Origin of the sequence: Flavobacterium gillisiae (genome assembly GCF_900107635.1) — a bacterium.
In the GTDB taxonomy this organism is placed as follows: domain Bacteria; phylum Bacteroidota; class Bacteroidia; order Flavobacteriales; family Flavobacteriaceae; genus Flavobacterium; species Flavobacterium gillisiae.
This window is the reverse complement of sequence record NZ_FNRD01000001.1, coordinates 519044-576714: the sequence shown is the minus strand read 5'-3', so window position 1 is coordinate 576714 and position 57671 is coordinate 519044. Positions and strand designations below refer to the sequence as shown.

Genomic DNA, 57671 nt, shown 5'->3' with positions numbered 1-57671 from the left:
TTCCTGTACAAGACATAGACGTCGCACCTTCTCCGAAGTACTCAACGATAGCACCCGTTCCACCTTTTACAGTAAGAATTCCAGCAACTTTAAGAATTACATCTTTTGGAGCTGTCCATCCTGACAACTTTCCTATTAATTTAACACCTATAAGTTTTGGAAATTTTAATTCCCATGCCATTCCTGACATAACATCTACGGCATCTGCTCCACCTACACCAATAGCAACCATTCCTAATCCACCTGCATTTACAGTATGTGAATCAGTACCGATCATCATTCCTCCAGGAAAAGCATAGTTTTCAAGAACTACTTGGTGAATAATCCCAGCCCCCGGTTTCCAAAAACCAATTCCGTATTTATCAGAAACTGACGAAAGAAAATCAAAAACTTCATTACTTTGTGTTTTTGCTCTGGCCAAATCGGTTACAGCATCAACCTTAGCTTGAATCAAGTGATCACAATGTACCGTTGTAGGAACCGCTACCTGAGCTTTTCCAGCATGCATAAATTGCAACAAAGCCATTTGAGCCGTTGCATCTTGACAAGCAACTCTGTCTGGAGAAAAATCAACATAATCAGTTCCCCTAGCAAAAGCTTTAGATGGTTTACCGTCCCAAAGGTGATTGTATAAAATTTTCTCTGTCAAAGTAAGTGGGTGACCAACAATCTCACGTGCAGCATCAACACGACTCGTCATGTTGTCATACACTTTTTTTATCATTTCAATATCAAACGCCATATATATAATTGTTTTTTATTATTGTTTTTCAGACACCACAAGGTACAAAAAATAGAGGAGCTATAAAAATAAAAAAAAGCCTGAATCATAGACTCAGGCTTTTAGATATAATTAACTAATCTCAGTGATTACATCACTAACAATTTATGAGATGGTGCAAATTGAGTTAGATTAATACCTTTTACTGCTGCTTTATATTCATCCATAGTAGGAGTTCTACCTAAGATTGTAGACAATACAACAACAGGTGTTGAGGAAAGTAAAGATTCTCCTTTTTTACCTTCAGAATCTTCTACAACTCTTCCTTGGAAAAGACGAGTAGAAGTTGCCATTACCGTATCTCCTTTTTCTGCTTTTTCTTGATTACCCATACATAAGTTACATCCTGGACGCTCTAGATATAAGATGTTTTCGTATCCAGTACGAGCTACTCCTTTTGGAGCATTATCATCAAATTCGAAACCAGAATATTTTTGTAAAACTTCCCAATCTCCTTCAGCTTTCAATTCATCTACAATATTGTAAGTTGGAGGCGCTACTACAAGTGGTGCTTTAAACTCAACTTTACCATATTGTTCATCGATATTCTTCAACATTTGAGAAAGAATTTTCAAATCCCCTTTGTGGACCATACAAGATCCAACAAAACCAAGATCTACTTTTTTCACTCCTCCGTAAAAAGAAAGTGGTCTAATAGTATCGTGCGTATATCTCTTAGAAACATCTGCATTATTAACATCTGGATCTGCAATCATAGGCTCTTCAACTAAATCAAGATCAATAACCACTTCAGCAAAATACTTAGCATTTGCATCTGGAGTTAAAGCTGGCTTCTCACCTGATCTAATATCTGCGATTCTCTTATCAGCAATAGCTATCAATCCTTTAAGAACTTGCTTAGCATTATCCATTCCTTTATCAATCATGATCTGAATTCTTCTCTTAGCGATCATTAATGATTCGATCAAAGTTTCATCTTCAGAAATACAGATAGAAGCTTTCGCTTTCATCTCTGCAGTCCAATCTGTAAAAGTAAATGCTTGATCAGCAGTAAGAGTCCCTAAGTGAACCTCAATGATTCTTCCTTGGAACACATTCTCTCCACCAAATTGTTTTAACATTTGAGATTGAGTAGCATGAACTACATCACGGAAATCCATATAGGTTTTCATATCTCCTTTGAACGTAACTTTTACTGACTCTGGAATTGGCATTGAAGCCTCACCAGTGGCAAGTGCAAGAGCAACTGTTCCGGAGTCCGCTCCAAAAGCGACTCCTTTTGACATTCTTGTATGAGAGTCACCACCAATAATAATCGCCCATTCATCAACAGTGATATCATTAAGTACTTTATGAATTACATCCGTCATTGCAAGATATTCTCCTTTTGGGTCACGAGCAGTAATCAACCCGAAGTCATTCATGAACTTCATTAATCTAGGAATATTTGCCTTAGACTTATTATCCCAAACTGAAGCAGTATGACAACCTGACTGGTAAGCACCATCAACAATTGGTGAAATCACAGTAGCAGCCATAGACTCTAATTCCTGAGAAGTCATCAAACCAGTTGTATCTTGTGAACCCACAATGTTTACCTCTACACGTACGTCTGAACCTGCGTGTAAAACTTTACCTGGAGTGGTACCAACTGCATTTTTATTAAATATTTTTTCTACTGCAGTAAGTCCTTGTCCTTCGACAGAAACTTCTTTTGACGGAGCAAATACAGGAACGATATCGATACCTAAAGTTTTCGATGCAAAAGTTTGCAATTTTTTACCGAATACAATAGCGTATGAACCACCCGCTTTTATAAATTCCATTTTTTGAGGCGTGAACGCTTTAGAAATATCTATCAGCTCTTTGTCCCCATTATATAATTTCTTAGTTTTTGTATTGATCGTAAGAACTGTACCCGTAGCAACAGAATATGCTTCTTCTAAAACAACATCTCCATTTTCATTACGAACAGCGTTCCCTTTTTCATCAAGTACTTTTACCCAGTTTTTAAGATCTAAACCAATTCCACCAGTAACGTCTACAGTAGTAAGGAAAATTGGCGAAATACCATTTGTTCCTGCTACGATAGGAGCAATATTAATAAAAGGAACATAAGGACTTGCTTTTTTACCAGTCCATAATGCTACGTTATTTACACCTGACATTCTTGATGAACCTACACCCATCGTCCCTTTTTCTGCAATCAACATCACACTTTTGTCCGGGTGTTGTGCTTGTAAAGCTTGGATTTCATCTTGTGCTTCAGGAGAAATCAAACATTTTCCATGAAGTTCACGATCTGAACGGGAATGTGCTTGGTTTCCTGGAGAAAGTAAATCAGTTGAGATATCTCCTTCACCAGCTACATAAGTAACTACCTTAATCTCTTCAACAACTTCTGGAAGTTTTGTAAAGAACTCAGCATTAGCATAACTTACTAAAATTTCTTTAGCAATTTCATTACCACTTTTGAACGCAGCTTCTAGACGCGCTGTATCTGCTTCGTAAAGAAAAAATTGTGTTTTTAATACTTTTGCAGCTTCTGTTGCAATTACAACGTCATTCCCTAAAGCTAAATCAAGTAATACTTCGATAGAAGGACCACCTTTCATATGTGACAATAACTCAAAAGCAAAAGCAGGAGTAACTTCTTTCACGACAGATTGACCAAGAATAATTTCCTTTAAAAACACAGCTTTTACAGCTGCAGCCGGAGTAGTCCCTGGAACAACATTGTAAGTGAAAAATTTAAGAGACTCTTCGCGATCTGCGTTATCTGAATCTTTAATTTGTCCAATGATTGCGCTTAGTAATTCAGCACCATCAATAGGCTTTGGGTTAAGCCCCTGACCTTTTCGTTCTTCGATTTCCTGTAGATAATCGTTATAAATGTTCATAATAGAATTCTTTTCAATGTTAAAGGCTATTTTTTTTGATCATCTCAAAATCAAAAGCCATAATATCTAGCTGTTTTTTTTGTTTTTTCGTAATGCAAATTAACGAATTTAAGATGAGAATTAAAAAAATTTAATAGAAGTGACCTTTTTAAAAATTATTATTGCTAAATACTAATTTTTAATGCGTATAATTGGGAAAATATAAAAATTTTAACATTTTAATGATTAATCCATAATTAATCATTTGTATTCCTATTATTCCTAAAGCTCAAAAATCACGACATCTAAGAAAACGTTATAGTTCACATCAAAATTCAAGTTTAAAACAACCAAAAAGTTACATTTTAAAGCAATTTAGCAATTATCATTTCTTCAGTTATACCTTCAGCATCTGCTTTATAGTTCTTAATTATTCTATGACGAAGTATTCCTATTGCAACAGCTTTTACATCTTCAATATCTGGTGAAAACTTACCATTAAAAGCAGCGTTCGCTTTGGCAGCTAATATTAAATTCTGAGAAGCTCTTGGCCCTGCTCCCCAATCCAAATAACTTTTAACAAATTCATTAGACAACGGATTGTCTGGACGTGTTTTACTAACTAAAGTCACCGCATATTCAATGACATTATCCGCTACTGGAATTCTGCGTATCAATTGCTGAAAATCTATAATTTCCTGCGCAGTAAACAATGGACTAATGGTAGTTTTATTATCTGAAGTTGTGCGTTTCACTACCTGAACTTCTTCTGCAAATGAAGGATACTCGAGTTTGATAGCAAACATAAAACGATCTAATTGTGCTTCAGGTAAAGGATAGGTTCCCTCTTGTTCAATCGGGTTTTGTGTAGCCAAAACAAAGTAAGGCAAATCCAACTTATAATTCTCACCTGCTATAGTAACAGATCGCTCTTGCATTGCTTCTAGCAAAGCTGCCTGGGTTTTTGGCGGCGTACGATTGATCTCATCTGCCAGAATGATGTTCGAAAAAATTGGCCCTTTTATAAATTTAAATTGACGGTTTTCATCTAATATTTCACTTCCCAAAATATCTGATGGCATTAAATCAGGAGTAAACTGAATTCTCTTAAAGTCAAGTCCCAAAGCCTGAGCAAGCGTATTTACCATTAATGTTTTAGCTAATCCCGGAACCCCGACAAGAAGCGCATGCCCTCCTGAAAAAATACAAAGTAACACCTGATCGACCACCGCATCCTGACCCACAATAATTTTTGCGATCTCGTTTTTTAATTCATTACGTTTCTGAACCAAATTATGTATTGCTGCTACGTCAGACATTTTTAAAGGGGATTTAAATTAAAAAAGAGTTAACTCTATGAATTCATAAAGCTAACTCTTTTTATTTATTTTAGAAAAATATAAAATTTATTTTTTTAACCAATTGTTTGTGAAATCACAATCTCTATATTCTCCAAGGATTTTAATATAGGTTTCTTTGATTTTTTCATCAAACCATTTTCCAATTGCTTTGATTTGCTTTTCTTTTAATGCTAAATCCTTAATTTTAATATAATCTGTAGCATAATCAGCGACATGTTCGTTGATTCTATTAGTAACCGTTACTAACTTATAACTTTTCTTTCCGTTTTCATCAGCATTTAATATCGGCTGAGAAATACTATCATCTTTTAAATTAGAAACCTCACTATAAAGACTTGGATCCATTTTAGTCATTTCAAAACGGGTATCTTGTGTCTTTGGGTTAATTAAAGACCCACCATTTGCTCTGGTTTCTTTTTGATCAGATTCTGTTCTGGCCGCTTCTGCAAAAGTGATTTTTTTATCAATAATTTTACTTCTAATCAGAGTGATTTTCTCTTTAGCTGCAGTAAGAGCTTCTTCTGAAACTGAAGGAGTCAATAATATATGACGCAATTCAATTTCTTGTCCTTTAATTTTTTCTACATAAATAATATGAAAACCAAAATCAGTTTCGAATGGCGCAGATATTTCACCTTCCTGAAGACTAAACGCAACATCTTTAAATTCTTTTACAAATGGCGTTTTTCTATTCATTTTATAGTACCCTCCATTTGAGCTTGACCCTGGGTCTTTTGAATATAAAACCGCTTTTGTAGAAAAACTAGATCCTTCTTCTACTTCTTTTTTAAATCCGTTCAACTTGTCAATTACCTTTTGCTTCTCTGCATCTGAAACTTTAGGCGTGATTACAATTTGAGCTACTTCCATTTCCGCTCCAAAAAGAGGCAATTCATCTTTAGGAATTGATTTGAAAAAATTACGAACTTCTTCTGGTGTAATTTCTACTTCTTCAACGATTTTCTTTTGCATTTCTGAAGAAAGTTTGTTCTCTTTCAAAATATCAAAGAAATAACTTCTAAATTCTTCTTCAGAATTCTTCTTGTAATACTTTATTACTTTTTCCATAGAGCCAATTTGACCTACCATGTAGCTCAGTCGCTCTTCCATCATTCCTTTTACTTCAGCATCTGTCACTTTTACACTATCTTGAATGGCCTGATGCGCATATAACTTATCCTCAAGTAACTTTCCTAACATTTGACATCTAGTAATATCTTTAATGGAATTACCTTGACTTGACAATTCCAAATAAGACTTGTCTATATCTGAATCCAAAATAATATAGTCCCCCACTGTGGCAATAATACCATCGATTTTTTGTCGTTGATTTGTTTTAATCTTTTTAACAGGCGTAACTACACTATCTCTAATAATTTCTTGCGCTCTACTAATAGTACTTGAAAACAGTAAAAGAAAAAATATAAGTGCAATTCTACTATTTATGGACTTCATTTGTATTGTTTTTAATGGCATTATATCAATTTTATATTTTAATAAAGTATTCTAATTTTCATTGGGCTGAATCCCTTTTATATAGCCCCTGCGGCGCGTCGCCAAATATACACTTTAACTATCAGTAAATAAAAATGTTCTTACAAACAATTTCCAAAAGTTAAAACGAACAAAAATAGCAATTCAATTACATAATACAAGTTTCCATACTAGTATTAACAAAAAATTATAAGGGCGTTTAATCATTCCGAAACCAACGCTATGTCCTAATGAGCTAACCCCATTTATCATTACTGCCGAACGACTTATAAATTTAGGAACCAGTTGTTACAGCAGACCTAAGGGATTGTAAAACACTTGAATCTAAACTATGATAGAATTTAATATCCATAAACCAATATATTAATTTATAATTCGTTAAAACGAGATAAAATTAAAAACAAACCTAAATAACAAAAACGCAAACACCTCATTTTTAATAAAATATAAATACTTATCAACACTACAACGTTATCGTTAACGGATTAAAAGTTTAACTGATATACCATCCATTAATTTATATACATTAGCCTGACAACAACACTGTTATTCGTAAATAATTACCCAAATAAAACCCATATCGTAAATCAATAACGCATATAATAGTGAATACCTTAACATTTAGCTTTTTCAAAAAACCATTTCCTCCCGAATTTAAAATACAATCCCCAAATACATTTATCAACCAACCTACAAAATCATGAAGAAACCAAATTTAAAAGTTGCTATGTTAGCAGCCTTAACTATCTGCTTCTACTCCTGTAATTCAAATGACGAATTACAAGGCCCTTCTGCAGAAACGAAAGCATTAAGCAAAGTAATTGATGTCACCCACCATGATGGCCATCCGTTTAGTACTGGCAAATCCATGACAACATCAACTACAGGGAAATATGTAGCTAATCCTGGCGGTGGCGTAATGATGCAAGCTTTTTACTGGGACGTGCCCGCTGGCGGAAACTGGTGGAATACACTAGGCACAAAAGTAACAGCATGGTCAAATGCCGGTATCGGTTCAATTTGGCTTCCTCCGGTATCTAAAGCTCAAAATGGCCCTTTCTCTATGGGATACGATCCTACTGATTATTTTGATTTTGGAAATTACAACCAAAATGGAACTATAGAAACACGTTTTGGTTCTAAAACAGAATTAGTTAGTCTAATTACAAAAGCGCATACCGAAAATATTCAAGTCTATGCAGACATGGTTCTAAATCACAATAGCGGCGGACAGTTAGAAAGCAATCCTTTTACAGGAACCCAAACCTATACAAATTTCACTGGCGTTGCTTCAGGAAAATTCCCTAGAACAAGTGCTGATTTTTATAAAAACGCCTACGGTAATAATGACGAAGGCGCTTTTGGCGGATTTCCTGACTTAGCACACGTGACACCAAACGTCCAAAACTGGTTATGGCTCCGAACAGATGGTGTAGGAAAATATTATAAAAACACCATGAAATTTGACGGATGGAGATTTGACTACGTCAAAGGTTTTGCCCCATGGGTAGTTAAAGACTGGAATACTAATGTTGGTGGTTTTTCAGTTGGAGAATACTGGGATTCAAATGTAAACACATTAGAATGGTGGGCAAATAATGCCAACAGTTCTGTATTTGATTTTGCCTGCTATTACAAAATGAACGACGCATTTGATGGTAATAATTTAGCTCTATTAAATGACGACATGATGTGGAAAAGAAATCCATATAAAGCAGTCACGTTTGTCACCAACCATGATACAGACGAAATATATAATAAGCAATTGGCGTATGCTTATATTCTAACTCACGAAGGTTATCCAACAATTTTTTACAGAGATTACGAAGAATGGTTAGACAAAGCCAAAATGAATAACTTGATTTGGATTCACAATCAAAAAGCTACCGGAACAACTTCAATTTTATATGCAGATAATGATGAGTACATTGCCAGAAGAAATGGTTACAATGGAAATCCAGGACTAGTTGTATACATCAATAATTCTTCTTCATGGCAAGAAAGATGGGTTCCTACGAATTGGACCAACGCTCAAATAAAAGACTTCACAGGCAATTCCACATGGATTCCAACAACGCAAAGCGATAAATGGGTAAAAATCCAGTGCCCTCCAAACGGTTATTCAGTTTGGTCGATAAACATGTAAATCCTAAATATTTCGAATATAAATGAGGCTGTTTTAAAAGACAGCCTCATTTTTTTTATTCACATTTATAAATAGTACTTTTGCAAACTATTTACATCATACATGAGCTTTTTAAAAGAAATACAAAGAAGAAGAACTTTCGGGATTATATCACACCCCGATGCAGGTAAAACGACGCTTACAGAAAAACTCCTACTTTTTGGTGGTGCTATTCAAGAGGCGGGTGCTGTTAAAAATAATAAAATCAAAAAAGGAGCCACGAGTGATTTCATGGAGATTGAACGTCAGAGAGGAATTTCTGTTTCTACCTCCGTTTTAGCATTTAACTACAAAGAGAAAAAAATAAATATTCTTGATACTCCTGGGCACAAGGATTTTGCCGAAGATACTTTTAGAACCTTAACTGCTGTTGACAGTGTCATAGTGGTAATTGATGTTGCGAAAGGTGTCGAGGAACAAACAGAAAAATTAGTCGCGGTTTGTAGATTGCGAAAGATACCAATTATTGTATTTATCAATAAGATGGATCGTGAAGGAAAAGATGCTTTTGACCTGATGGACGAAGTGGAACAAAAACTGGGACTCACAGTTACACCGCTTAGTTTCCCAATAGGAATGGGTTATGATTTCCAAGGAATTTATAATTTATGGGAACAGAACATCAACCTATTTAGTGGAGACAATCGTAAAAATATTGAAGAAACTATCGCTTTTTCAGATGTGCAAAATCCAGAATTAGAAAAAATTATTGGACAGAAACCTGCAGATACTTTACGTGAAGAGCTGGAATTAATTGATGAAGTCTATCCAAAATTTGATCGTCAAGATTATTTGGACGGAAAATTACAACCGGTCTTTTTTGGTTCTGCATTGAATAATTTTGGAGTTCGCGAACTATTAGATTGTTTTGTTGAAATCGCGCCATCACCAAGACCAAAAGAATCTGAAACAAGATTGGTTGACCCCAAAGAAGAAAAAATGACTGGTTTTGTTTTTAAAATCCATGCGAATATGGATCCTAAACACAGAGACAGATTAGCATTTATTAAAATTGTATCTGGTACTTTCGAAAGAAATAAACCATATTATCACGTTCGTCAGAAGAAAAACTTAAAATTCTCGAGTCCAAATGCCTTTTTTGCTGAAAAGAAAGAAATTGTAGACATCTCTTATCCTGGTGACATTGTAGGACTTCATGATACAGGGAATTTTAAAATTGGTGATACTTTGACAGAAGGAGAAATCATGAGTTTCAAAGGTATTCCAAGTTTCTCTCCAGAACATTTCAGATATATCAATAATGCTGACCCAATGAAAGCTAAACAGCTTGATAAAGGGATTGACCAGCTGATGGATGAAGGTGTAGCACAGTTGTTCACCCTGGAAATGAATAACAGAAAAATTATCGGAACGGTAGGAGCTCTTCAGTATGAGGTTATCCAATACCGTTTAGAACATGAATATGGAGCAAAATGTACCTATGAGAATTTCCCAGTACATAAAGCGTGTTGGGTAAAGCCAGATGATGCAAAAAATGATGAGTTTAAAGAATTCAAACGCATCAAGCAGAAGTTCTTAGCAAAAGACAAATATGGCCAATTAGTTTTCCTTGCCGATTCAGATTTCACGATTAAAATGACGCAAAACAAATATCCAAGTGTGAAATTATTTTTCACATCAGAATTTGAATAACATCTTTTAGATTTAAAATATAAAAAAACGCTAATGTAAAAATTAGCGTTTTTTTTTTGTGGTTATAAATATTTGATTTTAAATCATATCTTAAGCTAATGCGCTTTCAAAGTTCACTGCTTTCTTTAAAAAAGCTTTTATCAACAAACGATTAGGTGCTAATCCAGAAGTCATAATTTGCTTCTTTGTATTGATTCCTTCAGTAGAAATAGTACTATTTGGATCTTGTTTTGAACCCATGAACCAAAGTACAAATTCCACATTTGAAGTTGCCTTATTGTCTTCTTTTACTTCATTACTAGTAATATCATTTGTCGTAGATATAACTGTATTGTTTTGAGAAGTTTGACTAAATACTGAAACATTCGATACTAAAACAAAAATAAACATAAAGAAAATAGTTACTGTTTTTTTAGAGTCGTTACGTTTAGAAAAGTTGTTCATAAGGGGCTTTGTTTGTGAAAAAGATAATTTATATCTTTATTTCTAATACAAAACTAAGGTATCAATACCCTTATCAAAAATATTTTCGACAAACAACCATAAAACTCGTTTAGCTACAGAAATAGACCCATTTACAACCAACTATAGTACCATAATAATGAAAACAAGTAAATCACCATCGTTTCCAGTTTAAAAGCTATGAAAGTATTGCACAAAAAAAGGCTCCATTTCTGGAGCCTTTTTCTATACAATTATGCTTGTCCCGCCGGACCAAAATTTAGAGGTATTGGAGGTTGTTCAGTGTCTTTAATTTCGCCATGGGCTTGTTCAAAACGGTGAATATTCTCTCCAATTGCCTTTAATAATCTTTTGGCATGTTGCGGTGTCAAGACAATTCTTGATTTCACTTTGGCCTTAGGAATACCAGGCATGATACTTACAAAATCGAGAACAAATTCTGATGACGAATGGTTGATTATCGCTAAGTTAGAATAAATTCCTTCCGCTGTTTTCTCATCCAATTCAATATTAATCTGCTCCTGCTGTTGTTTAGAATTACTCATATCTTAGTTTTAATAAATATATTCCTCTTTGTTTGCCATCATATCATTGTAATCTTCTTTAGAACCTACAATTGTATGATCATACTCTCTCATACCTGTTCCTGCAGGAATTCTATGTCCTACAATTACATTTTCTTTCAATCCTTCTAAGTAATCAATCTTACCTGCAACAGCAGCTTCGTTCAATACTTTAGTAGTCTCTTGGAAAGATGCAGCAGAGATAAATGATTTTGTTTGTAGCGATGCTCTTGTGATACCTTGTAAAACAGGAGTACCAGTTGCAGTGATAACATCACGAGCTACAACAATATTTTTATCGTTACGTTTCAGTAATGAATTTTCATCACGTAATTCACGTGGAGAAACGATCTGACCTTCTTTCAAGTTAGCTGAATCACCAGCATCCTCAATTACTTTCATACCATATAATTTGTCATTTTGAAGGATAAAATCTTTAGTATGAATCAATTGATCTTCTAAGAACAATGTATCTCCTGGATCTTGAACTCTAACTTTACGCATCATTTGACGTATTACTACCTCAAAGTGCTTATCATTAATTTTCACCCCTTGTAGACGGTATACTTCTTGAATTTCATTTACCAAGTACTGTTGAACAGCAGCAGGTCCTTTAATTCTCAAAATATCTTCCGGAGTAATTGCTCCATCAGACAATGGTACACCAGCTCTAACGAAGTCATTCTCTTGAACAAGAATTTGACTTGAAAGTTTAACTAGATACTTTCTAACATCACCAAATTTAGATTCGATAATAATCTCACGGTTACCTCTTTTAATTTTTCCAAAAGAAACAACACCATCGATTTCTGAAACTACAGCTGGGTTAGAAGGGTTACGAGCTTCAAGCAATTCAGTAATTCTAGGTAAACCTCCTGTAATATCTCCTGATTTAGAAGAACGACGTGGAATTTTAACTAATACTTTACCTGCCTTAATTTTCTCACCGTTTTCAACCATCAAGTGGGCTCCAACAGGTAAGTTATAAGAACGTATCAATTCACCATCTTTACCATAAACTAATAAAGTAGGAATTAATTTTTTAGCTCTTGACTCAGAAATTACTTTTTCTTGGAAACCAGTTTGCTCATCAATTTCAACCATGAATGACTGACCTTGCTCTAAATCTTCGTAAGCAATTTTACCAGTGAATTCCGAAACAATAACTCCATTATATGGATCCCATTTACAGATAACTTCACCTTTGTCAACTGACTGACCATCTTTCACAAAAATACTTGAACCGTAAGGAATATTATGTGTGTTTAAAAGAATTCCAGTTTTCTCATCAATTAATTTCAATTCAGTAGAACGAGAAACAACGATATCAACGGCATTTCCTTCACCGTCTTCACCTTTAACAGTTTTTAAATCTTCGATTTCAAGCTTACCCTTGAATTTTGTTATGATACTTGATTCCTCAGAAATACCACCCGCTACCCCTCCAACGTGGAAAGTACGTAATGTTAATTGTGTTCCTGGCTCACCAATAGATTGCGCTGCAATAACTCCTACTGCTTCACCTCTTTGTGTCATTTTTCCAGTAGCTAAGTTTCTACCGTAACATTTAGCACAAATACCTTTTAACGCTTCACATACAAGAGGAGAACGAACTTCAACTTTCTCGATTGGAGAAGCGTCAATAGTTTTCATTATAGCCTCAGTAATTTGTTGTCCAGATTCAACTAAAACTTCATTAGTTAAAGGATTTATTACGTCTTGCAATGCAACACGTCCTAAGATTCTCTCTCCTAATGATTCAACAATTTCCTCATTCTTTTTCAATGCTGATACTTCAACACCTCTTAATGTTCCACAATCTTCGATGTTAACAATAACATCTTGAGAAACATCATGTAGTCTTCTTGTTAAATATCCTGCATCCGCCGTTTTCAAGGCAGTATCCGCAAGACCTTTACGCGCACCGTGAGTAGAAATAAAGTACTCAAGGATTGAAAGACCTTCTTTAAAGTTAGAAAGAATTGGATTTTCAATAATTTCACCACCACCAGCAGTCGATTTTTTAGGCTTAGCCATCAAACCACGCATACCAGTTAACTGACGAATTTGTTCTTTGGAACCCCTTGCTCCAGAATCAAGCATCATGTAAACCGAGTTGAAACCTTGTTGGTCTTCTCTAATGTTTTTCATTGCTAATTCTGTCAATTGAGCATTGGCAGAAGTCCATACATCAATAACTTGGTTGTAACGTTCGTTATTTGTAATAAGACCCATGTTATAATTTACAGAAATACCTTCAACTTGCTCTCTAGCATCTGCGATTAATTTTGGTTTTTGATCTGGAATTCTAATATCCCCTAATGAGAATGACAATCCACCTTTAAAGGCAAATTTATACCCCATATCTTTCATGTTATCCAAGAAGGCAGCCGTTTCAGGTACACTAGTTGAATTTAATACATGTCCAATAATATCTCTAAGGTTTTTCTTAGTCAATACATCATTGATATATCCTGCTGCTTCTGGCACAACCTCATTAAAGATCACACGACCAGCAGTAGTTTGAATAATTTTATACACTAATTCTCCAGCGTCATTAAAATCTTTTGCTCTAATTCTCACTCTAGCATTTAATTCTAAACAACCTTCGTTTAAAGCGATATTAACTTCTTCCGCAGAATAGAAAGTCAAATCTTGACCTAAAATTTTCTTTTCTGGAGTAGACAAACGTTCTTTGGTCATATAGTATAGACCCAAGACCATATCCTGAGAAGGTACTGTAATTGGCGCACCATTTGCAGGATTCAGAATATTATGAGAAGCCAACATTAACAATTGTGCTTCAAGGATAGCTTCTGGTCCTAATGGTAAATGTACCGCCATTTGATCCCCATCAAAATCCGCATTAAATGCAGTACAAACTAAAGGGTGCAATTGGATTGCTTTTCCTTCAATTAATTTTGGTTGGAATGCTTGTATACCAAGTCTGTGCAAAGTAGGAGCTCTATTCAGTAATATAGGGTGACCTTTAATTACATTCTCTAGAATATCCCAAACTACAGGCTCTTTTTTGTCTATTATTTTCTTAGCTGATTTTACAGTTTTTACAATTCCTCTTTCTATCAATTTACGGATAACGAAAGGTTTGTATAATTCGGCAGCCATATCCTTAGGGATACCACATTCAAACAATTTCAATTCAGGTCCAACAACAATTACCGAACGAGCAGAATAATCCACACGTTTTCCAAGTAAGTTTTGACGGAAACGTCCTTGCTTACCTTTTAGGGAATCAGATAATGATTTTAATGGTCTGTTTGATTCTGTTTTAACAGCAGAAGCTTTACGTGTATTATCAAATAATGAATCTACAGATTCTTGCAACATACGTTTTTCGTTTCTTAAGATAACTTCTGGAGCTTTAATCTCCATTAATCTTTTCAAACGGTTGTTACGTATAATTACACGACGGTATAAGTCATTTAAATCTGAAGTTGCAAAACGACCTCCATCAAGTGGCACAAGTGGACGTAATTCTGGTGGAATAACAGGTACAACTTTCATAATCATCCACTCAGGACGATTTTCACGGTTCAAGTTAGACTCACGGAAAGATTCAACAACTTGTAATCTTTTTAATGCTTCAGTTTTACGTTGTTTAGACGTTTCAGTGTTAGCATTATGTCTCAATTGGTAAGACAATTCATCAAGATCAATTCTTGCTAATAAATCCATAATACATTCTGCTCCCATTTTGGCAACAAATTTATTTGGATCAAAATCGTCAAGATATTGATTATCTGCAGGAAGAGTATCTAAGATATTCAAATATTCTTCTTCTGTTAAGAAATCTAATCTTTGTACTGATTCACCCTCACCATTTTTTGCAATACCAGCTTGGATTACTACGTATCTTTCGTAGTAAATGATCATATCTAATTTCTTAGAAGGAAGACCAAGGATATAACCAATTTTGTTAGGAAGAGAACGGAAATACCAGATATGAGCAATTGGCACAACAAGGTTGATGTGACCAACTCTGTCTCTACGTACTTTTTTCTCAGTAACTTCAACACCACAACGGTCACAAATGATTCCTTTGTAGCGAATTCTTTTGTACTTACCACAAGCACATTCAAAATCTTTTACTGGTCCGAAAATTCGTTCACAGAAAAGACCGTCACGCTCAGGCTTGTGCGTACGGTAGTTGATAGTTTCTGGTTTTAAAACTTCACCTCTAGACTCTTTCAAGATAGATTCTGGAGAAGCTAAACCAATAGATATTTTATTGAATCTTTTTACAGGATTCTTATCTTTATTGTTATTATTATTTCTATTATTCATCATAGTTTTTACTATTGATTTAATTGCAATTAAAAATTGATTATAGTACGCAGCGTACTGCGTTTCTACCTGGATTACTTCTCTAAACTTTAAACTTTTATTAAAGCGCTAATTATACAAAACTCATTTTATATAAAAAATCGGAACGGTTTACGAGGCTAAATCCTAAAAACTCTTATAAATGAGTAAACAGTTTTCAGGTATTACTACCTAAAAACTGCATTACTACAAACTTTTATTTATTCTTCTAATCTAATATCAAGTCCAAGACCTTTCAATTCATGCATCAATACATTGAATGATTCAGGTAATCCTGGTTCTGGCATAGACTCTCCTTTTACGATTGCTTCGTAAGTTTTAGCTCTACCAATTACATCATCAGACTTCACAGTCAAGATTTCTCTTAGCGTACTTGATGCTCCATAAGCCTCAAGTGCCCAAACTTCCATCTCTCCAAAACGTTGTCCACCAAATTGTGCTTTACCACCAAGAGGTTGTTGCGTAATTAACGAGTATGGTCCGATTGAACGTGCGTGCATCTTATCATCAACCATATGTCCTAATTTCAACATATAGATTACTCCAACAGTCGCTGCTTGATGAAAACGTTCTCCAGTACCACCATCATAAAGATAAGTATGTCCAAAACGTGGTATTCCAGCTTCGTCAGTCAATTCATTAATTTGGTCTAGAGAAGCACCATCAAAAATTGGAGTGGCATATTTTCTACCCAAATTCTGTCCAGCCCAACCTAAAACAGTTTCATAAATTTGACCAATGTTCATACGTGAAGGTACACCTAATGGGTTCAACACAATATCAACTGGCGTTCCGTCTTCAAGGAAAGGCATGTCTTCATGACGAACGATACGAGCAACGATACCTTTGTTACCGTGACGTCCAGCCATTTTATCCCCAACTTTCAACTTACGTTTTTTGGCAATATATACTTTAGCTAATTTCAAAATTCCAGCTGGTAATTCATCACCAACAGAAATTGTAAACTTCTCTCTTCTTAATGCGCCTTGTAAATCATTCAACTTAATTTTATAGTTATGAATTAATTCATTCACCATTTTATTAGTTGAGTCATCCGCAACCCATTGACCTTTGCTTAAGTGAGCAAAATCTTCAACAGCATAAAGCATTTTTTGAGTGTATTTTTTACCTTTTGGTAAAACTTCTTCACCCAAATCATTCATCACACCTTGAGATGTTTTCCCATTAACGATCAAGAAAAGTTTTTCTACTAACTTATCTTTTAATTCAACAAACTTCACTTCATATTCCATTTCAAGTGCTCCTAAAGCATCCTTGTCTTGTGTACGTTTGCGTTTGTCTTTTACTGCTCTTGCAAACAATTTTTTGTCAAGAACTACACCATGTAAAGATGGAGATGCTTTTAATGAAGCATCTTTTACATCACCTGCTTTATCCCCGAAGATTGCACGAAGCAATTTCTCTTCTGGAGTAGGATCTGATTCCCCTTTTGGAGTAATTTTTCCGATAAGAATGTCTCCAGGTTTAACCTCGGCTCCAATTCTAATCATACCATTTTCATCTAAGTCTTTAGTAGCCTCTTCAGAAACGTTTGGTATATCATTTGTCAATTCTTCGTTACCTAATTTAGTATCTCTAACTTCTAATGAATAATCATCAACGTGAATAGAGGTAAAAATATCGTCACGAACAACTTTTTCAGAAATAACAATCGCATCCTCGAAGTTATACCCTTTCCATGGCATAAACGCTACTTTTAGGTTACGACCTAAAGCTAATTCACCATTTTGAGTTGCATATCCTTCTGACAATACTTGACCAAGAACAACTCTATCCCCTTTTCTTACGATAGGCTTAAGGTTGATACTTGTTCCTTGATTGGTTTTTCTAAATTTAATTAGATTGTATGTTTTCTCATCAGAATCAAAACTAACCATTCTTTCTTCTTCAGAACGATCGTATTTAATAGTAATGATATTTGCATCTACATATTCTATAACTCCATCACCTTCCGCGTTAATTAAAACTCTAGAATCTGAAGCTACTTGACGCTCTAAACCAGTTCCGACGATTGGTGCTTCAGGACGTATTAATGGTACGGCTTGACGCATCATGTTAGATCCCATCAACGCTCTATTCGCATCATCATGTTCCAAGAAAGGAATTAAAGATGCAGAAATTGAAGCAATTTGATTTGGAGCTACATCCGCATAATCAACCTTTGTAGGGTCAATTACAGGGAAATCACCTTCCTGACGTGCAATTACGTTTTCAGCAAGAATTTTTCCAGAATCATCCATCTCAATATTTGCTTGAGAGATTAACATTCCTTCTTCTTCTTCAGCGCTTAAGTAAATTGGTGTTGAAACTAAATCAACAACTCCATTAGTTACTTTACGGTAAGGTGTTTCAATGAAACCCATTCCATTCACTTTAGCATAAACTCCAAGAGATGAAATCAAACCAATGTTTGGTCCCTCTGGTGTCTCAATAGGACATAAACGTCCGTAGTGTGTATAGTGCACATCACGTACCTCAAATCCAGCTCTTTCTCTTGAAAGTCCACCTGGTCCTAGCGCAGATAATCTTCTTTTGTGCGTTATCTCGGCAAGTGGATTCGTTTGATCCATAAACTGAGACAATTGGTTAGTTCCAAAGAAAGAGTTGATAACAGACGATAATGTTTTAGCATTAATCAAATCTATTGGTGTAAACACCTCGTTATCTCTAACGTTCATACGCTCTCTAATGGTTCTAGCCATACGTGCTAAACCAACACCGAATTGTTGAGACAATTGTTCTCCAACTGTTCTTACACGACGGTTTGATAAGTGATCAATATCATCAATATCTGCTTTCGCATTTATTAATTCGATCAAATATTTTACAATGGTAATAATATCTTCTTTGGTAAGCACTTGCTTTTCCATTGGGATATCAAGACCAAGTTTTTTATTCATTCTGTAACGACCTACTTCACCTAAGTTGTAACGTTGATCAGAGAAGAATAATTTATCAATAATACCACGAGCAGTTTCTTCATCAGGCGGTTCTGCATTACGCAATTGTCTGTAAATATGCTCAACAGCTTCTTTTTCAGAGTTTGTTGGATCTTTTTGTAACGTGTTATGGATGATAGCATAATCAGCTTGATTAGCATCTTCCTTGTGTAACAAAATAGATTTAACGTTAGAATCAATGATTTCTTCAACATTATCTTTATCGATAATTGTATCTCTATCAAGAATTATTTCGTTACGTTCGATAGAAACTACTTCACCAGTATCTTCATCTACGAAATCTTCATGCCATGTATTTAATACACGAGCAGCTAATTTTCTACCGATATATTTTTTAAGTCCTGTTTTAGAAACTTTAATTTCCTCAGCAAGGTCGAAAATTTCAAGGATATCCTTATCTCTTTCGAAACCAATTGCACGGAATAAAGTTGTAACAGGTAACTTTTTCTTTCTATCAATATAAGCGTACATTACGCTATTAATATCTGTAGAAAATTCTATCCAAGAACCTTTAAAAGGAATTACTCTGGCAGAATATAATTTTGTTCCATTAGCATGAAAAGACTGTCCAAAGAAAACCCCTGGAGATCTATGTAACTGAGAAACAACAACACGTTCCGCTCCGTTGATTACAAAGGTACCGCTTGGTGTCATGTAAGGAATTGTACCAAGATAAACATCTTGAACAATAGTTTCAAAATCTTCGTGCTCTGGATCTGTACAATACAATTTCAATCTTGCTTTTAAAGGCACACTATGTGTTAAACCTCTTTCAATACATTCTTGAATTGTATAACGTGGTGGATCCACGAAGTAGTCAAGGAACTCCAATACAAAATTATTTCTTGTATCTGTAATTGGAAAATTTTCCATGAAGGTATTATAAAGTCCTTCATTGCCTCTTTCATCAGATTTAGTTTCTAATTGAAAAAAATCTTGAAAAGATTTAACCTGAACATCAAGAAAATCTGGATATGCAGGAATATTTTTTGTAGAGGCAAAATTCAATCTTTCGGTCTGATTTGTTATCATCAATGGACAAAATTTTGATTATAAAAGTAATTTTTATTGGTATAAATATTTCTAATTATACTTTAATTTTAAAACCACTACATCTTTAAAAATCAATTTAAGATAACTACTTTCTTATTATCTGTCAATTTTTTTTCCTCGTAATGGGATAAAATGGGTTTGCTATCACAACTTATTATTCAATAAATAAGACAGACTTTTGTTATACGAAAAATGGTTTAGGTCTTTGGATGTATACCCAAGACCTAAACCTAATTCCTAAACTGTGTTTAACTATTTAAGCTCAACAACAGCTCCAGCTTCTTCTAAAGATTTTTTCAAAGCTTCTGCTTCGTCTTTAGTTACACCTTCTTTAACGTTACTTGGAGCGCTATCAACTACATCTTTAGCTTCTTTCAAACCTAAACCTGTAAGTTCTTTTACCATTTTCACAACTGCTAATTTAGAAGCACCAGCTTCTTTCAATACAACTGTAAATTCTGTTTGTACTTCTTCAGCAGCACCTTCGCCACCACCTGAAACTACTACAGCTGCAGCAGCTGGTTCGATTCCGTACTCATCTTTCAATATTGTTGCTAATTCGTTAACTTCTTTTACAGTTAAATTAACTAATTGTTCTGCGAATTGTTTCAAATCTGCCATTTTTTCTATCGTTTTAAAATGATTTGTAAAATTATATTTTGTTTATTGTGCGCATTGTAAATAATAAAAACCGAGTTTTACTCTTTTTTTATTATGCTTCTGTTTCAGCAACCTCTTCTTTAGCGAATTGGTTTTGAAGTGCAGAAATAACTTTTTGTGCTGGTGATTGAAGTAATCCAATAAGTTCACCAATAAGTTCTTCTTTAGATTTAATAGTCGCTAACGCTTCTAATTGATCATCTCCAATATAAACCTCAGCATTAATATAAGCTCCTTTCAAAACTGGCTTAGCCGATTTTTTACGGAAATCTTTTATTATCTTACCAGGCCCATTTGCTACCTCTGAAATGAATATAGCACTATTACCAGTCAATACTGACGGCAACTCACCATAATCATTAGCTGAAGCCTCCATTGCTTTTGCAAGCAACGTGTTTTTTATAACCTCTAATTTAATACCTGCTTTATAACAAGCTCTTCTCAACTTTGAAGTTGCATCTGCATTTAATCCAGAAATATCTGCTACGTAAACAATATTTGTACCAGCTAACTGTGCAGTTAAATCTTCAATCGCGATTGATTTTTCTTCTCTAGTCATACTAAAAATTATTAACTACCAATTATACTGCTTTTGGGTCTAATGCAATAGCAGGACTCATAGTGCTTGTAAGGTAGATACTTTTGATATACACACCTTTAGCAGCAGTTGGTTTAAGTTTGATTAATGTTTGAATAATTTCGTGTGCATTGTCAACAATTTGCTCAGCTCCAAAAGAAACTTTACCAATTCCTGCATGTACAATACCAGTTTTATCAACTTTGAAATCGATTTTACCAGCTTTAACCTCTGCAACAGCTTTTGCAACATCCATAGTTACAGTACCTGTCTTAGGGTTTGGCATTAAACCTCTAGGTCCTAAAATACGACCTAATGGACCTAATTTACCCATAACGCTTGGCATAGTGATGATTACATCAACATCCGTCCAACCGTCTTTAATTTTTTGTAAATACTCGTCAAGACCTACATAGTCTGCTCCAGCTTCTTTAGCTTCCGCTTCTTTGTCTGGAGTAACCAATGCTAATACTTTAACATCTTTACCAGTTCCATGAGGTAATGTTACCACACCTCTAACCATTTGATTCGCTTTTCTTGGATCTACACCCAAACGTACTGCGATATCAACAGACTCATCAAATTTTGCAGATGAAACTACTTTAATTAATGCCGCAGCATCTTTTAAAGAGTACATTCTGTTTTTGTCAATTTTTGAAGCAGCCTCTTTTTGCTTTTTTGTCAATTTTGCCATGTCTTTCTTTTAATTAAAAAGGAGCGTCTCCTGATACAGTTATACCCATAGATCTAGCTGTTCCAGCAACCATACTCATTGCAGACTCCATAGTGAATGCATTTAAGTCTGGCATTTTGTCTTCAGCAATAGCTCTAATTTGTTCCCAAGTAACACTAGCTACTTTTTTACGATTAGGCTCACCAGAACCAGATTTTAGCTTCGCAGCTTCCAATAATTGAACAGCTGCAGGCGGAGTTTTAACAACAAATTCGAATGATTTGTCTTTATACACAGTAATTTGTACTGGGCATATTTTGCCGGCTTTATCCTGAGTTCTAGCATTGAATTGCTTACAGAACTCCATGATGTTTACACCAGCAGCTCCTAAAGCAGGTCCAACCGGTGGCGATGGATTCGCAGCACCTCCCTTAACTTGTAGTTTAACTACTTTACTAATTTCTTTAGCCATTTTTTAAAAAATTTAACACTACAATCATTAGGAAGCGATTGTAATGGATATTATATGTAACAAAATATTATACTTTTTCAACTTGCATAAACCCTAATTCTAATGGAGTTTTTCTTCCGAAAATTTTCACCATTACTTCAAGTTTACGCTTCTCTTCATTAATTTTTTCAACCGTACCGTTAAAACCGTTGAAAGGTCCATCAATAACCTTAATAGTCTCACCTAAATTGAACGGTATAGAACGAGTATCTGCATTTACTGCTAACTCATCTACTTTACCTAGCATTCTATTTACTTCTGAAAGTCTTAACGGAACTGGCTCGCCACCTTTAGTTTCACCTAAAAAACCAATAACACTAGTAATACCTTTTATAATATGAGGTATTTCACCAATCAGATTTGCTTCTATCATGACATAACCAGGAAAATAAACTTTATCCTTGATTAATTTCTTTCCATCTTTTACAGTTACTACTTTTTCCGTCGGAACTAAAACTTGAGAAACATAGTCACCCATCTCTAACCTAGAGATCTCGTTTTCTATGTAAGCTTTCACTTTATTCTCTTGCCCACTTACCGCACGAACAACATACCACTTTTTTAGATTATTATCTGTCATCACAAAAATTAGGCTTTTATCCAATTAAAAAATCCAGCTAATGCTTTCGCAAAAAACTCATCTACTCCCCATGTTGCCAAAGCGAATAATACTGAGAAAATAGCAACAACAATCGTTAAACGTTGCACTTCAGGCCACTCTGGCCAAGTCATATTTGACTTTAATTCCTCAAATGATTCTGATATGTAATTAATTATTTTTGCCATTATGATATATTTTTTTGCACGGGCGGAGGGATTCGAACCCCCATCAACGGTTTTGGAGACCGCTATTCTACCCTTGAACTACGCCCGTTTGTGAAAAACCAGTAACAGCACAAAGCGTTACTGGTTTTGTAATTATTTATAGAATTATGCTACAATCTCAGTTACCTGACCTGCACCTACAGTTCTACCACCTTCACGGATAGCAAAACGTAATCCAACATTCATAGCGATTGGGCTTAACAAAGCAACATTGATTGTTAAGTTATCTCCTGGCATAACCATCTCTACACCTTCTGGTAAAGTAATAACACCTGTTACATCAGTTGTACGTACGTAGAACTGTGGACGGTAGTTATTATGGAATGGTGTATGACGACCACCTTCTTCTTTTTTCAAGATATAAACCTCAGCTTTAAAAGTAGCGTGTGGCTTAACTGATCCTGGCTTAATGATAACCATTCCTCTTTTGATAGATTCTTTATCAACACCACGCAACAATAAACCTACGTTATCTCCAGCTTCACCTCTATCAAGGATTTTACGGAACATCTCAACTCCTGTAATAGTAGAAGTCAATTTTTCAGCTCCCATACCAATGATTTCAACAGCATCTCCTGTATTAGCAATACCTGTTTCGATACGACCTGTAGCAACAGTTCCACGACCAGTAATTGTAAATACATCCTCAACTGGCATCAAGAAAGGTTTTTCAGTATCACGAATTGGCTCTTCAATCCAAGCATCAACCGCAGCCATCAATTCGATGATTTTTGGTACCCATGCTGGATCGTTATTCAATCCTCCTAAAGCAGAACCTTGAACAACTGGACAATTATCTCCGTCATATTCATAGAAAGACAATAAGTCTCTAATTTCCATTTCAACAAGTTCTAACAATTCCTCATCATCAACCATATCCACTTTATTCATGAATACAACCATTCTAGGAATACCAACTTGACGTCCTAAAAGGATATGCTCACGTGTTTGTGGCATTGGCCCATCAGTTGCAGCTACAACAAGAATAGCACCATCCATTTGAGCAGCACCAGTAACCATGTTCTTTACGTAATCCGCGTGACCTGGACAGTCAACGTGAGCGTAATGACGATTAGCAGTTTCATACTCAACGTGTGATGTATTAATTGTAATACCTCTTTCTTTTTCTTCTGGAGCATTATCAATTTGATCAAATGATTTTGCTTGACAGTAACCTGCATCAGATAACACTTTAGTTATCGCTGCAGTTAATGTAGTTTTTCCGTGATCCACGTGCCCAATTGTACCAATGTTTAAGTGGGGCTTGTTACGGTTAAAGGTTTCTTTTGCCATTTTACTTAATTTTTAATCTATTTATATATTTAATTTCAATCTCTTACTTACTTGAGCCAATGTCGGGAATTGAACCCGAGACCTCTTCCTTACCAAGGAAGCACTCTACCCCTGAGCTACACCGGCAGAGTTTTTTTTCCTTTTAGATTCAAAAATCTAAAATTGTGGGGAGAGCAGGATTCGAACCTGCGAAGTTTACACAGCAGATTTACAGTCTGCCCTCGTTGGCCGCTTGAGTATCTCCCCTCTTTTTTTATTTCATTTCAACTTATCAAAACCTCAGTTTTATTTTGAGCCGGCGGAGGGACTCGAACCCACGACCTGCTGATTACAAATCAGCTGCTCTAGCCAACTGAGCTACGCTGGCAAATTCAATAAAAAAGTCCGCTATTTCTAACGGACTGCAAATGTATAGATTTTATCTCTCAATCAAAACATTTTTTCAAAAAAATTTTCGATTAAATATATGTTCTTATTTTTTCTTTCCTTTTTACTAGCAATCTCTCCAAAGATTCAGCCGATAACTCAATAGCTTCCTCAAACGTCTTGCATTGTTTTTTTACCATAAAATCATCACCAGGGACATTCATCTTCACCTCAGCAACCTTATTTTCCTTATCACTTGTCTTTTCAACTTTTAAATAGACATCTGCAGAAACGACCTTATCGTAGTATTTCTCCAACTTATCCATTCTCTCTTGAACATAACCTACTAATTTTCCGTCAACAGCAAAGTTAACTGCGTGAACATTTACCTTCATAATCAATTTTTTTAATGGTTAAACACTTTTTGAATCGTTACTTATTCCTCGGATGCGCCTCTTCATACACTTTCTTAAGCTCTGACAAGCTACTATGTGTATAAACCTGTGTCGAAGCTAAACTGGAATGTCCTAACAATTCTTTCACTGAATTTAAATCGGCTCCGTTATTTAATAAATGAGTCGCAAATGTATGTCGTAAAATATGCGGACTTTTTTTTACTTTTTCGGAGACAGGACTAAAGTAAGAATTTATTAACCGATACACAAAGGAATCATTTAATTTTAACCCTTTTTTTGCAATAAAAAGACAATCAAAATCCTTAATGCTTTCTATATGAGACCTCTCGTCAAGATACAAAGAAAACTGCTCTGATATAATAGGTAAAATAGGCAGAATCCTTTCCTTATTTCTCTTACCAAGAACCTTTATTGTACTGTTAGCAAAACTAATATCACTAATTTTCAAATGAATCAGTTCTGTTCGCCTAATTCCGGTCGTATAAAACAAGTCTATTATTAATTTATTTCTAACTTCTTCAAAACCCACAGGACTTCCCATACTACCTAACACCTCCGACACTTCCTTCTCAGAAAATGGAATCTGGAGTACCTTAGCTGTTTTTAGCGCCTTATGCTTTAGCAGCGGACTAATCTCTATTTGCTTTATCTTTAATAGAAACCTATAGAAAGCCTTCAAGGAAGCCATCTTTCTATTAACGGAAACATTCGACATCCCCGCATCCACAAGCGATACGATCCAGTTCCTAATTTGGCCGTAGTTTACCTGATCTATATTCTCTTGATCAAAATGAATGGTATTGAATGTCTGAAAAGTGGTTATATCTTTCAAATAAGCGCTTACGGTATGTGGAGAATACTTTTTCTCCTTTTGTAGATAATCCCGAAACGCATCTATAGTGGTCACCATATAAAATAAAAAAACCGTTAGCATCAAAGTTATAAAACTTTAATGACTAACGGCATTTATTGCAAAAAAGAAATTACTTAGTTTTCTAAGTTGTCTTTCATGTTTTGAATATAAGCTGCTTTCTGAACTTTAATTCTATTTTTTACAGAAGGCTTAATAAAAGCAGTACGTGCTCTTAACTGACGAACAGTTCCTGTTTTATCAAATTTTCTTTTATAGCGCTTTAATGCTCTATCTATATTTTCTCCGTCTTTAATTGGTATAATTAACATAATTTTGACACCCCCTTTCGTTAAGTGTGCAAAAGTAGTTATTATTTTGACTTATCAGCCATCAATTGCTAATTTATTTTTGGTGTGCCGGCAAAACACAATTTATTTCCAAAATAAATCCTCGTTTGCCGTCAGGCTATCCGCTGCAATCTTTTACTCCGCAAGGCTTCATAAAAGGATTTCCACTGCTATCCTTCACACATAAAAAAAGAGCCAATAACTAAATTGACTCTTCATATTATTTTGAAAGCTCTTTTACTCCACCGCTGGCTTATAATTTTTATTATCAATTATCATTTTTGACAATATCTCCTTAAGAATTTCCGAAGTTCCGCCTCCTATTGGCCCCAAACGACTGTCTCTTAATAAACGTGCTAAAGGATACTCTTCCATATAACCGTAACCTCCCAGCATTTGCAAACAACTATAAATTGTTTCGTCAGCCACTTTTGTAGATTTCAATTTAGCCATAGTCGCCTCTTTCACTACATATTCTCCTTTATCTAATCGCGCTACAGCAGCATAATTAAACACTTTACAATGCTCAACATCTGTCGCATGTTCTACTATTGTATGTCTCAATGCCTGGAACTTATCTATTGTTCTTCCAAAAGCCTCTCTTTGCGACATGTACCCTATAGTATATTCAATTGCATACTCAGCTCTTGCATGAGCATTTATAGCCATAATCAAACGTTCTAAAGCAAAATGCTGCATAATGTAAGGAAAACCTTTACCTTCTTCTCCCATTAAATTCTCTAAAGGGATTTCTACGTTATCAAATGCAATTTCCCCCGTATCTGAAGCCCTCCAACCTAGTTTGTCAAGTTTAACAGCAGAAACTCCTTTCAAGTTACTATCCATCAAAAACATACTTATTCCTTTATTTCCAAGCTCAGGACTTGTTTTTGCCGCAACTACATAATAATCTCCATAAACACCGTTTGTAATGAATGTTTTAGAACCATTAATAATGTATTTATCTCCTTTTTTTACAGCAGTAGTACGCATACCTGCAACATCACTACCTCCAAAAGGTTCTGTAATACACAAAGCACCTATTTTGTCACCAGAAATACTTGGAACTAAATAATCTTGCTTGATTCTTTCATCTCCTTCTGCGTTCAAATGCGTCATGGCTAAATAAGAATGTGCCCACATCGCCGCTGCAAAACCAGCTGACTTAATTTTTTGAAGTTCTTCTAAAAAAATAACGGTATAAAACAAATCTAAATTTAATCCTCCATAAGCCTCTGGATACCTTATTCCGAAAAAGCCCATTTCCCCGAACTTTTTCCATATGAAACGTTCAATTTTACCCGTTTTCTCCCATTTTTCAATATGAGGCACCACTTCTTTTTGTAAAAAATCTTTTAAACTCTCTCTAAATGATTGATGTTCTTCTGTGAAATAACTTGAATTCATATAACTAATATTATTTTTAACAAATTGATGTGATTGAAATAAAAAGCAGCCGCTCTATATTTCAGTTTTAATTTTCTTCTAGAGTTATACAATAACACACACGGTTTAAAGAAAAACACTTACAACAAAACCATGATACGGCAGTGATTTTCAAAAAATTTAAACTAGCTAATTGCAAACTTCTAATTAAAGTCCAAATATAAGGCAATTATATTTGCTTTTTCAACAGGAAACCCCTTAATTTTTATTAAATCCTCAACATTCTTAATATCCCCGTTCATACTCCTATAGGTCACAATTTCTTTTGCCAGTGCATATCTAAAATAGGAAAATTGCGAAATCTCCTTTAAAGACGCGTTATTTATATCTATTTTATGCAACAAAGGTAAAGCGTACACTTTGAAATGCGAATTAAGACTCTCCACTACTTCAGGAGATAAACCCCAAACATCATTCATTTGCTCCATAGAAACAAATCCTCCAAGACTTTCTTTTAATTTTAAAATCCGTAGCGAAATTACTTCTCCTATTCCATATATTTTAATAAGATCTTCTTGTGTTGCTAAATTAATATCTATTAAAGCTACTTTTTCTTTTTTGGCGAAAGCCTTATTTTCATATTTAACATACCCCTTATTGTTCATCTTGTTTTTAACCCAATCCGGAAATTTAAAATAAGGCGCTATAGCATTTAACAACGAATCTGAAATTTGAGTGACGGATTGAAACTCTTTTGCAGAGTTTACATATTTATTTTCTTTTCTATAATCCAATAGCCGATCAATTTCAAGAACAGACATGCCGAGTTTGTATCCTTTATAATCGGTTATAAAATTAGGGTTAAACGGATATATTTTTACAATATACTTTGGATTTAATTCTTTTAATGAATCAATCTTAGATTGCATCGCAAGCCATTTTTTTTTATTAGGAGAAACTGATTGCGTTGTATTGAAATCCACAAAAAAGTAGACTGACTGCAAAATGATTATTATTGTAAATAATATCACAATACCAGTACGCTGTTCTGCGGAAAACGCAAAATAGCTCTTAATACCTCTTAAGTACATCTTGCCCGAAATAAATGTAAAGGAATTTTGATCATTTTCATTATTTAAAAATTAACTACTCGCTGTTTTTAACAGTATAAATTTAGAAAATAATTTTTGAAATATCCTTCCCGAAAAAAAATAATAATCTAAATATCAGCGCTTAATTACTGCACAAATAATCAAATTAAAATTTCACAAATCCATAAGACCGAAAAACCAAAGTAAACGAAACCTTTGTTACAAATTTATTTCGCTATTAATTTATACAATAACTTTTATTTTTTATAAAATAAATAATACATTTGAGCGCTATTAATACTAAAACTAATAAATATATGTCAATTTGGAAAACAAAACCACTTTCGGTTTTATTAAATGAAGCGTCAGAAGATGAGAAAGGATTAAAAAGAACTTTATCTTCAAGATCCCTAGTTGCTCTAGGAGTTGGTGCGATTATCGGAGCGGGCTTATTTTCCTTAACTGGAATTGCTGCTGCTGAACATGCTGGACCGGCAGTTACACTTTCATTTGTTTTAGCAGCCATAGGATGTGCCTTTGCGGGACTTTGCTATGCTGAATTTGCTTCAATGATACCTGTTGCAGGTAGTGCGTATACGTATTCTTATGCAACTATGGGAGAATTCATGGCTTGGATTATTGGTTGGGATTTAGTTCTTGAATATGCTTTGGGAGCCGCAACCGTTGGGGTCAGCTGGTCTCGATACTTACTCGAATTATTAAATAAATATGGCGTACATCTAAACCCAAAATTTATCTGCTCCCCCTGGGAAACATTAACATTGGGTGATGGAACTATTATAGACGGTGGTTACATCAACCTACCTGCTATCTTAATTGTATCTGCACTATCCTTATTATTAATAAGAGGAACTCAAGAATCTGCTTCTATAAATAATATATTAGTGGTGCTAAAAGTTATTGTTGTAATTATGTTTATTGTTTTAGGTTGGGACTATATAGACCCTGCAAATTACTCTCCATACATTCCTGAAAACACCGGTATTAAAGGTCAATTTGGTTGGTCTGGAATTGCTGCCGGAGCCGGAACCGTCTTCTTTGCCTTCATTGGTTTTGATGCAGTTTCAACTGCTGCTCAAGAAGCAAAAAATCCTCAAAAAGGGATGCCTATTGGTATTTTAGGTTCATTAGTTATCTGTACAATACTATATGTGTTGTTTGCTCACGTTATGACTGGTCTAGTACCTTATTACAAATTTGTTGGTGATGCAAAACCTGCTGCTACAGCATTTGCGGTAACTGGGTATTCTTTCCTTCAAACAGGATTAATTGTCGCTATTTTAGCGGGATATACTTCTGTAATGCTTGTGATGTTAATGGGACAAAGTCGTGTTTTCTATACTATGAGTAAAGATGGACTTTTACCTCCTTTATTTGGACAAATTCACTCAAAATTCCGTACTCCATACAAAACAAACCTTTTCTTCATGGTATTCGTTAGTTTATTTGCTGGTTTCGTACCGGTAAGTGACCTAGGACACATGGTAAGTATTGGAACTTTACTTGCATTCGTGTTAGTATGTATTGGTGTGTTAGTAATGCGTAAAAAGATGCCAGATGCTCCTAGGTCTTTCAAGACTCCATTCGTTCCTTATGTTCCTATTGCAGGAGTATTAGTTTGTACTTATTTAATGTACTCTCTACCTTACGAAAGTTGGATTCGACTAGTTCTTTGGATGGCTATTGGTGTTGCTCTGTATTTTGTTTACGGTAAAAAACACAGTAAATTAAATAATCCTGATAAATAGATTTATTCTAATATAAAAAAGGGATGACAAAGTATTTAAACACTTTATCATCCCTTTTTCTTTATAACTATTTCAAGTTTTGTTACAAGTCAAATACAGACGTTCTCTTAGCACGAATCAAATCCTTTAGCCTAATCCAAAAGGCTAGCGTTAAATAAACCCCAAACCACAGCCCTACAGTTACAAACGAAATGTAAATAAAGAACAGCCTTACGCTCGTTACCCTCATTCCTAAACTATCTGCAAGCCGCGATGAAACATGGAAGCCATACTTTTCAAAAAAATATTTAAGCTTTATTATTCTAGGTACACTTTGTCCCATTGCATTATTTTTATATTCTACTTTACAAAAGTACGAATTTATTATTTCTCGAAATTAAAGCACATAAGAAACACTATCCTTTCATTAACTCCATCCCAATGGCACATTCTAAACATTTACTTTTAGCACAATACTCATTCTTAAGCTGCAGCAGCGACTGCGTTTCAAAAGCACTTCCTGACTTCATTCCAAATGAGCTGAATTTATCTACAATAGCATTCTTCTCTGGCGCAACTTCATTTAGTAATTGAATTAAATCTTCGGCAATCTCTTCTCCTCTACTTTTAGCATAAGCAAATTGAATTGGGATCAAGGTATTTATAATAATCAAATCTATAAATGACTTTGATAGCATTTTCTTTTTCTTTGGGCTTTCCTTATCAAATTGATAATGGTCTTGCCAATAGGAAGAAGCCGAAACCTGAAAAAGATCATAAATCGACTTAACCGAAGTAATCTCGCTAATTTGCGAAAATAGATTCTGATTGCTATGATACAAATTTGCCAATTGTGACAGTCGTATGGTGGGAAAATTATCAGGGCGATGCTTAAAAAACTGAACGGGATTACAACTACTTTTTTCTATTTGGTATTTGTGCAATAAATAGTAATACCTGAATTTTAAATCTTTAAAATAATTATCCTCCTTTTCAACGTCTAATAGTCCTGCATTACCAAAGAGCAAGCTTTCTAAATTTTCAACCTCAAAACTTTCTTTTCTTATAATTGAAAACGGAATAGAACTCGCTACTTTCAGAAAGATTTCCCCGTTCGTATTTAATCCGAAGTTTTTTGCCAACAGACAAAATAAAACAGCTTCCCAATCATTATTGGTTTGCTGTAGCAGTTCAAAAATAGGTTTGGACTTTCTCTCTAATCGTTCAAAAAACAAGCGTTCCTGCCAGTTTTTTACAACAAAAGGGGAAATACCCGCTAACTCCTTTTCACAGAAAATCCAAGCCTTTGGCGACATCAATGACTGATAATTAGCTATTGTATCTTGGTCGACATATTTCTTAAGCTCTAGAACAGGAATTTCCGTATTGTTTTTTCTATAAATTTCGGTATCGTGTTCCCAAACTACATGTAGAATTACGTTTTCGTATGCCGCATCTCTTTCGTGATGATGCACATACCAGTCAGAAGATTTTAAGTGAATCTCGACGTTTCCAGCCCACATTTGATCCCCTATTGTAATTTGGGCATTAAAAAAATCAGGACCCGCCAGTTCTAAATACTGGCCTACATTAGCAATCGTGATTTCCTCATTATTTGAAGTTTTCAAATTTAGGGTATCAAACTTCTTAAATTTCCAGAGGTAATGTAGAAAATCTTCTTTCATCGTAAAGTCTTGTATTTAAGAGACTAAAGTAATAAAAAAACGAACAACTTGTACTTCCAATTAACTTTCGAAAACTACCTCAATAAATACAATTTGGCGCAAGCCCGAGCATCTGATAAAGCTTCATGGTGATTCAATTGAATATTCATTGTTCTGCAACAATCACTAAGCTTTGTTGGCTTTAATCCTTTGGCTTTATATATTTTTACAGTGCACTCCCACCGAGGCGACAAATTTAAATCCTCATAATTTAAGCCATATAGCGCCATTGATTTAACCAAAACATTCCTGTCGAAGCTTTCATTATGCGCCACAACAACTCTATTCTGGAGTCGTTTTTGGATTTCAGGAAATACCTGTGTAAATGATTTGGCATTAACCGTATCCCTTGGATAAATTCCATGTACTTGAATTGTAAAAGGAGAATACAGATTATTTGGCGGCTTGATCAAACTGACAAATTCATCTACTATGACTCCATTCTCAACTGTTACTATTCCCACTGAACAAGGGTGAAATGCAGTTGCTGTTTCAAAATCTATTGCTGTGAAAGTCATTTTTAAAGCTAGAGGTTATATGTTAGAACTTCAAATTTACGATATGGTATTAGAATACCTATATATCATTAAAAAGAAACCACGAATTTAACGAATTAATTTCGTCAAAATCGTGGTTTGTATACTGTAATTATCAGGACTAAAAACTATTTAATAGAACCTATAATATCATATTTTGTAATAATGTGGTGTCTTCCTTTTCCTAAATCAATCAATACTGCTGCATTATCTCTGGTAAACAATTTAGAAACTTCTTCGATTGTTGTTCCCAGTTGCACGATCGGATAAGGATTACCCATAATTTCCCGAATTGGTCTTTCGGCTGAGTTTTTATCTTGTACATAACTTTGGAATAAGTCAGACTCATCAAGAGAACCTACAAATCCTGTAATATCCATTACTGGTATTTGTGAGATTTTATATTTACGCATTCTTTCAATCGCATGTGAAACTAATTCTTCCGTACGAGCCACAATTAACGGCTTGTCAATATGATCTTTGATTACATCTTCGGCTTTTGTAACTTCTTCTTCAAGAAAACCACGTTCGCGCATCCAATCATCATTAAACATCTTCCCTACATAACGGCTTCCTGAATCATGAAATAAAACAACAACTACATCTTCCGGCTTGAAATGCTCCTTTAGTTGTAATAATCCTTTTATAGCTGCTCCAGCTGAATTCCCAACGAAAATACCTTCTTCAAGCGCAATTTTTCGCGTGTATACTGCAGCATCTTTATCTGTTACTTTGGTAAAACCATCAATCAAAGAAAAATCTACATTCAATGGCAATATATCTTCTCCAATTCCTTCTGTTATATAAGAATAAATTTCGTTTTCATCAAAAATCCCTGTTTCATGGTATTTTTTAAATACTGAACCATAGGTATCAATTCCCCAAATCTTGATATTCGGATTCTTTTCTTTCAAGTATTTTCCAACACCTGAAATTGTTCCTCCAGTACCAACTCCAGACACGAAATGAGTGATTTTACCTTCTGTTTGTTCCCATATCTCCGGTCCCGTTTGCTCGTAATGTGCCAAAGCATTCGATGGATTGTCGTATTGATTTACGTACCAAGAATTTGGCGTTTCAGTCGCCAATCTTTTAGAAACAGAATAATAAGAACGAGGATCAGTAGGTTCTACATCTGTAGGACATACCACAACTTTTGCTCCAACGGCACGAAGGATATCCATTTTCTCTTTTGATTGCTTATCAGAGATAACACAAATCAGTTTATATCCCTTGATAATCGCTACTAAAGCAAGTCCCATTCCTGTATTTCCTGAAGTCCCTTCAATAATAGTTCCTCCTGGTTTTAGTCTCCCGTCAGCCTCAGCATCCGCAATCATTTTTACCGCCATTCTGTCTTTTACAGAATTACCGGGATTAAAAGTTTCTACTTTAGCAAGCACTAATGCGTCTATTCCTTCAGTGACTTTATTTAACTTCACTAACGGTGTATCACCTATTGTACCTAGTATATTTTCTGCGTATTGCATTTAATTGTAATTTTTAAAGTTGTAATTTGTTATAAATACTTTTGCAAAGATAGTATTTTGTTAGAAAACATCCCTGCTTCTGCAAAATTGCGTTCGTCATTACTTCCTGAACTTTTATTCAAATAGAAGTTCAATGAATTTAATTTACTCAAAATACTTTACTCAATTTTGGTCAAGCCAATGAAAGCAATGTATTCCGAAGAATAGGAAATACTATAAACTCAGAGGAAATCAAAACAATTAATTAAAGAAGTTCCAGATTAGACCAAAACGAATCATGAAATCTCGATACGGATTATTAGGAGCGGAGTAGAAATTATTTCCTGTAAGTGAAGAGTTAAAATGCTCTGCTTTTACATAAATCCTGGTTCTTTGAATTCGAGCATTGACAAAAAAGTCAAGGGTAGGATAATTTCCAATTTCTTTTTTATTTTGAATGAAAAACTCCCCAATTACTGGATTATAATCATTGGCAAAATAATTCGTGAAATAATTCAAGGTAACCCCTGTTTGTAAAAACAAGGCTTTTTTGAACAGATGATTAGTGTAATAAATAGTATTTCTGGTCACGATTTCAGGAACATTTAGAATCGCATCCTGCTGACTCACTTTTTGATATAAAAGTGTATTGTCAAGCGCAAATCTTCCGAATTTGATTTCTTTACTTGCTTTAACAGAAACATAATTTATGGTATTCCCATATTGACTTGGAGTCACAATTTGCTGATTTTCATCTGTGGCAATATTCTCAAAATACAAATGATCATCTAAGGTCATAAACTGTACAGATGCTTCTACCCACGGAGTAATCGCATTAGCTGTGATCGAATTTATTTTTTCATTCTTGAAGCTATTAGACCAGTTGTAATCAACATAGCTACTTTGATATAAGTTGTAATTGTCATTGGGTAACTTATTCAAATTTTGATATCCAAAAGAGAATTGATAATCATCATTAAAATCATAATTTAATTTAGCCTCTAAATCAGATAACGATTGATTCGTTACTGATCTTGAATATAAGAACTTCCCATTCCAGTTCTTTTTTTGATATTCATACTGTCCTCCTGCACTGTTAATGTTTCTGGTCAATGAAGCTGGAATAGTTTGATCATCCCGTATCAATATTTGGCTATAGTAATAATTGCTTCTGAAGTCATCTGCAAAAAACTGAAACTTACCCAATGTGGTATTTTCATAGATTAAGCCCACTTTATTATACATTTTATTATAATGTGTCTGGTCATTAATCCCGCTCGTTACATAAGAATCTCCAAATCTATAAATAGTTTCAGAGCCTACAGTCGAAGGTACCGTTGCTTGATTGTATTCAAAAAATTTATTCTCGTAATTAAATTGATGACTCACATATAAATTATTATCCCCTTTTTTAGGATTTACTCTAAAAAAGTGATCTAAGAATATGCGTTTTCCTTTTAAAAAGGATTCTGCATCATTAAAATAAACCTCAAGTCTTTGTCTATTATCATAATTCGCATCACCACTTTCAAAATCAGAGATTGTTGTTATTCCGCCATTTTCCTCATTTAAGATATCCTGATAGGTAAAATGAGCATTCGCAAAATACCGTTTATTTAGTGTATTATAACTTGTCGTAAATCTAAAATTCCCTGTGCTTGACAACTGATTAATATAATTCCCTTCAGAACGCAAGCCTTTGTAAGCAATCGAAAAATTAAGTCTTGGCGTAGTATTTATCGCAAAAAAAGCATCGAGAGATTGCCCTTTTTGCATTACCGATTTGAAATACAATTCGGTAACAGGAGTGGCAACAGAACTATATCTTATTTGGTTTGCTTCCAGAAAATTAAAATGCTTGGCTTTAAAACCAAATTCAGGATAAGGAGAAAACTGGGTTAAACTATATTGAAGCGTGTTATAGGTTTGACCCTCATTGGCGAAAGCCAAAAGTCCAAAATTATCCTTTCGTAAATAATTAAAACTATATTCTCTTTGGATCGTCAACGAAGTATCAATGTAAGTAGTATCGCGTTCTATAGAAATAAATCGATATTGATCCATGCTAGCGACTTTGATACTGTCTGCTATTTTAGGACCGCTGGCCTTGTCACCACTGCTTTTTTTCGGATCTTCTTCTCTTGAGTTTATTTGCGAAAATAGGATTGTAGGCAATACTAAAAAATATAAAAAAAAGAGTATTCTCATTTGGAATGATATATAGTTAGGCTATTATTTTTAAACAGTTAATCGAGCAAAGGTAAATGATAAAAACATATAAAAAAACACATTAAAAACGTTCCGGTTTTTATTATTACCATTCGATTAAATAAGGCAGTTTAATTCCCAAAAAAAATCAAACCAAAAAAAAATCTGCTCAGTATACTGAGCAGATTCTTCTACTAAATTCAAAATAAAAATAACTTTAAGTTATTTTGTTTTATACATGCAAAAAATTAATTTGGATTTTGCACAATTGCAGGGTTAGCATTAATTTCTGCTCTTGGAAACAACCATTGCCATCTTTTGTCACCTGCAGGAATATTAAATTCTAAAGCAACTGATGAAATATGGTTAGAGGTAGTAGCGGGAACTGTAGTAGGTCCAACTCTGTTTAATGCTGAGTTTGTTCTTTTTAAATCGTAAAATCTAAATCCTTCACCCCATAATTCCAACCTTCTATGTAAATAGATTTCATTAACTAAGGTTTGACCTGTAGCTGTAGACTTTACATAAGCAGGATTTCTATTTGAAATTAAAGTAAATAAAGCTTGAGACGCAGTAGCATCACCCATCCACGCTTTTGCTTCAGCTTCTATAAGGTACATTTCAGCAATACGCATGTAAGGAACATCACATCTACTATCACCAGTACTTACCGCAAGGAATTTCTGGCTAGTATAAGGAAATTTTACTGCAGTTGAAACCAAAGTAATATTTGGGTGTTGCCCTGTTTTGCTAAAAATTGTAGTACGTACATCTGTAGCAGGAAATTGATCCCAAAGTTTATTGAAAATTGCTTTTGGACAAGAACGAATTACAGTAGAACTGAAATTACGTGACATATATGCTCCAAAATTAGCAAATGACTCCGATTGAAGTTCATTTACAAAACTTCCCCACATCCATTCTGAATTGGTATATGAATTGAAACCTGAAGCATAAGCAGCATTAGTCATTAAAGACTTTCCACTTCTTGCAAGTATTGCATTAGCAGAAGCTACTGGCCAGTTTTGTTGCACTAAAGCAACACGTGCTTTTAAACCTTGAGCCACTCTTAGATCTAAATGAGAATTGTTTGGCTTAGTATACCCTACTAATAGAACTAAAGCGTCATCAATATCCTTATTTATTTGAGTATACACTTCTTCCACTGTTGATCTAGGTAATTGATCATTAGATACTTTAAGTGCAATTGGAATACCTAATTGTGTGTTTGGCTTAGCAGTTGCATCATAACGTTTTCCGTACAATTGTACTAATTGAAAATGAGCGAATGCACGATATAATAATGCTTGACCTTTTATTACTTTTTTATCAGCATCTGATCCAGTTGCTACATCAACATTCTCTAATATTGTATTAGCATTTCTGTTAATTCTATAAAAAGTTCTGTATGGAAAAGCTACATCTTGTGAGTTTTCATTGTTCAAACCAGTCCAGTTATAAACTGTTAAAAACCAACCGTTTGATATTGGGAAGACAACGTCTTCTCCAGCAATATCTACTTGTTGCATACATCCTGCAATTCCAGTTTCGTTTTGCCCCTCATATCTAATATAAAGAGATCTATGGATTCCGTTTAATAAAGAATATAGGTTTGCAGTTGTAGACGTAGCTGAAGCGTAGTCTACAAATTCCGTTGGTTTTTTCACCAAGAAATCTTCTGAACAAGAGCTTAATGATAGTATTGATAATACCACCAGTAAAAATTTTATTTTAAATGTTTTCATGATATTATTTTAAAAGTTTAAATTGATTCCTAATGAAATAGTTCTAGAAGGCGAGAATCTATTTTGAGTAGTTCCATTATAATTAGCTTGTGGATCCATTCCTTCTCTTTTAGCGAATAACTTTAAGTTTTCACCATTCACATAGAACTTAGCCGCATCAATTTTTAATTTCGAAATTAATTCTTTCGGTAAGTTGTAAGCTAATGACACTTGTCTTAATGAAAGGTAATCAGAATCAACTAACCAACGATCTGAAGCCGCAGAGTTTTGAGTATTTCTAGATATGTTTAATAAAGGAACATCAGTGATATCACCTGGTTTTTTCCATCTTTTTAAGATGTCTGTACTTAGAGCAGATCCGTAATTATTACCTGAATGCATTAATGCAGCATAGTTAGTATCGTACGTTTGCCCACCTATTTGGTAAGTAAATAATACATCCATTTGGAAACCTCCTACTTTGAAAGTATTGGTAAAACTACCAAACAAATCAGGTAAAGCAGATCCATGGTATTCGTATAATGCTTTGTTTTGATTTATTGTAACATTAACTCCATTTACTGTTCTTGAATCAGTATCAGTTGGAGTTGTTAACAATGGATCAACTTTATATAAAGCATATCCATCTGCAGGATCTACACCAGCATAACTTCTTAACCAATAGTCGTAAATTGAACTTCCTACTGAGTATTTTTTACTACCACTAATAATTTCTTTTTGTGGTAAAGCAGTGATCTCATTTTTAATCGTAGATGCGTTAACATTAATATTCCAAGAGAAGTCTTTTGTTTTCACAATCATTCCATCAATCGAAACTTCAATTCCTTGATTGAACATCGATCCAATGTTTTCAACTTTAGAATCTAACCCTGAAGAAACAGGAACTGGTACATCAAAAATTAATCCGTCTGTTGTTCTATTATAGTATTCTACAGAACCTCTTAATCTATTACCAAAAAAAGCAAAATCTAAAGCGATATCTTTTTGAGTATTTTTCTCCCATTTAAGATTTGGAGCTCCTTGATCATTAGTAAGAATTCCAACTTCACTAGCATTATTAAGCCCTAATGAAAAAGTAGGAGCGCCTATGTAATAATTCAAACCACCGTAGCTGATATGTGAATCATTACCTACTTCCCCAAATGAACCTCTAAATTTCAATTCATTTATCCATCCAATTTTTTCAACAAATGATTCTTTACCTAAATTCCATGCAGCACCTACTGACCAGAAGTTACCCCATTTGTTAGCAGCTGCAAATTTTGAAGAACCATCTCTACGTACAGACGCAGATAAGATATATCTTCCGTCATAATCATATCCTAAACGAGAGAAGTACGATTCAGTTGCATAATTTCTCGTGTACGAATTTAAATTAGATACCGTAAGGTAGTTTATGAATTCATTATTGTTAGGTACACCTTGTCCTCTTTTAGAACCAAACATATAGTTGTACTCATAGTCAAAACTTTCATGTCCTAATAAAGCACTAATGTTATGATTGTTTATAACTTTTGTATAATCAAGTAATTGATTAAAAGTAACTCCAGTTGTAACAGTGTTAGTACGTGATGCATATCCATCAGGTGCTCCATCACCAATCACTTTATTCCAGAAAACATTATTATTAAAATGTGCATTATCAAATGCAAAGTTTGTAGTGAATTTAAAATCTTTTAATAGTGTTAATTCTAAATAAGTACGACCATTAAAAGATAAACTTTTATCTCTATTCTCATTGTTTAAAGTTTCATAAACAACATTTCTACCATTTGAAGCACCAGATCCACGTAGTTGTGAATATACTGGGTTACCAGTTGCGTCTAAAATTACTGCTCCAGTAGTCGAATTATGACTCAAGACAGGGTAAATTGGCCCCATGTAGCGAATAGTACGAAAAGGATTGTTGAAAGATGAAGTATTTGCTGCACCATCAACCGCCTGATTTGAATCAGTATAAGTAGTTGCTACGTTAGCTCCAGTTTTAAACCATTCTTTTAATTTAGTGTTTACGTTAACACGAGCAGTAGTTCTCTTAAAATCAGAATTTAGAATTGAAGCTTCTTCACTTAAATTTCCAATTGACACAAAGTAATTACTTCTTTCCGTTTTTCCTTGGTATGAGAAATCAACATTTCTTCTAACTCCTGCTCTCTGTAATTGCTTTGCCCAATCTAAATCATTAGCATACAATAGTTTTGCAGCTGGGTTTAATTGACCGTTTGCATCAAATAAATTTGCATTAGTTACATTAAATGGGTTATTTACTAAGTCAATAGGAGTCCTTGTAGAAGCAAAAGCATTTGCAGTTGCTAATAAAGCAGGTGTACTCATTGGTCTACTGTTTCTAATCGCTTCCCATATTAATGGATAGTATTGAAAAGCATCAACTCTTTCATATTCAGGAATAGATCTTGTATTTAGACCTGAACTCATATTTAATGTGAATTTATCTTTAGCAGATGTTCCTTTTTTTGTAGTTATAATAACAACACCATTTGCTGCTTTTGACCCATAAAGAGAGGTAGATGCAGCATCTTTTAATATCGTCATGCTTTCAACATCAGCTGAGTTAATGTTGTTTATGTCACCTGTAAAAGGCACTCCATCAACAACATAAAGAGGCGTGTTAGATCCACTAATAGAACTAAAACCTCTAATTCTAACTGAAGGCTGTGAACCTGGTTGACCTGAAGCACTTTGAATTTGTACTCCCGAAACAGAACCTTCAATTCCAGAAAGAACGTTTGTAGTTGCTCTGTTATCTAAACTCTCTCCTTTGATGGTTGTAGAAGATCCCGTTATAGAAGATTTTTTAGCTTTACCATAAGCTACAATAACTACCTCATCCATCTCTTCTGCAGCGGCAGTCATTTTAACATTTAAAGTATTTGAAACCCCTACCGTTACCGATGTGTTTTTCATACCCACATAAGAAACTTCTAGAACTTGCCCTGATTTTGCAATAATAGAATACTTTCCATTAAAATCAGTTTGAGTAGACCTGTTGACTGCCTTGTTAAAAACATTGGCTCCAGGAATAGGACCATTTGCATCTGAAATCACCCCTGACACGATTTTTTCTTGGGCAAAACAAAACTGCATAGATAACGCAATCAATAGCGTAAAAATCCATTTGAATTTTAATCTCATATTAAATTTATTTGAGTTAGTTAATTCTGCAAAAATCACAATTAAATATTAAAAAAAAATTTTTATTGTTAATGTTTCTTAAAAAAGAAATTACTATAGATTTTTATCAAAAAAGGGCATATTCTTACTTTAACCTGATTATTAACCTTGTTTTGTCAGAGATACTGCCAAATGGCAAGATTATTCTTTACAACAATAAATTTAGAATTAAGAAAAGATAAATCTGGGCGTGCTTGTACTGCGGGACTAATTATTACTACTGCAATACTTCTTCCTACCTGTTTTGAGAATGTAATTCTGAGTTACAGTACGCAATCATCTCCAAAAACAAAAGAAAATTCAGGCCCTAGTATTGAACATCAAGCCATTATTTTTCACTTTAGAGATTTTGAACCACCAGAAGCTGACCCTTGCAAAATTTTGCATGCAGGAATAAAAGTAATCCAGAAATACGTTTTGAAGCCAAATCTTCAATCCGAATATCGTACTTATGGATGGAAATATTCCTCTATTCGAAAAAGGATACGAAAAATAGTAGTTTGAATATTTTTACTCCGGTAGAATTTGATATTTTGAGTTACACCTCAAGTAGCAGTATCGTAAAGTAGGATACAAAACTCTGAAATATGGATCATTCTAATAAATAGCTAAAAACAAATCAAAGAATTATGTTTAATACAAACAAATAATATCCTTTTGACCTTTTTAGAAATAAGCAAATAGGTTCCTAAAACAATTACTTTAAAAAAGCAAAAATCAAAAAAAACGCGTCAAAAAAAAGTTTGAATACAATAAGTAATCCTACAAAATAACATTGATAAAAATATTTCTTTCGAAATAAAAAAACCTGCTAACAAAGCAGGTTTAACTCTAATACAACTTTAAAAAATCAAGACTAGTTATACACCCAAATTCTTATTGTAAAAAAAAACCGAGTTAGACAAATGCCTACTCGGTTTTAATTTTATAATAAAAAATACTAATTATCGATTATCATTTACTGAATCATCAATAAAATCATTAGCATCAATCTCTGATTGAGGAATTTTCAAGAAAAATTTCTTATCATCAGCAGTTAAACTAGCTGACGCTCCAATTCTATGATTTCCAGTACGTGTAATACCTCTTCTTAATCGTTTAGCATCAAACCATTCCACTCCAACTTCAGCGTAAAGTTCTTTTCTTCTTTCCACTAAAATTTCATTAATCAATGCAGGACCAGTATTAGTTGACTTAACTGCATTAACATCTCTGTTTTTTTGTAAAACATAAAGTAAATCATGACCTTCACTCTCTTTACCTGTCAATCTAGCTTTAGCCTCCGCTTCGATTAAAATCATTTCTGGCGTTCTAATGATCGCATTATCGCTATCAAATGTAAATTTAAATTTACGTGTAGTCCAATACCTGTAGTCACTAGTACTAGTTATACTTGTACTTTTTCTAACAAAATAAGCTCTAACATCAGTTGCTGAAAATAAATTAACAAAATCATTATTAACGTATGTAGCTGAATAAGAAACGGTCGTATGATCTGCCATTGAAGCTGGTGCATTCCAATAATAATTAGATTGATCCGTTCTTTGCGCACTACCCCAAATCCATTCAAGATTAGAAATGTCATTAAATCCTGATCTATAAGTTGACGGACTCAAAACAGCTGTTGGATTTCCACCATAAGAAGCTTTTGCAGCATCAGCAGCACCTTGCCAGTTACCCATAACTTGGTAAACTTGAGCTAAAATACCTTGAGCAACATTTTTATTGATATAAGATTTACCCAAACGATTAGCTGTTAATCCATTAACCGCTTTAGTTAAGTCAGAAACAATCATTTTATAAACCTCATCAACTGTAGACATAGGCTTTCCTGCCAAAGACAACTCAGTATAAATAGGAGGTGCTGGGAAGTTTTTGTCAGCACTATAAGTAGGACAAAATTCCAATACCAATTGATGATAGAAAAACCCGCGCAATGCATAACCATATGCTGCTAATTCTTTTTTATCACTATCACCTAAAGTACTACTTTCAACACCATTAATCAATGCATTAGCCTGATTAATCATATAAAAACTATAGTTCCATGAAAAACTATTTCTTGTGTACGTAGGCTCACGATTATCATTTGCATAATCATCACGAAACCAAGTATTCGCCTGAATCAAATCATTTCCTTTCATAGTTCTTGCAAAGAACATAGAGTTAAGACCTGCAGCATCTGTACGAGTATATTGCCCTCTAAATCTTCTCATTATACCGGATATAAAAGCTTCTACTCCTGTTCTAGAAGTAAAAACTACATCGGGGGAAACAGCATCTGTTGGTTTTGGATCATCAAGAAAGTCTTGACTACATCCCACCATCATAAACAAAGCCATAAAAGCGATGAATATTTTTGAAATTATATTTTTCATATTTTTTTTTTTAAAATTCTATATTAACACCAAAAGACATAATTCTTTGATTGTATGACCTACTATTTGTAGTACCAGCAAAACTTTGTTCTGGATCAATACCTTTATGTGATTGGTAAGTCCATAAATTATCTCCCTGTAAATACAATCTTAGTTTAGACAAATGAAATTGTTCAAGTGTACTTGCAGAAAAATTATAACCGAAATTTAAAGCTTTTAATCTTATGTAATCGTTTTTAAATAAAAATCTAGTTGATGTAGCATTAAAATCATTATTAGCAGTCAATAACAAAGGAACATCAGTTATATCTCCTGGATTTTGCCAACGATTCTCAACATCCTGATGTGCAGCTCTACCACTTGATTCAAAACCTTCCATTAAACTTGCATATGTACTATCATAAACAGAAGCACCATAACTAAAGTTAAACAAAATATTTAAATCTACGTTTTTATATTTAAAGAAGTTTGTAAGACCACCAATAGCTTTTGGTAACGATGATTCCCCAGAATAATTTCTTGAAGCCTCAGCATATTTTTTAGTAGTTTCTTTTTCACCTGTTGGTTTTCCATCAGTACCTAAAATATCTTTATACCACATTCCGTATCCATCAACTGGATCAACACCAGCCCATTCTTGTATGTAGTACTCATATAAAGATCTACCAACTTCCCATCTTTTAGTTCCGTTAATGAAACTTTTTTGAGTCAACTCAGCAACTTCATTTTTATCAAATGACAAGTTAACACCAGTAGTCCACATAAATTTAGAATTCTGAACATTAGTTGTACTCAACGCAAATTCCCAACCGTAATTTCTTAATGCACCTACATTAGTAAGTATTCCAGTATTACCAGTAGAACCTGCAACAGGTTTATTATATAGTAAATCAATAGATTTTTTATCATAATAATCTACAGAACCAGTAATTCTATTATTAAAGAAACCAAAATCTAAACCAACATTACTTGAAGCTGTTTTCTCCCAAGACAAATTAGGGTCAACAGCACCACCAAGAACAACACCAGTATTATCTCCTTCATTATATCCTGTTTCGAATAATTGTTGGTAAGGGAAATAAGTTGCATTTCCGTTAGCATCTTGTGTCTGATTATTTCCTAATTCTCCATAAGAACCTCTTAATTTCAAACTAGTAATAGCGTTGCTATCTTTCAAGAAATTTTCTTCCGAAATTAACCAAGATCCACCAACCGCATAAAAACTTCCCCATCTAACATCTGGGTTAAATCTTGAAGAACCATCTCTTCTAAAAGAACCTTCAACAAAATATTTCTCTTTAAAGTTATAGCTTAAACGTCCTAAATAACTTGAAATTCTATCTTCAGCAATATATCCTGAAGCACTAGTAGGGGTTGTCGCTCCATTTAAAACCTGAACTCCTGGTAAAAAACCTTCACCTTGAGCACCTAAAGCATCATATTTATATTGATACGCTTCTTGAATTAAATCTACAGCAAAACCGTGATCTCCAAATACTTTCTTATAATTTAAAGCATTTATTATATTTATCCCTGTAGTAACATCTCTATTTTGAGTTACTCTACCTTTTACGTTAGACGCATAACCCACTTCATTACTAGCATAAACAAAAGAATCATACAAATATTTGTCATATGCAAAAGTCGTTTTGAAAGTCAAATCTTTAGCTAAAGTAGCTTCTAAAAATGCATTAGCTGTATAATTTTCTCTCTTATACCCTGTTTTATAATTATACAATGATCCATAAGCATTCTCATTGTTTAATTGTGGACGATTCCCGTTCAAAGCTTGACCAGGAGTTGCTCCATAATCAAATATCCTTTGACCCTTACCATCCAAAATTAAATCACCACTCTCATCCACTCTATACGCTGGATAAATTGAAGGCACTGTATAAACAAATTGAATTGCACTTTGATAACTTGATCCACTTTGTGAAGGAAAATTTTGATCTGATGTAGAAAAAAACATTGTTACACCTGACTTCAACCAACTATTAACCTTAGTATCAACACTTAAACGAGTTGTTACACGATCAAATTTAGAGGTAACAACATTACCTTCTTGAGACAAGTAATTAGTCGTAAAATAATACTTAGTATCCTCACCACCTGCGGCAATAGATAAAGTATGCTCAGTTCTAACAGCTGAATTATTCAACATTAAATCAGCCCAGTCTGTATCCCACTTTTTATTTGTTGTAGTTAAATTTCCATTAGCATCAACAGGAGTAGCTGCAGTATAAGGATTATAACCTAATCTAGGAACTAAAGCAGTTGAGGCATTAGCACCTGCAGTAGCCGGAGTTTGAAGATTAACATATTGGTTCGTATTTTTTAATGCTTCCCAATTTAATTGCATGTAACGGTCAGAACCAACCATTTTATGTAATGGAACAGCATTCCCAGCGACACCAAGTGTAGAAGTTAAAGTAACTTTAGGAGCTGTATTGTACTTCCCTCTTTTAGTTGTAATAAGGATAACACCATTAGCACCTCTAGACCCATAAAGAGCTGTTGAAGAGGCATCTTTTAAAACACTCATCGATTCGATTTGATCAGAGCTAATTGCATTTAAATTACCGTTAAAAGGTGCACCATCTAAAATAATTAAAGGATCTGAAGAAGCATTGATAGAACCTGTACCACGAATACGAATTGTAGGGTTTTCACCTGGCATTCCTCCAGCAGCAATAATATTAACCCCTGAAACACTTCCTTGTAAAGCGGTCATTACGTTTGTAGCTTGTTGCTTAAGCAATACCTCGCTGTCTATTGTAGCAACAGCACCAACAATAGATTTAGCCGTTTGCTTTCCATAAGCGACAACAACAACTTCATCAAGAGATTTAGCCATTGATTGTAATTTAACATTTAGACTAGTTGAACTCCCAACAGTCACAGATTTATCTTCCAAGCCTACGAAAGAAAAAACTAGAACATCTCCAGTTTTTGCTTGGATTGAAAACTTACCGTCAAAGTCAGTTTGTATACCAACTTTCGTGCCTTTAACGACAACATTAACACCTGGTATTGGTCCAGAACTATCTGAAACTACACCTTTAATTACTTTCTCTTGTGCAAAAGAAAATTGCATAGATAACGTTATCAATAACGTTATAATCCATTTGAATTTTGATCTCATTTTTAAGTATTTGAATTAGTTATTACAAACTTGGGCTTTTTTTATCGAATAAAAAAGTAAACAAAGCATAAAGTTTAACATTTTAATAACAATAGTATACACACAATAAAAAAAACTCTTTTTAAAACTACCACCGCTAAAAGAGACTAAACATACTTTCACGTAAAAAGCTTTTACAAAAAGGGATCTTTAACGAAGAAGAATTGACTACCAAAAAAGTACAACAGCGATCAGAAAATAATGGTTTGTTTTTACTCCCTAAGAAGACCAATCACAGTATGCTATTTAGTAAACTACTGATATACTTAAATTTAATCAGTAACTCAACTCTACGACCATTAAATTCAAATAAACTTCAGTCAACCTCAAAACAAGACAAATACATAAGTAGAATGACATACCATTAGATTAAAATTATTATACGCACAGTTGAATCATTTTTCCATAAATTTGCGCTATGCTCCAACTTAATTTTTCAAAACTCCTTTTAGAATCTGGAACCGACGAAGCCGGTCGCGGCTGTCTTGCGGGACCAGTTACCGCCGCCGCTGTAATTCTTCCTGCCTATTTTGAAAATATAATTCTGAATGACAGTAAGCAATTATCTGAAAAAGCAAGAGAGAAATTACGTCCTATTATTGAGCATCAAGCCGTTACTTTTGCCGTGACGCATCTTGAACCTATAGAAATTGATGATATCAATATTTTGAATGCCTCCATAAAGGCAATGCAGGAATGCGTTTTAAAACTCAATCCGCAACCTGAATATATTATTGTAGACGGAAATAGCCCTTTCATTCGAAAAAAAGGCATAAAAAATAGTAGTGGAAAAATTTTTACTCCGGCAGAAATTGAGATTTTGACCTCCATTCCAAGTAGCAGTATTGTAAAAGGAGATGCGAAATTCATGAGTATTGCCGCAGCATCAGTACTGGCAAAAACATATCGAGATGATTACATGAACAGAATTCATGAAGAATTCCCAATGTACAACTGGAAACAAAACAAAGGTTACCCAACCAAAGAACACCGAGAAGCGATTAGAAAACATGGTGTAACAAAATATCACCGAATGACCTTTCGGCTATTACCAGAACAACTTAAACTAGAGATTTGATTTAAGATTGCAGATTAACGATTTTTGATTGCAGAGTTACGCCTAAATAATCGAATTCAGATTGAAATTGATTTTTGTTATTGAAATTGCCATTGATTTTCGATTGTTGATTAACGATTTTTGATCTCAGATTTTAAACTAAAGAACTTCTTATACCTTCTCAGTATAGAAAATACCGTAAAATTTTTCAGACCCAAAACCTAACACTTAGTTTGTCATTCCGACGAAGGAGTAATCCCCGTTACCTGAGTGGTTTGATGAGATTGCTTCGCCTATTGGGGTAAATCCTCGAGTCCCCCTTTGTCGGAATGAGAAGATTGTGGTTGTGTTCTATTACAGTATATTCAAAAATAAAATAGTATTAAATTATTTTTTGATTCCAGATTTATACTAAATATAAAATTATAATTCGATATTGAAATTTGTTATGGTGCTATATATTGAAATTCACAACCAAACAATTCAATTAAATGCTTTAAGATTTTTTCTTTAACTTCTTCCTCGTTTACCTTTTCAACACCAAGCTCCACATTTAATGAGGTTACCGCTTTACCGCGAATTCCACATGGAATGATATTATCGAAGTAACCTAAATCAGCATTTACGTTTAAAGCAAATCCATGCATGGTGACCCAACGTGAAGCACGAACTCCCAACGCACATATTTTTCTAGCAAATGGCGTTCCTACGCCCAGCCAAACTCCTGTTTCGCCTTCGCTTCGACCGCATTCTACGCCATACTCCTGTAAAGTAAGAATAATGGCTTCTTCTAGAAAACGCAAGTATTTATGAATATCAGTAAAGAAATTATCTAGATCTATAATAGGATACCCTACAATTTGCCCCGGCCCATGATAGGTTATATCTCCACCTCGATTGATCTTGTAAAAAGTGGCGCCTTTGTCTTCGAGTTGTTTTTCAGATAGTAATAAATTAGATAAATCGCCACTTTTCCCTAAGGTATATACATGCGGATGTTCCACGAATAAAAGATAATTAGGAGTCTCTAAAGTAAGTTCTTCTCTCCTATTTCTAATTTTAAGATCAACTATTCCTTTGAACAATTCTTCCTGGTATTCCCAAGTTTCTTTGTAGTCTTTATTTCCTAAATCTTGAAGCTGGATGGTTTTGTTCATTTGTAATTGTTAGGAGTTACCAAGCACGAAGCAAAGTAACCTATTTTCGTTCACTTATATATTGTATGCAAAGGTAACACTAATTCTTCTTTTAAGCCACGAAGACACAAAGTCGCAAAGGCAATCGTTTTAAAAAAATTATGGTCCGGAATTTTTTAGCCACGAATTTCACGAATAAATTATCAGGCCGAACAAAATTCGTGGAATTAGTCTTTTTTAAGTTTTAAAATTCGTGCCAATTTGTGAAATTCGTGGTAACTTTTTTTTATTTTTTTTGCGAAAAGTTAAAAGCGAATACCTTGTAAATTCACAAAATTTGTTGAGTAACGAATCTCTTAAAAATATATTTTATTCAAACACTACCTCAAGATTTGTACTTGTAGGATTTTGCAGAAAGTCAACTATACTGAATTTTAATTCTAGTGATTTTTTATCGGGGCTAATTATTGCATTGTGATTTGAAACACTTTTTATTTTTCGTGGAAAATGATATTTCATGACATAAGTCTGCACTAAATTAAAGTTAGCAAGCTTTGTTTTATAACTATCCATTTTTTCTTTTTCGGTTTTAAAAACAGCCTCATTTGTAATAGTCACAATTCTATTAAACTGATGTCCGTTTAAAGTATAGCGAATGTTGTAATAATGCTCTTCGGCAGTTAAGGCATAATTGTGCCTAATGTCATCCACATAGTCTTGTGTTTTTGTGAGGTCTGCAATGTCTTCTACTTTTTTGAAATTTTGCGAAATTGTTGTTCTGTATTCTTTATCAAAAGCGCTTTTTATCATGTGCACTTTTACGTTTTTAAATCGGCTGAATAGCTCTTGCTCTTTTGGAGTGTATTTAATAAAATTAGCATTGTATTTATTGATGTATTCATCAAATACATAAGTAGTATCTTGAAATATGGTTTCTTTAGAATATTCTTCTTTGGCAATTTGCATGTAGCTGTTTTCGTTTCTATGGCTATCGTATTCCATAGTTCCAGTGCTATCAGGATTAATGCGGAGTGTTTCAGTGACTTCGCAACTTGTTACCAACGATAATAAAAATAATAAAAGAACCGCTTTTTTCATGTTTTAGTTTTGTTTTTTAAAGTTTAAATATACAGGAGATTTGGATTTGCAACACTCATTTTAACAAAATATTCTTACAAAAACAATTAGTTATGCCCTAGCCCCGATTGAAAGCGATATCCCGCGCCCATTTTTGGCGTGGATAAAGCGGAAAGCGGGACAGCTCGTTATTGAATTTCGACTCCTTGTGCTCCAGAAATTCCACTTTAGAATATTCCTATTTTAGCAGTTGTTCACTTTGCAACTTTAAGACATAAAGACTATCTTTGCGCTCTTAAAATAAGCACAAAAATGGCATTATCAGAACAAGAAAACATCCGAAGAGAAAAACTTCAAGCCTTACGCAACTTAGGAATCAATCCTTATCCAGCTAATCTTTTTCCCGTAAATCATACTTCGAAGCAGATAAAATCGCAATTTGAAGAAGGTAAGAAGGTAATTGTGGCAGGACGTTTGATGAGTGTGAGAGATCAAGGAAAAGCTTGTTTTGCCGAATTACAAGATAGCGAAGGCCGTATTCAATTGTACGTGAATCGTGATGTTTTGTGTACTGGTGACGATAAAACATTATACAATCAAGTATTCAAAAAACTAACCGATTTAGGTGATTTTATTGGTATCGAAGGAGAATTGTTTACGACTAAAGTGGGTGCACAATGTATTCGTGTTGATGGATTTACTTTCTTGAGTAAAACCTTGCGTCCATTGCCATTACCAAAGGTAGATGAAGATGGAAAAATACACGATGCTTTTAACGACGCTGAATTGCGTTACAGAATGCGTTATGTAGATTTAACCGTGAATGAGCATGTGAAAGAAACGTTTATCAAGAGAACAAAAATGTTCAATGCGATGCGTTCTTTCTTCAACGACAGAGGATATCTTGAGGTTGAAACTCCTGTTTTACAACCGATTCCTGGTGGTGCTGCAGCGCGTCCGTTTATCACGCACCACAACTCTCTTGACATGCCATTGTACATGCGTATTGCCAATGAGTTGTATTTAAAAAGATTGATTGTTGGTGGTTTTGAAGGGGTTTATGAGTTTTCTAAAAATTTCCGTAATGAAGGAATGGACAGAACGCACAACCCGGAATTCACTGCTATGGAAATATATGTAGCCTACAAAGACTACAACTGGATGATGGAATTTGCCGAAGACCTTTTAGAACATTGCGCGATTGCGGTAAACGGAACGAGCGAAGCTACTTTTGGCGAGCACCAAATCAACTTCAAAGCGCCTTATGCACGTGTAACTATGACTGATTCTATCAAGCATTTTACTGGTTTTGATATTTCAGGTAAAAGTGAAGCTGAATTATTTGATGCAGCAAGAGGTATGGGAATCGACGTGGATAAAACCATGGGTAAAGGGAAATTGATTGATGAGATTTTTGGCGCTAAATGTGAAGGAAATTATATTCAACCAACATTCATTACTGATTATCCAAAGGAAATGTCACCATTGTGTAAAGAGCACAGAGACAATCCAGATTTGACGGAACGTTTTGAATTAATGGTTTGTGGTAAAGAAGTAGCGAATGCTTACTCTGAGCTGAATGACCCAATTGATCAACGCGAACGTTTTGAAGAGCAAATGCGATTATCTGAAAAAGGAGATGATGAAGCGACTGGAATAATTGATGAAGATTTCCTTAGAGCATTAGAATACGGAATGCCTCCAACATCAGGAATGGGAATAGGAATGGATCGTTTGATTATGTATTTGACTAACAATGCTTCTATTCAAGAGGTATTGTTGTTTCCACAAATGAGGCCAGAGAAAAAACAAGTTCAAGTGGAACTGGAAGACGATGAGAAACTAATTGTTTCTTTATTACAAGCTAATGAGAACCAAATGGAATTTGGATTATTGAAAATAAAATCAGAATTGAGTGGTAAAAAATGGGATAAAGCCATGAAAAACTTATCTTCTCTAGGAATGACTGAAGTGGTTGTTGATGGAGAAACTAAGGCTTGTCGCTTGAAAGAGTAATTTTTACTTTTAAAATACAGAAATTAAGGAACTCATATTGGGTTCCTTTTTTTATGACACGTTAGTAACAAGGCAGTTAAACAACCTACTCAATCCCTAACCTAAAAGAACAAATCAATTTATCACTATTTTAAAATCGTTAAATAAGTCATAAACTTCTTACGTAAATAAATTTAAATTCTATTTTTGCTTGAATAAAAAACAAACAAATATGAAAAAAATTATTTTAGCTGTAGCTGCTTTATTTGCATTTTCATTTGCCAATGGCCAAGCCAAAGAGGAGCAAGTTTCAAAAGGGAAGTGGCTTGTAGAAGTAAATACCGGTTTTGGCACGAACGTGGGGTCCACCTCTTTGTATTTCACTTCTTCTGATGGTGTTACTTCTTATAATATTGGAGCAGAAGGAGGTTATTTCATCAAAGATAATCTGGCTCTTAAACTTGGTTTAGGATATGGAGATAACGGCATCAAAGGACAGGAAACCCCAATTGCCTATAAAATTGGAGCCAAATACTATTTCAAAAGTATGATTCCAATTGAAATCTCTTATAACGGCGTTGGCATCGGTCAGGCAGATGCTAATCCTACCTACGTTGGTCTACAAGCGGGCTACGCCTTATTTTTAGGAAAAAATGTAAGTATCGAACCTGGAATTCGTTACAATTTGGCTACTCATAAACAGTATTACGATAACAGCGTACAATTTAACATTGGCTTTGCATTGCATTTTTAAGACTTAATTCAAAGTACAAACAATGAAACTTTAGTTGTCCTTAAAGGAATGAAAAATCGGATTGAAAATATTCAATCCGATTTTTTTTATTTGAACACAGATCGAATTGATTACTTTTCGTCAAAACGTCTAACTCTCAAAATCAAAAACTCCTTTCTACTTCTCTTGTAATACCAAAGATAAGTACAATATAGTCCAAACTAATTTTTGTTACATCGAGCGGAGTCGAGATACAATAGTGGTTCTCGACTCCGCTCGAACTAACAATTGGACTGTTTTATAAATAGTACTGGTATAAACTAAAGATTCCAGTTAGCACAAAACCCATGTTTTTAAAAACTTTACAAAAAAAAAAACTTCATTTGCCTGTAATAATTCCCACCTTTTGCCACTAAATAAGAAAAACCAATAGTGAGCAGCGATTTTTACACCACATCTATTTTACCCTATTCAGGAATAATCATTAAGATTTGTAGGGCCTATACGGATACCCAAGAGGATTTTGAAGATTACTACCAGGAGGTCTGTTTACAGATATGGAGAAGTCATGAAAGTTTTCGCGAACAATCAGAATGGTCCACTTGGGTGTACCGAATATCCCTGAATGTGTGTTTGACTTTGCTGAAGAAAAAGAAAAAAAGGAACATCATGTCACTTCTGACTTTTTGCCTGACCAGGTAATCGAAGACAGCCGCTCCTTTCCTGATGAATCACTTAACCAACTCTACAAGGCCATCAGACAATTATCTGAAGTGGACAGGGCGGTCATCATGCTTTATCTAGAGGAAAAGTCGTATCAGGAAATTGCTGAAATTATTGGGACAAACCCAAACAACATTGGGGTACGCATTAAAAGAATTAAAGAACGATTAAAAAAATTATTAGATGGAAAAGTCAATTGAAACAATTTGGAAAGAAGGTTTTTTAAATAGTGATGCTTTAGTAGCGCCAAAACTGAATAATCTCTACAATCAAAAATCGATAGATATCGTCGATAAATTTAAAAGAATGTACAAAATAAACAGGGTAGCAATCCTTGTATTTGCATTTCTAATTTTACCAATTTCTTTTATAGTCAAAATACCTTATATGGGTATTGGTATGTTTATTGTATTTACTCTTGCCGCTATTATTGCGAATAAGTTTGCTAAAAAATTAGATGAATTAAACAAAACTGTAAGCAGTTTCCAATACCTCATTTCGTTTGACAATTGGGTTAAAGAAATGATTGCAGTAAACACCACGCTATCAAGGTATTTCTATCCGTATATTTTCATAGTGATGGTTACAGGTTTTTGGTTTGGAAGTATTGGAGGAGACACTCCAGGGAATCAATTTGTAGAAAATTTAATTTCAGAATTCCCAAACAGCTATTTGGTCTTTGGTTTTCCTTTGCTATTAGTCATTGCAGCATTTGCTATTATTGTTATATTAGCCTTCTTTGGAGGGAAAATAGGGAAATGGGATTTGAATCTTGTTTATGGAAGAATATTAAGAAAGTTAGATGACACTCTTGCTGATATGGATGAATTAAGGAATTAATAGACCAGTCTACTTTAATTGAAGCGAAATCTAGATTATTCTAAATAAAAATAGAATTGAGCGCTAAAAAATGGAACAAGACGATTATAACTTTATCATCTTTAGCGCGCACTGAAATGGTCGTTAAGAAACTAAGTACTATTACTAAAACGCCTAATTTTTACTTGTAAAAAAAGGAACTCAATTGGGTTTCTTTTTTTATGGAACAAAGCGAGAAGTCCAATTAGTTTTAGACTTCCAATTCTAAAATTTGTATTTTCACGTACTTCTACAAATCTTGAGGTTGGAAATTATAAAGTACAAATCCATTCGTCTATACTTTTAAGTTATTCGCAAGAAACGGATTGTTTTTAAGCGAAAATAAATAAGGGTTTAGGATTAAATTTATTCATTTGCCGTTTATATCAATGTTTTTTAAAGAAACTAGCACTTACCATTAGATTTTCTACTATTTAAAAGCTAAATTTATAAAATACTGCAATAAAAAAAAGATTAATAATAAACATTTTCAACATCATAATACCTAATTTGTTTTACAACATTTAAAAAATTACTATAGTGTACAAAATCGATTAATCATGAAGAAAATTGTAGCCGGATTTATATTTGTTTTCCTAATGATAATAGCTTCTTTAGCTCTATCAGTGACTAGCAATAACAATATTACAGAAGCTACAGAATGGGTAGAACACACAAACGATGTGCTGTCTCAGTGCGATCTACTATCAGAAGATGCTATTCAACTTGAGACCAACAACCTAGGGTACTTTATTAGCCGAAACAAGATTTATGCAAAAAATGTGATTGCCAGAAAATCTAAAATTCCGAAGGATATTGCAAAGCTGAAAAACTTAACTAGAGACAACCCAGCCCAGACAGCAAGGATTACCCTGCTTGAAGTAGAGTTTAATAAAAAAATAACCTTTTCTAACACCATAATTTCCCTTGTATCCAATGCTGAAATTAAGCAAGCCGAAAAGCTTATCAATGCGGGAACAGGCGTAGAAATAATTAAAAAGAGTCAAGGTTCTTTGACTATCATAAAAACAGCCGAAAAAAAATTACTCACGACACGAACGGCAAAAGCTAAAAATCTACAATATAAATTCTTTAGAACTTCAATAATTATAAGATTCATTGCGATACTGGCTCTTTTATTAGGTTACTACTTCGTTGTACACACCTTGCGCGCTCGTAAAAAACACAACAATGAAATTGTTGCCCAAAATAAGCTTTTACACCAGCAAAACGAGCGGTTAGAGCAATTTACCTATATTACTACCCACGATCTTCAGGAACCACTACTATCCTTGGTTTCTCTTACCGATCTTCTCCAAAATGAATGTTCGGAAAATATTAGTGAGGAAATGAGTACGTACATTAAATATATTTCACAATCATCAAAGCGTATGCAAACTTTGGTAAAAGGAATAATGGAGTATTCAAGAATTGGCGCAGAGGAAGAATCAGTTTTGGTTGACTGCAACGAAATCGTAAATGAGGTTCTTACAGACCTAAGTCATACTTTGAAGCCACTTAATGCTAAAGTAACCGTTGATCATTTACCAAAAGTAATTGGATACCCACTAGAACTAAGGCTATTGTTTCAAAACCTGATTAGTAATGCATTAAAATTTAGAAAAAAAGATGTCATTCCTGAAATCAAAATCTCAGCAATAGAAGATGTAGATCATTGGTTATTTTCTATCCAAGACAATGGAATTGGAATTAAAGAACAAGACAAAGACAAAATTTTCGTACTTTTCAAACGTTTACATGATCGAAATGAATACGAGGGAACAGGAATTGGCTTATCTCACTGTGAAAAAATAGCTCGGTTACACGGTGGTACTATTTGGGCAGACTCAAAGTTTGGTGAAGGAAGCGTTTTTAATTTTACAATTCGAAAAAAAGCATAAGAATGAAAGAAAAAATTGAAACTGTATTAAATGGTCAAAAAGCATTAGAATTCCTGACTAGTACAGGGCAATTTGTAACTAATGTCAATTCTCCTATTCGCCCACTTTTAATTTTACTGGATATCAATATGCCAGTAATGGATGGATGGGAATTTATTGAAGAATATCAAAAAGCAGATGTGAGCGAAAAAGATAAGATAATTATTGTGATGCACACCACATCAACAAATCCAGCTGATCAATTAAGAGCCGAAAGCATTTCTGAAATATCCTCATTCACAAAAAAACCATTAACTCAAGCATTGATCGACACAATAACACGCAACCATTTTTCTGAATTGCTATAGCAATAAACCTTATCGCCCAAAACCTATTATTAATAACAAACACAGACATACTAATTTTATTTTTAATCGGTGCTGGAAACGTATCGCTATTAAGAATGACTTAATTGGCAGATGCTAACAAACTAGTATTTGTCGTTTTAAGGAGTCTCTTTTACATTCCCAATTGTATATAAAAAAGGAACCCTGTTGAGTTCCTTTTTTTATAGCTTTTATTTATTATCACGATTCCCTGATGGCAAAAAGTAAAGCCAACTAAAACCAATTAAAAACAAAATTAGTGACGCTATAAAAGCGGGAATCAAAATCTCTTTATTGTTGTCTAAAGCGTTATTCAACGAAGCATATAACAACCAGATTTGAATGGTGACATTCATAATCAGAATGAATATTAAAGTAGAAAGTATGATATTCAACTTATTGGGATTAGCCTTGTTTTGGCTTGTTCTAAAATTACTCATATTAGTTATAATTTAGTTGTCTTGAATACCTAACTCAATATTTCTTCTTCAGATGCTTTTACATAAATATCGTTGTCTTTAAAAAAGACGTCTAATTTAGGCAAAGCTCGTGGTGGCGGTCCTGCAATAACATCACCTGTTTTGGCATCAAACGAACCTTCGTGGCAGGGACAATGAATGATTCCAGTTCCTGGCTTGTAAAAAACGGAGCAAGAAAGATGCGTGCATTTTTGCTCATACGCCTTAAATTCTCCGCTTTCAAGATGAATCAGGATATACGGAATTTTACTTCCTTCAATTACAAAAGCGCGTGTTCCTCCTGAAGGCACTTCGTCTTTTTTACATACAAAATGTTCTCCCGCTACTGCTTCTTTTGGTAACAAGTATGCTTTGGCCGCGACCAAACCACTACCTACCATTAATCCGCCAGAAACTAAAGTCAAGAATTTCGCAAAATCGCGGCGACTGACATTTGTAGCTTGTTGTT

Annotated in this window: 45 protein-coding genes and 4 tRNA genes (2 of these 49 running past the window's edge); 12 read left to right on the top strand and 37 right to left on the bottom strand. The window is 34.2% G+C overall.

Annotation, left to right across the window (positions count from 1 at the left end; translation table 11 throughout):
* The 4 genes from BLV35_RS02635 to BLV35_RS02620 all read right to left on the bottom strand — a co-directional run.
* Window positions 1-742: the 5' portion of an aconitate hydratase gene (locus BLV35_RS02635; RefSeq protein ID WP_091084298.1), read on the bottom strand. It extends 1523 nt beyond the left edge of the window; the window shows 742 of its 2265 coding nt (coding positions 1-742); the start codon lies at window positions 740-742; its stop codon lies off the left edge, out of view.
* A 128-nt stretch (window positions 743-870) separates the two neighbouring features.
* Window positions 871-3642: a bifunctional aconitate hydratase 2/2-methylisocitrate dehydratase gene (locus tag BLV35_RS02630; RefSeq protein WP_091084295.1), complete on the bottom strand. Its 2772-nt coding sequence runs from the start codon at window positions 3640-3642 to the stop codon at window positions 871-873.
* 344 nt (window positions 3643-3986) lie between these two features.
* The gene (locus tag BLV35_RS02625) at window positions 3987-4940 is read right to left on the bottom strand and encodes an AAA family ATPase (RefSeq protein WP_091084292.1); all 954 of its coding nucleotides are present in this window, start codon (window positions 4938-4940) and stop codon (window positions 3987-3989) included.
* Between the two features lie 87 nt (window positions 4941-5027).
* On the bottom strand, window positions 5028-6458 hold the full coding sequence (locus BLV35_RS02620) for a peptidylprolyl isomerase (RefSeq protein WP_091084289.1): 1431 nt from the start codon (window positions 6456-6458) through the stop codon (window positions 5028-5030).
* 718 nt (window positions 6459-7176) lie between these two features.
* Here BLV35_RS02620 and BLV35_RS02615 point away from each other — a divergent pair.
* Both BLV35_RS02615 and BLV35_RS02610 read left to right on the top strand, forming a co-directional pair.
* Window positions 7177-8622, top strand: a complete 1446-nt coding sequence (locus BLV35_RS02615; protein ID WP_091084285.1) for an alpha-amylase — start codon at window positions 7177-7179, stop codon at window positions 8620-8622.
* 102 nt (window positions 8623-8724) lie between these two features.
* A complete protein-coding gene (locus tag BLV35_RS02610) occupies window positions 8725-10314 on the top strand; it encodes a peptide chain release factor 3 (RefSeq protein WP_091084282.1) in 1590 nt (529 codons plus the stop codon).
* Window positions 10315-10404: 90 nt separating this feature from the next.
* Here the strand turns inward: BLV35_RS02610 and BLV35_RS02605 are convergent, their stop codons facing one another.
* The 20 genes from BLV35_RS02605 to BLV35_RS02510 all read right to left on the bottom strand — a co-directional run bounded on the left by BLV35_RS02605 (window position 10405) and on the right by BLV35_RS02510 (window position 28715).
* A complete protein-coding gene (locus BLV35_RS02605) occupies window positions 10405-10758 on the bottom strand; it encodes a hypothetical protein (protein ID WP_091084280.1) in 354 nt (117 codons plus the stop codon).
* A 251-nt stretch (window positions 10759-11009) separates the two neighbouring features.
* Window positions 11010-11321, bottom strand: a complete 312-nt coding sequence (locus tag BLV35_RS02600; protein WP_091084277.1) for a DUF3467 domain-containing protein — start codon at window positions 11319-11321, stop codon at window positions 11010-11012.
* Between the two features lie 9 nt (window positions 11322-11330).
* Complete coding sequence (rpoC, locus tag BLV35_RS02595; protein WP_091084274.1) at window positions 11331-15647, bottom strand: DNA-directed RNA polymerase subunit beta'; 4317 nt, start codon at window positions 15645-15647, stop codon at window positions 11331-11333.
* A 236-nt stretch (window positions 15648-15883) separates the two neighbouring features.
* Entirely contained in the window at window positions 15884-19696 is a 3813-nt protein-coding gene (gene rpoB, locus BLV35_RS02590) for a DNA-directed RNA polymerase subunit beta (protein ID WP_091084270.1), read from the bottom strand.
* A gap of 273 nt (window positions 19697-19969) precedes the next feature.
* Window positions 19970-20338, bottom strand: coding sequence for a 50S ribosomal protein L7/L12 (rplL, locus tag BLV35_RS02585; RefSeq protein WP_091084267.1), 369 nt, complete (start codon window positions 20336-20338; stop codon window positions 19970-19972).
* A gap of 91 nt (window positions 20339-20429) precedes the next feature.
* Window positions 20430-20936: a 50S ribosomal protein L10 gene (gene rplJ / locus BLV35_RS02580; RefSeq protein WP_091084265.1), complete on the bottom strand. Its 507-nt coding sequence runs from the start codon at window positions 20934-20936 to the stop codon at window positions 20430-20432.
* Between the two features lie 22 nt (window positions 20937-20958).
* Window positions 20959-21648 carry a 50S ribosomal protein L1 gene (rplA, locus tag BLV35_RS02575; protein WP_091084262.1) on the bottom strand — a complete coding sequence of 230 codons (690 nt, stop codon included), beginning with the start codon at window positions 21646-21648 and terminating at the stop codon, window positions 20959-20961.
* A 13-nt stretch (window positions 21649-21661) separates the two neighbouring features.
* Entirely contained in the window at window positions 21662-22099 is a 438-nt protein-coding gene (gene rplK, locus BLV35_RS02570) for a 50S ribosomal protein L11 (RefSeq protein WP_091084259.1), read from the bottom strand.
* 67 nt (window positions 22100-22166) lie between these two features.
* Window positions 22167-22718 (bottom strand): transcription termination/antitermination protein NusG, encoded by a 552-nt coding sequence (nusG, locus tag BLV35_RS02565; RefSeq protein WP_074722024.1) that lies wholly within the window; start codon window positions 22716-22718, stop codon window positions 22167-22169.
* An 8-nt stretch (window positions 22719-22726) separates the two neighbouring features.
* On the bottom strand, window positions 22727-22924 hold the full coding sequence (gene secE / locus BLV35_RS02560; protein WP_074722026.1) for a preprotein translocase subunit SecE: 198 nt from the start codon (window positions 22922-22924) through the stop codon (window positions 22727-22729).
* A 17-nt stretch (window positions 22925-22941) separates the two neighbouring features.
* Window positions 22942-23012, bottom strand: a tRNA-Trp gene (locus BLV35_RS02555).
* 56 nt (window positions 23013-23068) lie between these two features.
* Entirely contained in the window at window positions 23069-24256 is a 1188-nt protein-coding gene (gene tuf, locus BLV35_RS02550; RefSeq protein ID WP_091084256.1) for an elongation factor Tu, read from the bottom strand.
* A gap of 54 nt (window positions 24257-24310) precedes the next feature.
* A tRNA-Thr gene (locus BLV35_RS02545) sits at window positions 24311-24382 on the bottom strand.
* A gap of 39 nt (window positions 24383-24421) precedes the next feature.
* Window positions 24422-24502 (bottom strand) — tRNA-Tyr (locus BLV35_RS02540).
* A 47-nt stretch (window positions 24503-24549) separates the two neighbouring features.
* Window positions 24550-24623 (bottom strand) — tRNA-Thr (locus BLV35_RS02535).
* 91 nt (window positions 24624-24714) lie between these two features.
* Window positions 24715-25017 (bottom strand): ribosome hibernation-promoting factor, HPF/YfiA family, encoded by a 303-nt coding sequence (gene hpf, locus BLV35_RS02530; protein ID WP_091084255.1) that lies wholly within the window; start codon window positions 25015-25017, stop codon window positions 24715-24717.
* Window positions 25018-25054: 37 nt separating this feature from the next.
* Window positions 25055-25948, bottom strand: coding sequence for a tyrosine-type recombinase/integrase (locus BLV35_RS02525; protein ID WP_091084254.1), 894 nt, complete (start codon window positions 25946-25948; stop codon window positions 25055-25057).
* 77 nt (window positions 25949-26025) lie between these two features.
* Complete coding sequence (rpsU, locus tag BLV35_RS02520) at window positions 26026-26220, bottom strand: 30S ribosomal protein S21 (RefSeq protein ID WP_007137807.1); 195 nt, start codon at window positions 26218-26220, stop codon at window positions 26026-26028.
* A 255-nt stretch (window positions 26221-26475) separates the two neighbouring features.
* Entirely contained in the window at window positions 26476-27645 is a 1170-nt protein-coding gene (locus tag BLV35_RS02515) for an acyl-CoA dehydrogenase family protein (protein WP_091084253.1), read from the bottom strand.
* 182 nt (window positions 27646-27827) lie between these two features.
* Window positions 27828-28715 carry a ComEA family DNA-binding protein gene (locus BLV35_RS02510; protein ID WP_091084252.1) on the bottom strand — a complete coding sequence of 296 codons (888 nt, stop codon included), beginning with the start codon at window positions 28713-28715 and terminating at the stop codon, window positions 27828-27830.
* A 317-nt stretch (window positions 28716-29032) separates the two neighbouring features.
* Between BLV35_RS02510 and BLV35_RS02505 the strand changes: the two genes are divergently transcribed.
* Window positions 29033-30484, top strand: a complete 1452-nt coding sequence (locus BLV35_RS02505) for an amino acid permease (protein WP_091084251.1) — start codon at window positions 29033-29035, stop codon at window positions 30482-30484.
* Between the two features lie 82 nt (window positions 30485-30566).
* Here the strand turns inward: BLV35_RS02505 and BLV35_RS19435 are convergent, their stop codons facing one another.
* The 7 genes from BLV35_RS19435 to BLV35_RS02470 form a co-directional block, all read right to left on the bottom strand.
* Window positions 30567-30806: a PspC family transcriptional regulator gene (locus BLV35_RS19435; protein WP_074721373.1), complete on the bottom strand. Its 240-nt coding sequence runs from the start codon at window positions 30804-30806 to the stop codon at window positions 30567-30569.
* Between the two features lie 73 nt (window positions 30807-30879).
* A complete protein-coding gene (locus tag BLV35_RS02495) occupies window positions 30880-32148 on the bottom strand; it encodes a DUF2851 family protein (protein ID WP_091084250.1) in 1269 nt (422 codons plus the stop codon).
* 74 nt (window positions 32149-32222) lie between these two features.
* Entirely contained in the window at window positions 32223-32705 is a 483-nt protein-coding gene (locus tag BLV35_RS02490; RefSeq protein ID WP_091084249.1) for a 3'-5' exonuclease, read from the bottom strand.
* Between the two features lie 146 nt (window positions 32706-32851).
* Window positions 32852-34213: a pyridoxal-phosphate dependent enzyme gene (locus tag BLV35_RS02485; protein WP_091084248.1), complete on the bottom strand. Its 1362-nt coding sequence runs from the start codon at window positions 34211-34213 to the stop codon at window positions 32852-32854.
* 240 nt (window positions 34214-34453) lie between these two features.
* Entirely contained in the window at window positions 34454-36400 is a 1947-nt protein-coding gene (locus BLV35_RS02480) for a putative porin (RefSeq protein ID WP_091084245.1), read from the bottom strand.
* Between the two features lie 248 nt (window positions 36401-36648).
* Complete coding sequence (locus tag BLV35_RS02475; protein WP_091084243.1) at window positions 36649-38145, bottom strand: RagB/SusD family nutrient uptake outer membrane protein; 1497 nt, start codon at window positions 38143-38145, stop codon at window positions 36649-36651.
* 9 nt (window positions 38146-38154) lie between these two features.
* Window positions 38155-41298, bottom strand: a complete 3144-nt coding sequence (locus BLV35_RS02470; RefSeq protein ID WP_091084240.1) for a SusC/RagA family TonB-linked outer membrane protein — start codon at window positions 41296-41298, stop codon at window positions 38155-38157.
* Between the two features lie 171 nt (window positions 41299-41469).
* Here BLV35_RS02470 and BLV35_RS02465 point away from each other — a divergent pair, with 171 nt between their 5' ends.
* A complete protein-coding gene (locus tag BLV35_RS02465; protein WP_091084238.1) occupies window positions 41470-41841 on the top strand; it encodes a hypothetical protein in 372 nt (123 codons plus the stop codon).
* 440 nt (window positions 41842-42281) lie between these two features.
* On the opposite strand, the gene BLV35_RS02460 is transcribed toward BLV35_RS02465, so the two are convergent.
* The gene (locus BLV35_RS02460) at window positions 42282-43715 is read right to left on the bottom strand and encodes a RagB/SusD family nutrient uptake outer membrane protein (protein ID WP_091084236.1); all 1434 of its coding nucleotides are present in this window, start codon (window positions 43713-43715) and stop codon (window positions 42282-42284) included.
* A gap of 10 nt (window positions 43716-43725) precedes the next feature.
* On the bottom strand, window positions 43726-46860 hold the full coding sequence (locus tag BLV35_RS02455; RefSeq protein ID WP_091084234.1) for a SusC/RagA family TonB-linked outer membrane protein: 3135 nt from the start codon (window positions 46858-46860) through the stop codon (window positions 43726-43728).
* Window positions 46861-47317: 457 nt separating this feature from the next.
* Between BLV35_RS02455 and BLV35_RS02450 the strand changes: the two genes are divergently transcribed.
* Entirely contained in the window at window positions 47318-47977 is a 660-nt protein-coding gene (locus BLV35_RS02450; protein WP_091084231.1) for a ribonuclease HII, read from the top strand.
* Between the two features lie 425 nt (window positions 47978-48402).
* Here the strand turns inward: BLV35_RS02450 and lipB are convergent, their stop codons facing one another.
* Together lipB and BLV35_RS02440 are read right to left on the bottom strand one after the other, a co-directional pair.
* Window positions 48403-49113 carry a lipoyl(octanoyl) transferase LipB gene (gene lipB / locus BLV35_RS02445; protein WP_091084230.1) on the bottom strand — a complete coding sequence of 237 codons (711 nt, stop codon included), beginning with the start codon at window positions 49111-49113 and terminating at the stop codon, window positions 48403-48405.
* A gap of 348 nt (window positions 49114-49461) precedes the next feature.
* The gene (locus tag BLV35_RS02440; RefSeq protein WP_091084228.1) at window positions 49462-50190 is read right to left on the bottom strand and encodes a hypothetical protein; all 729 of its coding nucleotides are present in this window, start codon (window positions 50188-50190) and stop codon (window positions 49462-49464) included.
* A gap of 291 nt (window positions 50191-50481) precedes the next feature.
* Between BLV35_RS02440 and lysS the strand changes: the two genes are divergently transcribed.
* The 7 genes from lysS (at window position 50482) to BLV35_RS02410 (ending at window position 56726) form a co-directional block, all read left to right on the top strand.
* A complete protein-coding gene (lysS, locus tag BLV35_RS02435) occupies window positions 50482-52185 on the top strand; it encodes a lysine--tRNA ligase (protein ID WP_091084226.1) in 1704 nt (567 codons plus the stop codon).
* 211 nt (window positions 52186-52396) lie between these two features.
* A complete protein-coding gene (locus tag BLV35_RS02430) occupies window positions 52397-52918 on the top strand; it encodes a porin family protein (RefSeq protein ID WP_091084224.1) in 522 nt (173 codons plus the stop codon).
* Between the two features lie 411 nt (window positions 52919-53329).
* Entirely contained in the window at window positions 53330-53599 is a 270-nt protein-coding gene (locus BLV35_RS19430) for an RNA polymerase sigma factor (RefSeq protein WP_245712001.1), read from the top strand.
* Complete coding sequence (locus tag BLV35_RS02425; RefSeq protein WP_245712000.1) at window positions 53491-53820, top strand: RNA polymerase sigma factor; 330 nt, start codon at window positions 53491-53493, stop codon at window positions 53818-53820. The genes BLV35_RS19430 and BLV35_RS02425 overlap by 109 nt, the downstream gene beginning before the upstream one ends.
* Window positions 53804-54460, top strand: a complete 657-nt coding sequence (locus BLV35_RS02420; protein WP_091084222.1) for a hypothetical protein — start codon at window positions 53804-53806, stop codon at window positions 54458-54460. Before BLV35_RS02425 ends, BLV35_RS02420 begins: the two co-directional genes overlap by 17 nt.
* 578 nt (window positions 54461-55038) lie before the next feature.
* Window positions 55039-56379 carry a sensor histidine kinase gene (locus tag BLV35_RS02415; protein ID WP_091084220.1) on the top strand — a complete coding sequence of 447 codons (1341 nt, stop codon included), beginning with the start codon at window positions 55039-55041 and terminating at the stop codon, window positions 56377-56379.
* Window positions 56380-56381: 2 nt separating this feature from the next.
* A complete protein-coding gene (locus BLV35_RS02410; protein WP_091084218.1) occupies window positions 56382-56726 on the top strand; it encodes a response regulator in 345 nt (114 codons plus the stop codon).
* Between the two features lie 209 nt (window positions 56727-56935).
* On the opposite strand, the gene BLV35_RS02405 is transcribed toward BLV35_RS02410, so the two are convergent.
* Together BLV35_RS02405 and BLV35_RS02400 are read right to left on the bottom strand one after the other, a co-directional pair.
* Window positions 56936-57184, bottom strand: coding sequence for a DUF6755 family protein (locus tag BLV35_RS02405; RefSeq protein ID WP_091084215.1), 249 nt, complete (start codon window positions 57182-57184; stop codon window positions 56936-56938).
* Window positions 57185-57213: 29 nt separating this feature from the next.
* On the bottom strand, window positions 57214-57671 hold the 3' portion of the coding sequence (locus BLV35_RS02400; RefSeq protein WP_091084212.1) for a Rieske (2Fe-2S) protein. Its footprint extends 55 nt past the window's final position; the window shows 458 of its 513 coding nt (coding positions 56-513); its start codon lies beyond the right edge, outside the window; it ends in the stop codon at window positions 57214-57216.

Coding starts and splice junctions, on each gene's coding strand:
- BLV35_RS02630 (WP_091084295.1), bottom strand. CDS start 3,642: ATGAACATTTATAACGATTATCTACAGGAAATCGAAGAACGAAAAGGT.
- BLV35_RS02625 (WP_091084292.1), bottom strand. CDS start 4,940: ATGTCTGACGTAGCAGCAATACATAATTTGGTTCAGAAACGTAATGAA.
- BLV35_RS02620 (WP_091084289.1), bottom strand. CDS start 6,458: ATGCCATTAAAAACAATACAAATGAAGTCCATAAATAGTAGAATTGCA.
- BLV35_RS02615 (WP_091084285.1), top strand. CDS start 7,177: ATGAAGAAACCAAATTTAAAAGTTGCTATGTTAGCAGCCTTAACTATC.
- BLV35_RS02610 (WP_091084282.1), top strand. CDS start 8,725: ATGAGCTTTTTAAAAGAAATACAAAGAAGAAGAACTTTCGGGATTATA.
- BLV35_RS02605 (WP_091084280.1), bottom strand. CDS start 10,758: ATGAACAACTTTTCTAAACGTAACGACTCTAAAAAAACAGTAACTATT.
- BLV35_RS02600 (WP_091084277.1), bottom strand. CDS start 11,321: ATGAGTAATTCTAAACAACAGCAGGAGCAGATTAATATTGAATTGGAT.
- rpoC (WP_091084274.1), bottom strand. CDS start 15,647: ATGATGAATAATAGAAATAATAATAACAATAAAGATAAGAATCCTGTA.
- rpoB (WP_091084270.1), bottom strand. CDS start 19,696: ATGATAACAAATCAGACCGAAAGATTGAATTTTGCCTCTACAAAAAAT.
- rplL (WP_091084267.1), bottom strand. CDS start 20,338: ATGGCAGATTTGAAACAATTCGCAGAACAATTAGTTAATTTAACTGTA.
- rplJ (WP_091084265.1), bottom strand. CDS start 20,936: ATGACTAGAGAAGAAAAATCAATCGCGATTGAAGATTTAACTGCACAG.
- rplA (WP_091084262.1), bottom strand. CDS start 21,648: ATGGCAAAATTGACAAAAAAGCAAAAAGAGGCTGCTTCAAAAATTGAC.
- rplK (WP_091084259.1), bottom strand. CDS start 22,099: ATGGCTAAAGAAATTAGTAAAGTAGTTAAACTACAAGTTAAGGGAGGT.
- nusG (WP_074722024.1), bottom strand. CDS start 22,718: ATGACAGATAATAATCTAAAAAAGTGGTATGTTGTTCGTGCGGTAAGT.
- secE (WP_074722026.1), bottom strand. CDS start 22,924: ATGGCAAAAATAATTAATTACATATCAGAATCATTTGAGGAATTAAAG.
- tuf (WP_091084256.1), bottom strand. CDS start 24,256: ATGGCAAAAGAAACCTTTAACCGTAACAAGCCCCACTTAAACATTGGT.
- hpf (WP_091084255.1), bottom strand. CDS start 25,017: ATGAAGGTAAATGTTCACGCAGTTAACTTTGCTGTTGACGGAAAATTA.
- BLV35_RS02525 (WP_091084254.1), bottom strand. CDS start 25,948: ATGGTGACCACTATAGATGCGTTTCGGGATTATCTACAAAAGGAGAAA.
- rpsU (WP_007137807.1), bottom strand. CDS start 26,220: ATGTTAATTATACCAATTAAAGACGGAGAAAATATAGATAGAGCATTA.
- BLV35_RS02515 (WP_091084253.1), bottom strand. CDS start 27,645: ATGAATTCAAGTTATTTCACAGAAGAACATCAATCATTTAGAGAGAGT.
- BLV35_RS02510 (WP_091084252.1), bottom strand. CDS start 28,715: ATGTACTTAAGAGGTATTAAGAGCTATTTTGCGTTTTCCGCAGAACAG.
- BLV35_RS02505 (WP_091084251.1), top strand. CDS start 29,033: ATGTCAATTTGGAAAACAAAACCACTTTCGGTTTTATTAAATGAAGCG.
- BLV35_RS19435 (WP_074721373.1), bottom strand. CDS start 30,806: ATGGGACAAAGTGTACCTAGAATAATAAAGCTTAAATATTTTTTTGAA.
- BLV35_RS02495 (WP_091084250.1), bottom strand. CDS start 32,148: ATGAAAGAAGATTTTCTACATTACCTCTGGAAATTTAAGAAGTTTGAT.
- BLV35_RS02490 (WP_091084249.1), bottom strand. CDS start 32,705: ATGACTTTCACAGCAATAGATTTTGAAACAGCAACTGCATTTCACCCT.
- BLV35_RS02485 (WP_091084248.1), bottom strand. CDS start 34,213: ATGCAATACGCAGAAAATATACTAGGTACAATAGGTGATACACCGTTA.
- BLV35_RS02480 (WP_091084245.1), bottom strand. CDS start 36,400: ATGAGAATACTCTTTTTTTTATATTTTTTAGTATTGCCTACAATCCTA.
- BLV35_RS02475 (WP_091084243.1), bottom strand. CDS start 38,145: ATGAAAACATTTAAAATAAAATTTTTACTGGTGGTATTATCAATACTA.
- BLV35_RS02470 (WP_091084240.1), bottom strand. CDS start 41,298: ATGAGATTAAAATTCAAATGGATTTTTACGCTATTGATTGCGTTATCT.
- BLV35_RS02465 (WP_091084238.1), top strand. CDS start 41,470: ATGGCAAGATTATTCTTTACAACAATAAATTTAGAATTAAGAAAAGAT.
- BLV35_RS02460 (WP_091084236.1), bottom strand. CDS start 43,715: ATGAAAAATATAATTTCAAAAATATTCATCGCTTTTATGGCTTTGTTT.
- BLV35_RS02455 (WP_091084234.1), bottom strand. CDS start 46,860: ATGAGATCAAAATTCAAATGGATTATAACGTTATTGATAACGTTATCT.
- BLV35_RS02450 (WP_091084231.1), top strand. CDS start 47,318: ATGCTCCAACTTAATTTTTCAAAACTCCTTTTAGAATCTGGAACCGAC.
- lipB (WP_091084230.1), bottom strand. CDS start 49,113: ATGAACAAAACCATCCAGCTTCAAGATTTAGGAAATAAAGACTACAAA.
- BLV35_RS02440 (WP_091084228.1), bottom strand. CDS start 50,190: ATGAAAAAAGCGGTTCTTTTATTATTTTTATTATCGTTGGTAACAAGT.
- lysS (WP_091084226.1), top strand. CDS start 50,482: ATGGCATTATCAGAACAAGAAAACATCCGAAGAGAAAAACTTCAAGCC.
- BLV35_RS02430 (WP_091084224.1), top strand. CDS start 52,397: ATGAAAAAAATTATTTTAGCTGTAGCTGCTTTATTTGCATTTTCATTT.
- BLV35_RS02425 (WP_245712000.1), top strand. CDS start 53,491: ATGGTCCACTTGGGTGTACCGAATATCCCTGAATGTGTGTTTGACTTT.
- BLV35_RS02420 (WP_091084222.1), top strand. CDS start 53,804: ATGGAAAAGTCAATTGAAACAATTTGGAAAGAAGGTTTTTTAAATAGT.
- BLV35_RS02415 (WP_091084220.1), top strand. CDS start 55,039: ATGAAGAAAATTGTAGCCGGATTTATATTTGTTTTCCTAATGATAATA.
- BLV35_RS02410 (WP_091084218.1), top strand. CDS start 56,382: ATGAAAGAAAAAATTGAAACTGTATTAAATGGTCAAAAAGCATTAGAA.
- BLV35_RS02405 (WP_091084215.1), bottom strand. CDS start 57,184: ATGAGTAATTTTAGAACAAGCCAAAACAAGGCTAATCCCAATAAGTTG.